Here is a 54,138-nt window from a genome sequence, read left to right as displayed (position 1 = left end):
GCAACACGGTGATGCGGCGGATGCTGAGCTTCAAGCCGATCGTCGACGACGTGCTGCACGCGATCGAGAAGACCCTGCACGAGGACTTCATGATCAACGGCGCGCGCAATTCCGGCGCCGACACGCATGCCAAGATGGCCGACATCATCAACAAGATGGAGCGCCAGCAGATGGACGACGTGCTCTCCAGCCTCGGCGAGTCGCGTCCGAAATCGGTCGAGATCCTCAAGGGTCTGCTCTTCACCTTCGACGACATCGTCAAGCTGGCGCCGCGCGCCCGCACCACGCTGTTCGACGCCGTGCCCAACGACCGGCTGGTGCTGGCCCTGAAGGGGACGGATATCGAGTTCCGCACCACCGTGCTCAGCGCCCTCTCGGCGCGGGTGCGCCGCATGGTCGAGCACGAGCTGAACGGCGGCGAGCCCGCGGCGCAGCGCGACGTGCTGGAGGCACGCCGCACCATCACCGATCTGGCGATGGACATGGCCGGGCGCGGCGAGATCGAGATCAATCCGGGAGGCGAGGATGAAGCGCTCATCCGCTGATCCGCGCCCTCGCATTCCGCTTCGGCATCGGCGGGGCTGATGCGTGTCGGACGAGGACAAGGAGAGCAAGACCGAAGCCGCCACCGAGCGGCGGGTGCGCGACGCGATCGAGAAGGGCGACATCCCGTTCTCGCGCGAGGCGCCGGTCTTTGCCTCGACGCTCGGTCTGCTGATCGCGCTGGCCCTGTTCGCGCGGGGGCAGGGGGCGCAGCTCGCGGCCGATTTCGCCCCGCTCTTCGACGATCCGCGCGGCTTCTCCCTGGAGACCGGCGGCGACGCGATGCTGCTCCTCAGCCGCGTGGCGCTGGCGGCCGGCCGCTTCCTGCTGCCGATCCTGCTGATCCTGGCTTTCTGCAGCCTCTCGGCCTCGCTTCTGCAGAACCTGCCGCGCTTCGTCCTCGACCGGATCACGCCGAAATGGTCGCGGGTGTCGCCGATGGCAGGTTTTGCGCGGATCTTCGGAACCTCGGGTCAAGTCGAGTTCCTGAAATCCCTCGTTAAATTCCTGTCGGTCAGTGTCGTCGCCCTTCTGCTCCTCCGCTCGGAGCGGACAAGAGCCGTGAACGCCATGTTCGTCGATCCGAGCCAACTGCCCGAACTGATCCTGACGGTCGCGATCCGTCTGGTCTCGGCTGTGGCCATCGCCACCATCGTCATCGTCGCGGGCGATCTCGTCTGGGCGCGGCTGCGCTGGCAGCGCTCGCTGCGGATGTCGCGCCAGGACATCAAGGACGAGCACAAGCAGACCGAGGGTGATCCGTCGGTCAAGGCGCGGATGCGCTCGCTCGCCCAGGACCGCGCCCGCAACCGGATGCTCGCCAATGTCGACCGGGCGACCGTGATCATCGCCAACCCGACCCACTTCGCGGTGGCCCTGCGCTACGAGCCCAGCGAGAATCCGGCCCCCCTGGTGATCGCCAAGGGGCAGGATCTCATCGCCCTGCGCATCCGCGCGATCGCCGAGGAAAAAGGCATCGCCGTGATCGAGGACAAGCCTCTCGCAAGGTCCCTGTACGATGCTGTGCAGGTCGATCAGACGATTCCGGCAGAATTTTACCGCGCCGTGGCCCAGATCCTTTTCTTCCTCTTCGCGAGAGCCCGATGACCCCTCAGGTCCAACGTTTCGCGCCAGGACCGTCGGCCGTCCCGCACAGCCATGCGGCGGCCGAGCAGATCTTCGCCGAGGTGCTGCGCGACTTCATCGCCGAGCTGTGCCTGCTCGACGGCGGCGTGCTCATCGGCTGGATCCGCGGCGAGCGGCACGGCAACATCGCCGACATCGTCTCCTCCTCCGCCGAATTGTACTTCAAGGAATCGGTGCTGACCTACGCCGACGCGGCCGATGTGTGCCTCGATTGGGGCCGCTCCATGCAGGTGGTCCTCGATCTCGAATTCGCCGCCGAGGCGATGACGGTGTTCTTCAAGCTCGTGCTCGACGAGGTGTTCGCGGGGGTCGCGATCCAGCGAATCGTCGCGGAGGAGACGGCGACGCTCTCCCTCGAAGGCTTCGCCCACGCCCTCCGTCAAGCCCGGGTCGGGCACGCGTGACGCGGCGCGAATGCCACGCGCCGCCGACGAACTTCACCACTGTCTGAAAATGTACAGTTCAGTAGATTGACCCCCTTGCGGCCGCGCTCCATGAATTGGCCGCGGCAGCCTCTCGGAGCGTTGCGGCAGGCGGCGGACGGCCTTCCGGTAGTGCCCAAAACCTGCCCAGTTCGCGGCGCAGTGGCAGGGCGACCCGGCGGGATCAAGGGGATGGTCGTCGATGTATTTCCTGGTCGATCCGCGCGATACCGTGAACGCGGGTTACAAGGCCAGCTTCGAGCGTGAGGGCATCTCCTCGTTCGCGCTTTTGCCCGACGAGTTCCTGAGCTGGCTCCGGGCGGCCTCTCCCGCCGATCTCGAAGCGATCCAGGGCTTTCTCCTCGGCGATTTCGCGGAGCGGGCGAAATGCGCGGGCGTCATTCGCAAGCAGTCCCGCGCGCCGATCATCGCCCTGGCGGATCTGCGCTCGCTCGAGCAGACCGTCGAACTCCTGGAAGCCGGCATCGACGACGTGCTGCCCAAGCCCGTCCATGTCCGCGAGATCCTGGCCCGTTCGGAAGCAATCTGGCGCCGGGTCAACGGCGCCGTTCAACAGGGCGAGCCGGAGGGCGAGACCGAGGGCGAGGCCAAGGGGCCGGATCGGCTCAAGGTCTTCCATGACGGGCGCGACCCCGAGATCGACGGCGTGCCGCTGTCCCTGCCGCGGCGGGAGCGGCACATTCTCGAATATCTCGTACGCAACCGCGGGCGCCGGCTCACCAAGACCCAGGTCTTCAACGTGGTCTACGGCGTCTACAGCAACGGCGTCGAGGAGAGCGTGATCGAGGGCCATGTGAGCAAGCTGCGCAAGAAGCTCGCCGAGCGGCTCGGCTACGATCCGATCGAAGCCAAGCGTTATATGGGCTACACCTACGTCGGGTGAGCCAACCTACTGGCAGAACGTCTTCGCGCCCGGCGTCCAATTGCCGAAGCCGGTGGCGACCATGTTGGTGATGACCCGGCAGACATAGACCTTCTGCGCCGGGTTGTTGTTCGGCCCGGCATGGTAGCGCGCCACGGCGAGCGTCCAGCTTCCCTCACGCTCCTTCAGCTCCTTCAGGAAGCGCGTCGCGTATTCGACGTTCTGGGCCGGGTCGATCATCGCCTCCAGCGAGGCGAATTTCGCCCGGTGATAGTGATGGTTGATCTGCATGCAGCCGAGATCGACCAGGCGCACGCCCTCCTGCTGCGCCTGGGCGAGGCGCTGCATCACGTCGGCGGCGCCGCTGCCGAAATAGGCCTTGCCGCCGATATTCATGGCGTAGGGCTGGAGCGAGCCGCGGTTGCCGCTCTCCGTCAGCCCGACCGCGTAGAGCATGCCGAGCGGCACGCCGTGCTTCGCTGCCGCCTGCGCCATCTGGCGCTCGCAGATCCGCGAGGCGCCGGCCATCGGGGGACGTTTGGAGCCGCTCCGTGCCTCGCCGCCCAGCGCGCCCGCGGCCTCCGCAGCGCCTTCGGCAGCGGTGGAATGCGCGACCGCCGCCTTCGGGCCGGCAGCGCTAGAGATACAGGCTGCCGCGATCACGCCCGCGAGAATCCGTTTCATGGTCCTGCTCCTCGGTGGGCGTGGTGGCCGCGTCCGCGCGCGGGGATGGGCGTCGGCCCGATTGGTCGGGCGTCGCCGCGCCCGGCTGTCTGTCATGCTGTCCGCCCTGCGATCCGGCGAAGGACGCGAAGCCCTGGCCGCGCGGCGCGGATTCGCCCGCTCCGGGGCCGCCCGACTGAATCGTCACGACTTCGGGCTCGTAGCCGGCCTCGCGCAGCAGGCCGGAGAGCAGGTCGCCCTCCTTGCGCAGGCGCTCGGCGGTCTCCTCGCGGCTGGTGCGCAAGCTCATTTCCAGCCGCCCATCCTGCAGGCGCATCCGCACCAGCACCGAGCCGAGATCGGCCGGATGGAGCTGGAGCGTCAGGATCTTCAGTGGCCCGGCCTCGGTCGGACCCGGAACGGGACGGGCCGATTGGGCCGCCATCGCCGCGGGTGCCGCCGGCAATTGGGCGGCGACCGCATCGACGATCTGGCGCAGCGGCGAGGCCGGCACCGGGGCCTGCGTGCCGACCGCCTCCTGCGGAACGGCTTGCGCCAGCGGTATTTCCGGCCGCGGCGCTTCCATCGTCACCGCGTCGGTTGCGGCGCTCTCCCTCCGCGCGCCGGCGTCAGCCTGCGGTTGCGGCACCGCCACGGTGGCATGCTCCGGCATCGCTTCGGAGCGTGTGCTGGCGGCCGGGCGATCCGGCCTCGATTCCGAGTCCCGTCGGGTCTGTGCCGGCGTTCCGGGTTGGGTGACGGCGGCCGGCTCGGGGAGACCGGTGCTCTCCGGTTGATCGAGGAGCGCGGCGTTGTCCGCCGGGCCGGCCGGCTCGGTGCGATCGCTCCGGGGCGCGGCGCGTCCACGGGCCGCGAGGCTTCGCGGAGCCTCGGCGCCGGCCGCTTGCGCCAGGGGAGCGCCGGCCGCTTGGCGAGCGGGCTCGTCCGGTGCCGGTGCGGGGCTCGCCGGGATCGGGTCGGCGGGGCGCATGGGACCGGGTAAGGCCGGCCGCGCGGAGGTCGGGGCGGCCAGATCGGTCATGCCCGCCGCAGCCGCAGGTTTAGGCGCCTCGCCCGGCGAGGGCATGCGCGGTGTGGCGGCCTGTGCCGGCAACCCGTTTGCGGGCGCGTCCGGCGCCGGTGGATCGGGCGGCACGGCCGGATCGCGAATGTCGCTGCGGGATGCCGGGGGCGGCATCGCGACCGATTCCGGCGCGCGCTGTCCGTCCGGCCCGCCGGCCGGCAGTGCCGTCGGCACGACCGCATCGGCCTCAGGCGCGGTCTGCGGGGCGACGGGAAGGGGAGCCTTTCCTGGGCTCACCGGAGCGACCGGCGCGGCGCCGATGCTGCCGGATGTCGGGAGTGTCTGCGGCGCGGATGGCGCGTTCAGGACCGGCCGAAGGGCTGTGTCCGCCGGGGCGGCGGCGCCCTGCGATCGGACCGGCGCGAAATGCGTCTCCAGGCCGACCAACGACATCTGCAAGGCCGGCTCCGCCGGGGCCGGGCCGGGGCCCGATCCGGCGCGGGCGGCGGCACGCTGCACCATGGCCTCCAGGCTGGCATTCGGAGGAACCACGACGGCCGGCGCCGCCGGACCGGTGAGCGCCATCAGCGCCTGCAAGGCCGATCCGCCGGCATCAATGACGATCGTGGGCGATGCCTCGGCGAGGAGGGCGGGGGGCGTGTCCGTCCCGGCCTCGGCCTGTTCCGCCGCGGCCTCTCCGGCCGGGGCCGTCCCGCTCTCGGCTGCCCCGTTCTCGAAGGCGCCAAGCATCGCCTCGAAGCCGTCAGGGACGCCCGCGCGCGCATCCTCGCCCGAGGCGGCGCGACCGGCCTCGGATTTCGGCCGCAGAAGGGGAAGGGTGTCGAGAGACCGCATCACGGGTCGATCGTCCGGTGGTTGGAGTGCGGGGAGATTTCAGGGTGTGCGGGTGGTGGCATCCATGGCGCGCTCGGCCCGGGCCAGGGCCTCCTGCGCCCGCAGGAGCGAACCGGATTCGGGGATCGGCCGGCTCGCCGAGGGGGGCGGGGCCGGGGCGGCCTCGACAACGGGGGAGGGCGTGCGGATCTGCTGGGCGGTGGAGAGCGCGGCATCGAGCAGGTCCGCGTCGGTCGGCACGAAATCGGCGCGGTCGAGGCCGCGCAGGGCCTCGTAGCCTTCCTCGAAGCGCCCATCGGCCACGATCAGCGCCGCGCCGCGATAGAGCCGCGCCTGCGCCGCCGGCTGCGAATCCGGTGCGGCGAGCCCCATCGCCCGCTCGGCGGAAAACAGCGCGGTCTCGCGACGACCCTGTTCCAGCCCGGCGCGCGCCACGAGCAGGTAGAGGTCGCGCCGGCTCTGCGGTTCGATCTCGTCGAGCATCCGCTCCAGGCTGGCGATGCGGGTGCGGTCGCTGTCGAAGTCGAGGCGGGTGAGCGCCCCGGCGAAGCGCTGGCGGAAGTTGCCGGCATAGACCGAGCGGCGGAATCGGCGCAGGTACTGGATCGCCAGCGCCTCGAAGCGGCGCGCATCGCCGCTCTGCGCGACCACGAAGATCTCGCGGCGCAGCGCCCCTTCCTCGACCAGCGTGCCGGGCGCCAGAAGCCGGGCGAGGTCTAGGAGTTCGAGGGACTTGACCGGGGCGTCGCGCACCATCAGCGCCGATTGCGTCAGCGCGAGCTGCCCGGCGAGGCCCGGCGGCATCGTGCGCGGGTCGATGTCGGCGAGCTTGGCCCGTGCCTCCCGCTCACGCCCTTCCAGATAGGCGAGCGCCCCGAGCGCCAGGGGCTGCTCCGCTTCCGGCACCTTGCCGGATCTCAGGATCACCCGCAGGGCGCCCGGTCCGCCACCAGCCAGCGCGAAGGTGACGGCGGCGCGCACGTTCTGCGCTTCGGCCCAGGCCTCGGGATCCAGCGCGATCAGCCGCTGCTCGATATGGCCGAGGAGCTGACGCTGCGCGAGATGCGCCTGGGTCGAGCCGTGGGCGATGCGGTCCTGAAGGAGCTGGAGCGTGCGCGTCAGTTCGACCGGCAGGCTATGCGGCTTCACCGGCAGCGGTTCGATCGGCTTGGCCGAGGCACCGTGGCCGCCATGGTCGTCGGCGGCATGGGTGTCCGCGGGCGGCGCATGGGCGTCGCCGTGCTCGGCTGCCTTCGCCGGAGCGATGACGAGGCCGAGGGCGAGCGCGGCGGCCGTTAGGGTGCGGGATCGCCGCGCCGGACGGCCCGCGATGACGGCGGAGCGGCCGAGCGGGCGCCTCGGAATCCCCCAAAAAATCATTCCGGCAGTCCCCGCAGCAGGATTTCGATGCGGCGGTTCTCGGCGGCCTTCGGGTTGGCGGGGATGCGGGGCTGGCGATCGGCATGGCCCTCGATGCGGTCGATGCGGGCCTCGTCGAGGCCGCCGCGCACGAGCATGTAGGAGGCCATCTGCGCCCGCGCCGACGACAGGCGCCAGTTGTCGTAGCTCTCCGAGCGGAACGGGCGGCCGTCGGTATGGCCGCGCACGACGACTTGGCCGGGGCGGCTGTTGAGGATCTTGGCGATACGCTCCAGCGCCTTGACCACCTTCGGCGTCGGCTCGGCCGAGCCGATTCCGAACATGCTGAAATTGATCTCGTCGGTGATGCTGATGAGCACGCCCTCGCCGGTGCGGCGCACTTCGACCTGCGGCGCGGGCGCCCCGTCGGGCAGCGACGGCACGGCCCGCGCGATCTCGGCCTTCAGCGCGGAGAGCGCCGCGGTCTCGGCCGCCTTCGCGGCTTGATCGGCGCCCGCCGCCAACTCCTTGGCCGGAGGTGCCTCGGCTTTCGCCAGAAGCGTCGGTTCGGGCGGGGCCGGCTGGGTGTCGGCCGGGGACGCGACCGCGGCCGCCTCGGTCGAGGGCTTGGCGGGCTCGGCCGGTTGGACGTTTGGAACCGTCAGCGGCATCGGCTCGGCCGAGGCGAGCTTCACGCCGGCCTGCCGCATGGCATCGTTCAGGCTCTGGCGGGCGACGTCCTTGGCCGATTCCTTCTGGGGCTCCTTGGGCTTGGAGCCGGCGGCCTGCGCCCGCGCGTCGAGGCGGGCCCCGGCCGGCGCGGCGGCGGCGGTGTCGAGGGCGCCGGGATTGTCCGTGCGGCGACGCGGCAGGGCTGCGACCTGCCAGTAGAGCGGGTCGAACGGATCGCGTCCGGTCTCGCCGCCGGCCACGCCCGGCTGTCCGAGTTCGAGTGCACTCGCATCCGCGCTTGCGGCTTCCGGCCCGGCGGCCTCGGCCTCCGCGGCCAGCTTGGCGAGCACCGCGTAGGGGTCTTGGAACAGGGCGGATTCGCGGGCACGGCTGCCCGGCGCGCCGGCCGCGTCGCCCTTGCCCTCGGCATTGCCGCCGTCGCCCTTGCCCTTGCCGGAGGGGGCGGGGTCGTTGGGCGTGTCCTGCGGGTCGTTCACGCCCTTGCGGTCGTGGGTGACCTCGGCGAGCTTCACCGGGTTGAAGTACTCGGCGATGGTCTGCTTCTGCTCCTTGCTGGTGGAGTTGATCAGCCACATCACGAGGAACAGCGCCATCATCGCCGTCATGAAGTCGGCGAGCGCGATCTTCCAGGCGCCGCCGTGATGGCCCTCCTCGTGGTCGCCGTGGCGCTTGATGATGATGATTTCTTGCGGGTGGTCGGACATCTTACGCCTCCGCGATCGCGGCGGTGATCAGGCGGCTCCAGGCCGCGAGTTCGGTCTCGATCACGGTCTCGCCCGCACGCACCGTCACCTCCGGCCCCTCGGCCGCCTCGAAAGCGATGCCGGCCGAGACGCCGCCAAGCCGCGCAGCGAGCGCCGCGATCAGATCGTCCGGCCCGCGCACCTGCACCGCCGCGTGCTGCGGCTCGGCCAGGATGCGCTTGAGGGCGGCGCCGAGTTCATCCAGCGCCTGCCGTTGCAGCGCCTGGCCCAGGACCGGCGCGATCAGCCGCGCGACCCGGTCCGACAGCGTGGCGTCGAGCGCCTGCAGGGCGGAGACGAAGCCGCCGGCCAGGATCTCGCTCTGCGCCTCGGTCCAATCGCGGCGGGCTTGCACCAATCCCTCCTCGAAGAGGGCCTGCTGCGCCGCGCGCTCGTGCGCGGCTTGCGCCGACCACTCGTCCAGCGCCTCGGCCCGGCCCTGCTCGCGCCCGCGCGCCTCGGCGGCGGCGATCAGCGCCTCGCGATCCTCCGTCGGCCGCAGGGTGGCTGCGGCGGCGCGGGGCAGGAAGGGTTCGATCTCGGCCTGGATCTCGATCGGCGCCGGGGGGGCCGGCTCCGCGGCGACGGGCGCGCGGAACCACGCCCCGGAAAAATCCGGCTCGTCGGCGAGCGCTGCAGGCGGCGGGGGCGGGGCGGAGAAGTCCGGCAGGTGGCGGGCGAAGACTGCGTCCATCACGCCGCCTCCTCACGCATGAGCCAGCGCTTGAGCACGGCCGCGACCTGCTCCTCGTCGATGTCGATGAGCTGCTCCAGCCGCTTCTGCGGCGAGCGGGCCATCTTGTCTTCCAGTTCCTCCAGCAGGCCGGCGACGCCCGGCGCGGAGAGCTTGCCCGCCTCGCTGGAACCGGGAAGGGCTGCCCCCGGTGCGGCCAGCGCCATCGTGCCGTCGGCCGCCATGCTGGCCGCGAGCGCGGGTGCGCCCTCGGGGCCGGCAAGCGCCGCGACCTCGCTCTGGGCGGTCTCCGGCGTGGCCAGGATCGCGCGGAGCGCCGGGCGCAGGCCGAACCAGATCAGCAGGCCCGCCACGACGAGGATCGTCGCCGCGTTGATGAGCGTGCCGGACTGCTTCATCATCACGTCGGTGAGGGAGAGCGGCGGAACCGGCTCCATCGGCTGGCCGTCATTGACGAAGCCGACGGCGGCGACCTTGATCGTGTCGCCGCGCTCCTTGTTGAAGCCCGCGGCCGAGCCCACCAGCTCCTCGATCTCGGCGATCTGCTTGTCGAGGCTCGCCTTGTCGTCGGGCCCGGCGAGCGCGGTCAGCCGCGAGCGGTTGACCAGCACCGCGACCGAGAGGCGGCGGATGGCGTAGCCGTCGCTCACCGTCTGAATCGTCTTCTGGGAGATCTCGTAATTGGTGAGGTCTTCCTTCTTCGAGCTTTCGTTGCTCGACTGGTCGTTGCCGTCCGAGCGGGTGCGCTGGTCGGGCAGGTTCTCCTGCGCGCTGGTCGGGCGCTGGCTGTTGCGGTTCTGCCCGTTCTCGCTCTCGCGCACCGAGCGCACCGAGCGCTCCACCCGCTGGTCGGGGTTGAAGATGGTCTCGTTCGTGCTCGTCTTGTCGGTGTTGAGCTGGGTCGCGACGCTGATCTCGAAATTGCCGACGCCGAGATAGGGCGCGAGCGTGCGGCGGATGTTGTCCTGCATCTCGCGGCTCACGGACTTCTCCAGCGTCGCCATCTTGCCGGTGGGCGCCGTGCCGGCATCGTCGCCCGCGAGCAGCACCGTACCCTCCGAGCCGATCACGGTGACGCGGTCGGGCTTCATGCCGGGGATCGCCGAGGCGACGAGCTGGCGGATCGCCTGCGCGCCGGACACGTCGTCGGCAGGCTCGGTGCGGACCACCACGGAGGCGGAGGCCGGCTGCTGGTCGCGGCGGAACGAGCCGCGGTCGGGAAGCACCAAGTGGACGCGGGCGGCGCGCACGCCCTTCATGCCCTGGATGGTGCGGGCGATCTCGCCCTCGAGCGCCCGCACACGGGTCACTTCTTGCATGAACGAGGTCATGCCGAGCGAGCCGAGATCGTTGAACAGCTCGTAGCCGGACTTGGAGCTCTGCGGCAGGCCCTTCTCAGCCAGCAGCATCCGCGCCTGCGCGGTGTGGCCGAAGGAGACGAGCACGGCGGTACCGTCGGACGACACGTCGAACGGGATGCCGTTATCCTTGAGCACGCCGCCGATGCGCGACACGTCCTCACGGGACAGGCCCGTATAGAGCATCTCCTGCGCCGGACGGCTGAGGTAGTAGGCGCCGACACCCACGCCGAGAAACACCAAGAGGCCGACCAGCCCGAGGGCGATCAGCCGCCTCGCGCCGAGATCGACGATGTTGCTCCACAATCTTTCGGCTTGCTCGCGACCGAACATCCCCGGACCGACCCCGTTGGCAACCTGACACGCTTCGTCAGCTTGAATGAGGGCTCACCCTTGCGCGGGGATTGCGGCGCGACAGGTCTGCGTGTGGTGGGAGCCGGCGATGATCGAGGAGAGCTCGGACGAGGCCTGGATGACGCGGGCGCGGCCGCTCGGTCCGTTCCGATGCGATGCCGCCTTCCGCATCGCCGACAGCCTCTTCATCGGCCCGGAGAACGACATTGGCCCGGCCGATTGGGAGCGTCTGCGGGTTCCCCTCGACCCGGCCGACCTGCCGTGCCGTGTCCCGCATCTGGCGGCGACGCTCGATCTGCCGGGCCGCGAGGCCGCGCTCGCCGCCCATTACGAGGGGCTGATCGCCACGGCGCGCCGTCACGGCAAGCTGACGGTCCTGGCGCAGCCGTTTCCGTATTTCTCGGTCACGCCGCTACTGCTGGAGGCCGGCCAACCGGTCGTTTCCTTCCCCTGGACCGATGACGTGCCGCAAACCGCCGCGCTTCTCACGGCGCTCGCCGATGCGGGGCCCGACGGCATGGTCTGGGATGCGATCGACCAGGGCTGGTTCATCCGCATCCTTGTCCGCGACGGAACCCTCTTCATCGCCGAGGGCGATCCGGACGCGGAGGCGGACGTCGTTGTCTCCGCCGAGGCGGGGGCGATTGCCGCTCAGGCGTCGGCGGCTTTGGCGCGCCTGAACGGCCTGCACGCGGGTCTGATCCGGACGTTCGGGCGCGATCTCTGGTCCTATCGCGGCTGACCGCGGCCGGGACACCGATCGCGTTCGGCCTGTCGTATTGATCCAACCCTCTTCCTCATCCTGAGGTGCCTTCGCGAAGCGAAGGCCTCGAAGGGTGTTCCAGGGATCGCGCTGGATCTGGAGGATCCTTCGAGGCCCGCTGACGCGGGCTCCTCAGGATGAGGCTGTTGGGCGGGATATTCGCAAGTCGAGGATCAGAAGAACGACCGCACCAAGCCGCTGACCAGCAGGTTCCAGCCGTCGATCAGGATGAAGAACAGCACCTTGAACGGCAGCGAGATCACGGTCGGCGGCAGCATCATCATGCCCATCGACATCACGATGGTGGAGACGATGATGTCGATGACGAGGAAGGGCAGCACGATCAGGAAGCCGATCTCGAAGCCCCGGCGCAGCTCCGAGATCATGAAGGCGGGGATCAGGATGCGCAGGTCGATCTTCTCGCCGGCCTCGGCCTTGGGGAAGTTGCGGCTCGCGAGATCCGTGAAAGTCTGAAGGTCCTTCGGGCGCACGTGCTGGGACATGAACTCGCGGAACGGATCGACGATCTTGCCGAACGCCTCCTCCTCGCTGATGCGGTTCTCCTGCAGCGGCTTCACGCCCTCGTTCCAGGCCCGGTCGAAGGTCGGCGCCATGACGTAGAAGGTCATGAACAGGGCGAGCGAGACGAGGAACAGGTTGGCCGGCGTGCTCTGCAGGCCGAGCCCCGAGCGCAGGAACGAGAAGGCGACGGCAAAGCGCGTGAAGCTCGTGACCATCACGAGCAGGCCCGGCGCCAGCGACAGCACGGTGAGCAGCGCGACGAGCTGGATGATGCGCCCGGACGCCGCCCCGTTGCCGGGCGGCAGCAGCGCGTCGAGGCCCGGCACGCCGGTGACGCCGCCGGGGGAGGCCCCCTGCGCCAGCGCGGCTGAGGCCGTGAGGCCGGTCGCCAGGGCGAGGCCGGCGGTGACGAGGATCGCGCGCGACAGCCTCACTGGACCACCAACGATTCGACGATGAGTTCGCGCACCACTCCCTTGGTGCGGGTGGCGACGCGCTCGTTGAGATCCTCACGCACGTGCTGGAGGCCGTTCGCGCCCTCGATCTGCGCCATGGAGAGCGTGCGCAGGTAGGCCAGCGCGTCGGCGCGGATCTCGGCCAGCGTCACGTCGGGGTTCGGCAGCGTGCCGGTCTTGAAGACGACGGAGGATTCGATCCGCACCCAGGAATCGGTCGGCTCGGCGAGGTTCGCCACCACCGAGCCGACGCTGCGCAGGGACAGGTCGCCGGTGTAATTGAGCACCTTCACCGCCTTGCCGGCCTCCTCGCGCTGCTTGAGGTCGACCGATTTCTCGACGGTGCCGAGCAGGTAGACGCCAAGCCCGCCCCCGGTGCCGACGGCGATCAGCGTGACCAGGGCGAGCGCCCCGATCCAGCCCTTGCCGCTCTTCTTCGCGCCATCCTTGTTCTCGGCCATGCTCAGTCCCCGTCAGAACGGCGCCACGGTCTCGAAGACCCGCTGGCCCAGGCTCGGGCCCTGCACGTCGGTGATGCGCCCGCGTCCGCCGTAGGAGATGCGCGCCTCGGCGATCTTGTCGTAATCGATGGTGTTCTTGCGCGAGATGTCCCGCGGGCGGACGATGCCGGCGACTTCGAGGACGCGGACCTCGTTGTTGACCCGCACTTCCTGCGAGCCCGAGATCAGCACGTTGCCGTTGGGCAGCACCTCGGTGACCACCGCCGCAACCGAGAGGCTGAGCGATTCCTTGCGGTCGATCGAGCCCTGGCCCTTGGTCTCCGTGCCGGAGCGGATGCCGGTATCGGCGGTGGCCGTGTCCTTGAGCGCCGAGATGCCGTAGCCGAAATCGAAGCCGAGGCTGCTCTTCTGGCTGCGGCCGCGCTCGCTCGCATTGTCGAACTGCGCCTTGTCGTTGATGGCGATGCTGACCGTGATGACGTCGCCGACATCACGGGCCCGCGGATCCTGGTAGAGCGCGGCGCTCGCCGGGCTCCAGGTCGAGTGGTAGCTGTGGCGCGGGCCGAGCGCGCCGAAGGAGGTCGGCAGCGGCTCGCGGGGCGCGTTGAGCCCGGTGCCGATCGGCGTCAGCAGCGGCGGGCGGCCGAGGCGGTCGAGATCGCTCTGGCAGGCGCCGAGCGAGAGGGCCAGCACTGCCACGGCGGCGGAGGAGGGGCGCATCACGACCTCTGGTTCTTCTTGACGGCCGGAGCGGTCGCGTCCTTGCGGCCGGATTCCGACATCGCACGGGCAAGACCGGCGGCACGGGCCGCTTCCATCTCGGAGAGAATGGCGCTCGCGGTGCGGGCGTTGAGCTTGGTCAACAGGGCGGCGGCCGCCTCGTCGGGCATGTTGGCGAGTTGGAGCGCCGCCGCGTCGGGCCGCATCTTGGCGTAGACCGCGACCACGCTCTCGTCGGCCTTGGCCAGGAACTCGTTGCGGCGCTTGAGCCACGCCTCGTACTCGGCCCGCTTCTCTTCGAGCAGCTTGATGCGCTCCTCGACCTGCCGCTCCATCACCGCGAGCTGCTCCTTCTGCCACGCGAAGCGGGCATCGGCGGCGGCATCCGCGATGTTGGCGCAGTAGCCGGACTTGGCCGGCTCCTTGGCGACGAAATCCTGGGCCGAGACCTCCTTCGGCGCGTCGCGGACGGCGAGCGCCCGCATCGCGGCGTCCTTGGCCGGGTCGGCATGGTCGCCGCCGGCCGCGAGCGCGGCGCCGGAGAGGGCGAGCCAGCACAGGGCGATGCGCAGGGTCACGGTCATCACTGCACCACAAGCTCCGCCTGGAGGGCGCCGGCGGTCTTCACCGCCTGCAGGATCGCGATGATGTCGGTGGGCTTCAGCCCGACCTGATTGAGCCCGCGCACCAGCGTCTGGAGGTCGGAGCCGCCGAGAATGGCGAGCTTGCCGCGCTCCTCCCGCGCCGCGACTTCGGTGCGCGGCACCACGACGGTCTGGCCGTTGGAGAAGGGCTCGGGCTGCGACACTTCCGGCGCCTCGGTGACCCGCACCGTGAGGTTGCCGTGGGTGACCGCGACGGTGGAGATCGTCACGTTGCGCCCGATCACGACGGTGCCGGTGCGCTGGTCCACGACGACGCGGGCCGGCGTGTCGGGCTGGATCGTCAGGTCGCCGATCTGCGCCACCAGCCGGGTCTGGGCCATCTGGCGCCCGCGCATCACCACCACGGCGCGCTGGTCCCGCGCGCTGGCGATGCGCCGGCCGAAGGCGCCGAGCGACCACGCGTTGATCGCGTCGGAGATCTGGGTCGCGGTCTTGAAGTCGGGGTTCTTCAGCTCGAACACGAGTTCGGGCAGATCGCGGAAGGTGCCGGGCACCTCGCGCTCGATCATCGCGCCGTTCGGGATGCGGCCCGCCGTCGGCACGCCTTGGGTCAATTGCTCGGCCTGGCCCTGCACCGAGAAGCCGGAGACCGCGAGCGGGCCTTGCGCTGCCGCGTAGACGAGGCCGTCGCCGCCGGTGAGCGACGTCATCAGCAGCGTGCCGCCGCGCAGCGAGGTGGCGTCGCCCATGGAGGTCACGGTGACGTCGATGCGCGAGCCGGTGCCGGTATAGGGCGGCAGGTCGGCGGTCACCATCACGGCGGCGATGTTGCGGGTGCGCAGGCGGGCGTCGCGCACGTTGATGCCGAGCCGGTCGAGCAGCGATTGCAGCGACTGCTCGGTGAACTGCGCGTTGCGCAGGGTGTCGCCGGTGCCCTGAAGGCCGGTGACGAGGCCGTAGCCGAAAAGCTGGTTGTCGCGCACGCCCTTGAGCGTCGCGATGTCCTTGATGCGGGTGCCGCTCGCCCGGGCCGAACCCGTCATCACGGCAAAGCCGAGGCCGGTGAGCAGGCCGAGCAGCACCGCGAGGATCAGACGGCGGGTCATTGTGCGCCGATCCGGATGCGGCCGTCGGCCATCACCGTGCCGAGGATGATGCGGTTGGTGTCGGTGTTGCGCACGCGGATCGTCTCGCCGAGGCCGCCGTTCTGCAGCGGCGCCCCGACCGCGGTGATGACGAGGCCGTTCTCCTCGAAGATCATCTGCGTCGGCGCACCCCGGCTCACGAGGCGGGGATCGTCTACGGCGTTGACCGGCACCGGCTCACCCGGCAGCAGCATCCGCCGCGCGACCCGGCCGGCGATCGCGGCGGAGGCATCGATGACGGCCGTGCGCGCCCGGTAGGTCGCGGGATAGCCCTGCATCCGCAGCATCGATTCCTTGATCGTGTCGCCGGGATAGATCGTGACGGTCGGCACCGGCAGCATGAGTTCGGCATTCGCCATACCCTCGACGGCCTGCGCCGGAGCGATGGGTTGCGCCGAACCGGCCGCGAGAACGGCCAGCACGAGGCCGCGGACGAGGGTCTTGCGGGGCATGGGGGCTCGCGCCGAAGGGGGAGGGGAAGACGCGCAAGGGGATGCGCGAAGGGACGCGGACGCGGACACCGCGCGTGTCAGCGGATGCCCTTGGAGACCGTTCCGGCCATCTCGTCGGCGGCCTGGATCACCTTCGAGTTCATTTCGAAGGCGCGCTGGGCCGTGATGAGGCTGGTGATCTCCTTCACCGGATCGACGTTCGACCCTTCGAGATAGCCCTGCTGCAGCTTGCCGTAGCTCACGTCGCCGGGATTGCCGACCACGGGTGCGCCGGAGGCCGGGGTCTCGCGATAGAGGCCGTTACCGAGCGGTTCGAGGCCGGAATCATTGGCGAAGTTGGCGAGCGTCAACTGGCCGACATTCTGCAGCGCGACCTGCCCATCGATCTTGGCGAAGACCTGACCGGATTCGTTGATCGTCACCTGCGCGGTGTTCTGCGGGATCAGGATCGCCGGATCGACGGCGTAGCCTTCCATGGTCACGAGCTGGCCGGCGTTGTTCTTGTTGAACGAGCCGGCGCGGGTGTAGTTGATCTCGCCCGCCGGGCTGGTGATCTGGAAGTAGCCGCGCCCGTTCACCGCCAGATCGAGCTGGTTGCCGGTATTGGCGAGCGACCCCTGCCGGTGCAGGTTGCGGATCGCCGCGGCGCGGACGCCGAGGCCCAGCATCGCGCCCTCCGGCACCGCCTCCTGGCCCGCTTGGTTCGGCACGCCCTGCTGCCGCTCGGCTTGGTAAAGCAGATCGGTGAACTCGGCCCGCGCGCCCTTGAACCCGGTGGTGTTCAGGTTGGCGATGTTGTTGGCGATGACTTCGAGGTTGAGCTGCTGGGCGGACATGCCCGTGGCGGCGATGGCGAGCGCGCGCATGGCGAGGGATCCTTCGGGCTAGCGCGCTCCGCCGTCGGGGATGCCGGTTCGGCGGGAGAGCGCGTTGAAACGGAAGCGGCTCGGCCGATCAGATCGGCATGCGGCTGAGTTCGAGGTAGGCGGCGACCACCTTGTCGCGGATCGCCACCACGGTCTGGAGGCTCTGCTCGGCGGACATCACCGCCTCGACCACCTGCTGGGCAGTGGCCTTGCCCTGGATGCCGGAGATCGCCGTGGCCTCGCCCGTACGCAGCGCGTCGCGGGCGCTGGACGCGACCTGGGCCATCACCTCACCGAAATCGGTGGGCGCCGTCGGCGCGGTCCCGGCGATGCCGGAGATTGCGGCCGGGCTGAACACGGCCTTCTGGGTCGGCGCGGCCCCGGCGAAGGAGGTGCCGGCGACCTTGTCGAAGGCGGCGAGCGAGTTGAGGGCTTCGATCATCGCGGACGGCTCTTCAGGACTTCAGGAGATCGATGACGCTGGCGACCATGGCCCGGGCCTGTTTGATGACCTGGAGGTTCGCCTCGTAGGAGCGGTTGGCCTCGCGCATGTCGGCCATCTCGACGAGCATGTTCACGTTGGGCAGCTTGACGTTGCCGTTCGCGTCGGCCGCCGGGTTGGCGGGGTCGTGCTCGGTGCGGAACGGCGCGTTGTCGGTGCCGATCTCGCGCAGGCGCACTGAGGCCGCGCCCGCCGCCCGGTCGAGTTCGGCCCGGAACGTCACCGTCTTGCGGGCATAGGGGTCGGCGCCGGGCGTCGCGCCGGTCGATTGCGCGTTGGCGAGGTTCTCGGAGACTACCCGCATGCGCAGCGATTGCGCTTCGAGGCCGGCGCTGGCGAGCCGCGAGGCGGAGAGCAGGGGGTCGATCATGATCCGCTCCGCACGGCGGCCATCAGCATGCGGTGGAACGACTTCACCACCGCCGTGTCGAGGTTGTGCTGGCGCGAGACGTCGCTCGCCTTGAGCATCTCCTGCTCCAGGCTCACCGCGCTCGACGATTGCAGCACTTCCCAGGTCTCGGAGGGCTTGGCCTCGCGCACGGGGATGCCGGTGCCTGGCGTTGCCAGGTGGCTCGTGGCGGTCGAGGCCATGTCGAGCCCCGTCTTGGCCAGAACCTGGGCGAACGGCATCACGTCCCGCGCCTTGTAGCCGGGGGTGTTCGCGTTCGCGACGTTCCCGGCAATGGTGGCCTGCCGCGTCGCGAGGAAACGCGCGTGCTGCGAGGCGAGGTCGAACAGGTAGACGCCCGTCGTCATGGCAACGCCCCCATTTCAAGGGCTCCTCAAGAAGCGCGGGACGCGGGTGCACCCGGATGGTGAAGCCTGCGTCTGGTGGGAGGTTTAGGTAGGCAATCTTGCACGAGGCTGGCTCGCGCCTTGACACGGCCGTTCCCCGAGGTAGCGCCTGCGGGGGATGGACCAGATCGATGAGCGGGCCGCTGCGGCCGTCTCCGACGGCGAGGGCGCAGCGTCCCGGCTGCCGGCCGCGTCACGCTATGCCGGGGGCGCCGGGCCGGGCGGGCGCGAGGGGCTGCACCGCATCGCGCCCAACAACCGCTTCGCGCGGGTGGGCTTGAGCTTTGCCGACCTGACGCCCGGCAGCTGGGCCTGCCTGCGATTCGGGCTCGCCTTCGATGCGGACGAGGCGGCGGCCCTGGCCGTCGATGCCGCCGTGGCCGGGTTCGACTTCCTGGCGGCGGACGGTTCCAGCCTCGATCTCGACCACGTGCCGGGGCTGGCTCGCAGCCTGCTCGATCCGCATGTCGCCTGGATTCCGGGGCCGGCGCTTCTCGGTGCGGAGCCGTTCCGCATCGCCTTCCGCGTGCCCGATCAGGCGAGCGGCGTCAGCGTCACCCTGCGCTCCTGGCGCAACACCCGCGACGTCACCGTGGCCGACCCTGTGCTGCGCGTTGGCGAGGCCGACCCGGCACCGGCGCCGCGTCGGCGTCCGCTATCCGGCGAGGGGCTGCATTTCGACTACGCGCTGGCCGAGGAGGTCGCCCTGGTGCTGCGCGGCCAGATCTACGCCGCGCGAGCCGACGAGCACGCCGCGCGGGTGCGGCTCGTCTACCGGGACGCGGCAGGCGCGGAGATCGCGCCGCCCTACGCCAACGCCGTCTCCGTGCCGGGCCTCGGTGCGGTCATCAACCTCTCGGCCCAGCCGCAGGCCCGCCGCTTCACCCTGACCTTACGCCCGCCGCCCGGCGCCGCCGCGGTCGCCCTCGATTTCGGCGTGTGGGAGGATGCGCCAAAAGCCTCGGAGATCGAGCTGATCGGCCTGCCCGAACTTGCGCTCGAAGACGATTTCCGCCTCGAAAGCCTCTGCGACGACGACGTCCTCGATGCCCCGGCCTTCCTCGCCCGCCTCGCCGACCGGCTCGGCCTGCCCGAAGGCGTGCCGGTGTCCTGGCGGGCGGGCTCCGATACGGGCGCTGCACCGATCCTCGCCCAGGCCCGCGAGCGGCGCAGTGGGCCGGATCGGACGGCGCGGATCGAGGGGGAGAGCGTCGTCCTGGCTCTGGCCGGCCTGCCCGATTGGACGTTGCCGGACGCGCCGGACTGGCGCGAGGACCCGTTCCGCTCCGTGGCGTGGCGCCTCGCCTATCAATCGCTGGCATGGCTGCTGCCGCTCGCAAGCCTTCCGGACGGCGCGGCCCGCGCCCGGACGATCGCCGCCGCGTGGTCGCGGGCGAATCCGTGGGGACAGCCGGCGGACGGCCTGAGCCTGCACCCGGCGGCTTTGGCGCCCCGCGGCGACGTGCTGGCGGGCCTGCTCGCGGGCGGCGACGAGCCGACCCGAACCGAAATTGCCGCAGAGGCCGCCCGGCAGGGCTTCGCGCTCGCCGAGATCGTCGGGCAGAACACTCTGGCGCGGGCTCTGCACGGCATCCAGGCAGCGGCGGCCCTCCTTGCCGTGGCGCGGGCGCTGCTCGGCTTCGCCTTCGCCCCGCACTGGAATTCCCTGGCGCGCGACAGCCTCACCCATGGCTTCGATGCGTTGTTGTCGGAGGCCGGCGAATTCACCGATGCGGCCCCGGTGCGGCGTCTCGATCTCCTGAGCCACGGACAGGCGATCGCCGACGCGCTCGGCGAGACCGAGCCCGGCCCGACGATCCGCCGCCGCGTCGAGGCGGCTTTGCCGGGTCTTGCCGGGCTGATCGATCGCGGCGGGCGGCTGCCGCCCTTCGGCGACGCGCCCGCGGGCCTCGACCATGCCGCCTGGATCGCCCGGCTCTCCGCGCGGGGGCCTTCTCAAGGCTACGACCTCGTCGCCGAGCGTGACGCGACCCCCGTTCCCGAGGGTCGCACCGCCAGCATGCTGGCGCTCCGCCACGACGGGATGGAGCAGGGCTGGGGTCATTTCGCCCTCACCCATGCCGCGCAATCACCGCACGGGCATCGCGACTGCACCTCCTTCACCTTCGCCACCGGCTCGCGGCGCTGGATCGTCGAGGGCGGCGGCGCCGAGGGGGTCGAGGTCGGCCCGGCGCGCCACTACCTGCTTTCGCCCCGTGCCCACAACGTCGCCATCCCCGATGGGTGCGAGCCGGTCGCCGGTTCGGCGACGCTGACCGCCCGTCTCACGCTCGATGGGGCTCAGGCCCTGACGCTCGCCACCACCGTGCACGGGCCCGACTACGCCCATGCGCGCCTGTTCCTCGTGCTCGACGATCTCAGCGGGATGGCGGTGATCGACCGATTTGCGCGGGTGGGTCCGTCGCTGTCGTTCGAGGGGCTGTTGCATCTGCCCCCCGACACTCTCGTCGCGCTGTCCAGCCCCCGTCGGGCGCTCGCCCAGCAGGAGGGGCGGCGGCTCGAATTCTTCGCGATTCCGCTGAGGGGGCAGGCGGCCGGCTTGGAGGTCGCCATCGGCCGCAGCGACCGGCCGCACGCGATGCAGGGGTTTTGCGCGACGGGATCGGGCGGGCTGAGGCCGGCGCCGGTGCTGCGCTACGCGTTCACCGGCCGCGACACGGTCTGCGGCGGTGTCGTCATCGCCACGGATGCGGAAGCCGAGCAGCGGCTGATGCGGTTGCTCGCCGACGGCGCGGTGCGGCAATGGGTGGAAGCGTAAGCGCCGGCGGGAAGCGCCGGCACTCGGGAGTTGCCGAGGTTCAGAACCCGGCGCCGATGACAGCGACGGCCCGGTCGATCGACAGGTAGAACACGCCGAAGGCCACCATCGCCGCAGCAGCGAATTCGAGGGTCTGGTTCGGCAGGGTCTGGAACCGGCGCATGGTCTCGCGGCCGAAATAGGCCGACGCCCAGGCCAGCGTCAGGACGGCCGGCATCACGAACAGGTAGGAGAGCGTGCTCTCGATCCGCATCGGATCGGTCGGGTCGATCAGCGCGCGGATGTTGCGCACCCACGGCGCGGAGACGGCCGCGTAGAGTGTCGTCAGCCAAGCCAGCCCGACCGCCACGCCGAGGTGGAAGGTGAACAGGCGATGCAGGCGCGAGAAGTCGTCGCGCGCGTCGTCGAGCGTCATGCGGCAAGCCCCCAAACGATCCGGCCGCTGATTCTTGTGCGATCCGGCCACGGGTCAGGAGATGGGGGGCAAGGTGGAGTTTTTTGTGACGCGGGGACGGCGGCGTTTGGGCCGCCGTCCCACGAGAGTCACAAGGGGCTCTCTTTGGCCTCAGACGGCCGTCTCGGGCCGGTTCTCGCGCATCAGCTTCACGAAGCGCTCGAACAGGTAGTGGCTGTCACGGGGGCCCGGAGAGGCCTCCGGATGGTGCTGCACCGAGAAGGCCGGGCGGTCGGTGAGCGAGAGGCCGCAATTCGAGCCGTCGAACAGCGAGACGTGGGTCTCGACCGCGGTCTCGGGCAGGCTCTTGGGATCGACCGCGAAGCCGTGGTTCATCGAGACGATCTCGACCTTGCCGGTGGTGTGGTCCTTCACCGGATGGTTCGCGCCGTGATGGCCCTGGCCCATCTTCACCGTGCGCCCGCCGAGGGCGAGGCCCATGAGCTGGTGGCCGAGGCAGATGCCGAAGGTCGGCACCCGCGCGTCGAGCAGCTTGCGGATCACCGGCACGGCATATTCGCCGGTCGCGGCCGGGTCGCCGGGGCCGTTGGAGAGGAACACGCCATCCGGCTTCAGCGCCATGATGTCCTCCGCCTTGGTCGTGGCAGGCACCACGGTGACGTCGCAGCCGGCTTCCGCCAGCAGGCGCAGGATGTTGCGCTTCACGCCGTAATCGATGGCCACGACCTTGAGGCCCTGGCCCGGTGCGCGCGTGCCGTAGCCGCCCTTCACCGCCCAGACGGTCTCGGTCCAGGCCGAGGTCTCGCGCGAAGTCACCGGCGGCACGAGGTCGAGGCCCTCCATCGGCGCGAGCGCGGCCGCGCGGGCCTTCAGCGCCTCGCGGTCGAACTGGCCTTCGGGATCGTTGGCGATCACGGCGTTGGGCATGCCGCGGTCGCGGATCAGCGCGGTCAGCGCCCGCGTGTCGATCCCGGTGATGCCGACGATGCCGCGGGCCTTGAGCCAGCCGTCGAGATGCGAGGACGAGCGCCAGTTCGAGGGCTTGGTGACCGCCGAGGCGATCACCGCGCCGCGCACGCCGGAGGCCGGCGCCGCCTCGAGGCTTTCCAGGTCCTCGTCGTTGGTGCCGACATTGCCGATATGCGGGAAGGTGAAGGTGACGATCTGCCCGGCATAGGACGGGTCGGTCAGGATCTCCTGATAGCCCGTCATCGCCGTGTTGAAGCAGACCTCGCCGTCGGCCGCACCGGTCTGGCCGATGCCGAAGCCTTCGAGCACGGTGCCGTCCGCCAGCACCAGCAGGGCCGTCACAAGCGGCTCGCTCCAGGGCTCGGGCGCCTTGGGTTCCGGGGGCGTGCGCGCGGGATCGGCACGCAGGGTCGCGGGTTCGTCTTGCAGCATGGGTCCGATCCGGCTTATGTCCGCCGCCTCGCGCGGCCGCTCATTCGGGCCGCGGGGCAAGGCGATATCTCTGCGGGGCTCATAGCGAGCCGGCCGCGCCTGGGTCAATCTGGGCGCGGAAACAGCCGTGCGCAATGCCCTGGACGGATCAGACGTCCACATCGAAACACCCGACAGGAGTCATCTCATCATGCTGCGCGAGCGCATCACCGCCGAAATGAAAGCGGCCATGAAGGCCGGCGAGAAGCAGAAGCTCTCGACCGTGCGCATGATTCAGGCGGCGCTCAAGGACCGCGACATCGCCGCGCGCGGCGAGGGCAAGGGCGAGACCAGCGAGGACGACATCCTCGCCCTCCTCCAGAAGATGATCAAGCAGCGCCAGGAAGCCGCGGGCGTCTACGAGCAGGGCGGCCGGCCCGAACTCGCCGAGAGCGAGCGCGCCGAGGCCGAGATCATCCAGACCTTCCTGCCGCAGCAGCTGGACGAGGCCGAGACCCGCACGGCCATCGCCGACGCGATCGCCGAGACCGGGGCCGAGAGCCCGAAGGACATGGGCAAGGTGATCGCCGCGCTGAAAGGCAAGTATACCGGCCGCATGGATTTCGGCCGTGCGAGCGCGCTGGTGAAGGACGCCCTGGCGGGGAAGTGATTCTTTTCGTCGTTGGACGTGGCCATTCCGGCCGCGTTCTCCAACCCGCATCCTCATCCTGAGGTGCTTGCGCGAAGCGGAGGCCTCGAAGGGTGTTCCAGGGATCGCGCGGGATCTGGAAGATCCTTCGAGGCCCGCTGATGCGGGCACCTCAGGATGAGGCCGGGGTTAGGATCGACGTATTCTCAAACCACCTCACGCCGGCCCGGCATCGATCCGCATGCGGAAGATCGCGTAGGGCGGCTCCTGCCGGTCGGTGCCGCCGTTGTGCTCCGGGCGACGGTTGGCCTGGGCGGAGGACAGGTAGAGCCAGCCGTCCGCCGTGATCCAGAACGTGTCCGGCCAGATCAGGCGCGGATCGGTGGCGATGACCTCGATCCGCCCGTCCGGGTCGCGCCGACCGATGCCGTTGAATTCCTGCAGGCTGAGATAGATCCGGTCGCGCGAATCGGCGGCGAGCCCGCCGGTCAGGCCCTTCTCGCCGAGATCCGTCACCGTTTCCGCGACCGCCGCGTCGTCCTTTCCCGCATCGAGCAGGACGGCGGTCTCGACCGCGTAGAGGCGCCGGCTCATCAGCGGCGTGTAGTAGAGGCGCGCACCATCCGGGCTCAAGGCGAGGCCGTTGGCGCCGCCCTTGATCGGGCTCGTCGTGCCGTTGGCCTCCCGCTTCAACAGCACCCGGCCCTCGACGATCTTGAGGATGCCGGGCACCGATTGCGTGCTGGCATGCTCCGCGAGCCGCCGCACCGCGTGGCCGCTCGCGAGATCGACGGCGATCAATGCGCCCGCGCCGGTCTGGCCCTGGTCGGTGATGTAGGCGGCCTCGCGCCCCGGCCTCACATCGATGCGCAGATCGTTGAGCGAGGAGGTCTTCGTCACGATCGATTGCAGCGGGATCGTGCGGACGATCGCGTTCGTCGCCGGATCGATGCAGACGAGCTTGGCCGCCTCCGGCACCGGCTCACCCGACGAGGCCATCAGCCCGGCATCGAGCAGCCAGAGGCGGTTCTGCGCATCGAACACGCCGTTGGGGACGTGGAACAGCGTCTCGGCCGGCCGCGCCGGGTCGGGCCGGTTCGCCGCCGCGCTCGGATAGGGCACGACCCGCCCGTCCGGAAACACCTCGCCCGCGGTGAACACCGTCTTCGCGTCGAAGCGGGGCATGAACAGGAACATCCGGCCGTCGGCGGAGAGCGTCAGCCCGGTCGGCGTCGTCGGCGCTCGCGCGGCGACGACGAGATCCAGGGCACCGACCGGCGTGGTCGCCGCTTGAGCCTGGGCCGGCCGCGCCGCCATCGTCGGTCCGGCGGCGAGGGCCGCGGTGCCGGCGAGCAGCGTGCGGCGCGCGAGGCGGATCGTCATGGGCGGCTCCCCTCGGAAGCGATCGCGGCACCGCGCAGCTTGGTCTCGACGGCGAGCACGCGCTTGCCGGCGCAGAGGAACAGCCGCCGCCCGTCCGGCCCGCCGAAGGCGAGGTTGGCGCAGGGGCCCTCGGTTGGGATATGCCCGACCGGACGGCCATCGGCCGACCAGATCCGCACGCCGTCGCCGGTGCCGGCATAGACCCGGCCGTCGGTATCGACCTTCACCCCGTCCGGGACGCCCTTCGCCACGCGGGCGAAGACGCGCTCGTTGGAGAGCTTTCCGTCCGCGACATCGAAGGCGCGGATCTCGCTCGCCGCCGTCTCACCGGACTCGCAGACGTAGAGAATCCGCTCGTCGGGCGAGAAGGCGAGGCCGTTCGGCTGCACGAAGCTCGCGCTCGCGACCGCGAGGGTTCCGTCGGGGGCGAGGCGGAAGACGTAGCGCCCGTTCTGCTCGGAGGCGCGGGGCTTGCCCTCCTTGGGCTGATCGATCCCGAATGTCGGGTCGGTGAACCAGATCGCGCTGTCGCGGGCGACCACGACGTCGTTGGGCGCGTTGAGCCGCCCGCCCTCGTAGCGGTCGGCCAGTACGGTGATGGCGCCGTCGGTCTCCCGCCGCACGATGCGGGAGGTGCGGTGCTCGCAGGTGATGAGCCGGCCCTGCCCATCGACGGCATTGCCGTTGGCGTTGTTGGAGGGCTCGCGAAACACTTCCGCGCCACCACCCTCGCGGATCAGCATCATCCGGTTGCGGCGCACATCGCTGAAGATCAGGCCGCCGAGGGAGGGCGCCCAGACCGGCCCCTCGCACCATTCGCCCTCGTCATAGAGCGTTTCCGGGCGGGCCGAGGGATCGAGCACCGCCGAGAGATCGTCGGCGGCCCGCGCCCTGGAGGCGAGGGCGCCGAGCAGGGCGAGGCCGAGGAGCGGACGGCGGGCGATGCCGCGGCGGGTGGTCGAGGGCGATTCCGTCATCGGGCCGGCAACGCATCGCCCCGGCGAAAGCTCCCGCGACAGGCTTTAAGACTCCGGCAGGCCCACCGCGCTAGACTGCACGCCGCAAGGCCGGTCCTCAACGTCCACGCGATCCGCTTTCAGCAGAGTCACCGTGCGCTACCCGCCCCACATCCTCGAAGAGATCCGCGCCCGCGTGCCCACCTCCGAGGTGGTCGGCCGGCGCGTGCGGCTGAAGAAGGCCGGCCGCGAATGGCGCGGCCTGTCGCCGTTCAATTCGGAGAAGACGCCCTCGTTCTACGTGAACGACCAGAAGCAGTTCTACCACTGTTTCTCCTCCGGCAAGCACGGCGACATCTTCAAATTCGTCATGGAAACGGAAGGCCTCAGCTTCCCCGAGGCGGTCGAGCGGCTGGCCGGGGAGGCCGGCGTCGCCCTGCCGAAGATGACGGTGGAGAACGAGCAGGCCGAGGAGCGGCGCAAGGGCGCGCTCGAAGTCATGGAGCTGGCCGCCGTCTATTTCGAGGAGCAGTTGCGCGGGCAGGCCGGCGGAGAGGCGCGGGCCTATCTCGACCGGCGGGCCCTGGGCGAGGCGACGCGCAAGACGTTCCGGCTCGGCTATTCCCTGCCCGGTCGCTACGCCCTGCGCGACTTCCTGGCGGGCAAGGGGGTCGATCGCGACCTGATGCTGGAACTCGGGCTGCTCACCGCGCCCGAGGGGGTGAACGTTCCCTACGACAAGTTCCGCGACCGGATCATGTTTCCGATCCTCGACATCCGCGGCCGGGTCGTCGCCTTCGGCGGCCGGGCGATGCAGGCCGAGGCCAAGGCGAAGTACATGAACTCGCCGGAGACGCCGCTCTTCCACAAGGGGCGGATGCTCTACAACCTCCACGCCGCCCGCAAGTCCGCGCATGACCGGAGCCGGATCATCGCGGTGGAGGGCTATGTCGACGTCATCGCCATGACGTTGGCCGGCTACCCCGAGACGGTGGCACCGCTCGGCACCGCGCTCACCGAGGATCAACTCGCCCTGCTCTGGCGCCATGCCGACGAGCCGATCCTCTGCTTCGACGGCGACGGGGCGGGCCAGCGCGCCGCCTTCCGCGCCCTCGACGTGGCCCTGCCGATGCTGGAGCCCGGCAAATCCCTGCGCATCGCGATGCTGCCGCAGGGGCAGGACCCGGACGACCTGATGCGCTCCGGCGGCCCCTCGGCGATCGAGGCGGTGCTCTCGGCGGCGCGTCCCCTCGTCGAGATGCTGTGGGCGCGCGAGGCCGAGGCGGCGAGCCTGGAGACCCCGGAGCGGCGGGCCGGGCTCGCCCGGACCCTGCGGGAGGCGGTGGCCGGCATTCGCGACGAGACCGTGCGCCGTTTCTATCGCGACGACATCGAAGGGCGGCTGCGGGGGCTGTCCGGCGGGCCTGCTTCATTTTCCGGCGGACGCTCCGAACGCGCGGCCGGCGGCCGGCCGGCGGCCCCGCGCGGCACGCCGTTCCAGCGCCGGCCCCGCCCCGGCGATCCGCCGCCCTCGCCCCGCATCACCACGGGCTTCAACCCGCTCCTGAAGACGGCCGTGCCCGTGCCGGGGGCGGGCGGGCGCGCTGCCAAGCGCGAGGCGATGATCGTCATGAGCCTGCTCGCGCACCCAGAGCTGCTCGGCATCGAGGAGGAGGCGCTCGCGGCGCTCGAACTGGTGAATCCGGATGCCCGTGCGCTCCGCACCCTCCTGCTCGACCGGGCGGCGGAGGCCGGCACCCCGGAGACCGAGTTGATGGAGGCGCGGCTGCGTCGCGCGGGGCTCGAAGAGGCCTATGCCCGGCTGCTCGCCCTGGTCAGCTCCGGCGACCGCTGGACGCTCGATCCGAACGCCGACCCGCAGCGCCTCGAACAGACTCTGCATCAGGCCGTGATCTTGCACCGACAGACGGGCGCGCTACATAGCGAACTTCACCAAGCTGAGAGAGCTCTTGCCGAGGATGGATCCGAGGCCAATTTCGCGTGGCTATGCGACTTGCAGCAACAATTGGCAGTGATCGCAGCAGCCGAGGCGGAAGCGGAGGTCTCTCATGAGGAATGAATTCGCGCCGGCGTTACCCTAGGGTGACGGCGGCGGGGGGCCGACTTGGTTAACGGTCGGTCAACGCACGGCAAGTTAGAGCGGATGCAACAGAATCGGCGCGGGCACTCGACAAGCGCGCCATTCCACGACATTGCGACGGGTCTTTCGCGGAGCGCGGGCTCAGCCTGCGGCGCCGCCACGAGAACAATAGGCTGAGCATGGCAACGAAGGCAACCGAGCGGGACGATGCGGACGCCGCCCAGGATCAACCGACGGACGGCCCGCTCCTTGACCTGACGGATGCCGCCGTCAAGCGGATGGTCAAGCTCGCGAAGAAGCGCGGCTACGTCACCTACGAAGAGATCAACGAAGTTCTCCCGGACGGTCAGGTCGACGGCGACCAGATCGAGGACGTGCTCGCGCAGCTCGACGATATGGGCATCCGCGTGGTCGAGGCGGAGGAATCCGAGGAGACCACGCCCGAGGCCAAGGCCAACGGCGAGGCCTCCGAGGAGGAGGAGAGCACGGAGGGCGGCGAGGTCGCCGAGACCGCGAGCGGCACCCGCGCCGTCGCGGTGGCGACCCCCACCACCCGCGAGCCGACCGACCGCACGGATGATCCCGTGCGCATGTACCTGCGCGAGATGGGCTCGGTGGAGCTGCTCTCGCGTGAGGGCGAGATCGCGATCGCCAAGCGCATCGAGGCCGGCCGCGAGGCGATGATCGCGGGTCTCTGCGAGAGCCCGCTGACCTTCCAGGCCATCATCATCTGGCGCGACGAACTCGTCGACGGCAAGGTGCTGCTGCGCGACATCATCGACCTCGAAGCCACCTATGCCGGCCCCGATGCCCGCGGCGCGCCGCAGGAAGCGGAGGCCGAGAACGAGGAATCGGAGGAGGCCGAAGGTGCCGTCCCGCCGGAAGGCGCCGACGACGAAGACGACATGGAGAATAACGTGTCGCTTGCGGCCATGGAGGCCGAGATCAAGCCGCGTGTTCTCGAGACCTTCGACAACATCGCCTCGAACTACCGCAAGCTGCGCAAGCTCCAGAACGAAGAGACGGAGCTGAAGACGGGCGGCGGCACGGTCACCTCGGCGCAGACCAAGAAGCAGGCCGAGCTGAAGGACATCGTCGTCACCGACGTGAAGTCGCTCTCGCTCAACGCCAACCGCATCGAGGCGCTGGTCGAGCAGCTCTACGACATCAACAAGCGCCTCATCTCGCATGAGGGCCGCCTGATGCGCGCCGCCGAGCACCACGGCGTCGCCCGCGACGAGTTCCTGCGCCACTACCAGGGCTACGAACTCGACCCGAACTGGATGGACCGCGTCGCCACCCTCGGCGGCCGGGGCTGGAAGAACTTCGTCGAGCGCGGCGGCCGGCAGGTCGCCGACCTGCGCGAGCAGATCCTGACGCTCGCCTCCGAGACCGGCCTGCAGATCGGCGAATATCGCAAGATCGTCGCCATGGTGCAGAAGGGCGAGCGCGAGGCCCGTCAGGCGAAGAAGGAGATGATCGAGGCCAACCTGCGCCTCGTGATCTCGATCGCCAAGAAGTACACCAACCGCGGCCTTCAGTTCCTGGACCTGATCCAGGAGGGCAATATCGGCCTGATGAAGGCGGTCGATAAGTTCGAGTACCGCCGCGGCTACAAGTTCTCGACCTACGCCACGTGGTGGATTCGGCAGGCGATCACCCGCTCGATCGCCGACCAAGCGCGCACGATCCGCATTCCGGTGCACATGATCGAGACGATCAACAAGATCGTCCGCACGTCGCGCCAGATGCTGCACGAGATCGGCCGCGAGCCGACCCCGGAGGAGCTGGCCGAGAAGCTGGCCATGCCGCTGGAGAAGGTGCGCAAGGTCCTGAAGATCGCCAAGGAGCCGATCTCCCTCGAAACGCCGATCGGCGACGAGGAGGATTCGCATCTCGGTGACTTCATCGAGGACAAGAACGTCGTCCTGCCGATCGACGCAGCGATCCAGTCGAACCTGCGTGAGACCACGACCCGTGTGCTCGCTTCGCTGACGCCGCGCGAAGAGCGCGTGCTGCGCATGCGCTTCGGCATCGGCATGAACACCGACCACACCCTCGAAGAGGTGGGTCAGCAGTTCTCGGTGACCCGCGAGCGCATCCGCCAGATCGAGGCGAAGGCCCTGCGCAAGCTCAAGCATCCGAGCCGGTCGCGGAAGCTTCGAAGCTTCCTCGACAACTGATCCGACACACGAAACGGCCGCCCCTCGGGGCGGCCGTTCTCGTTTCAGGCTCGGCGTCGACGCGCCGGACGCCACGCCCGGCGGGCGAGCAGGGCGGCCAGGGTACCGACCGCGCCGACGGGCGCGTAGACGGACAGGAGGGCGAGCCCGAGCCCGGCCTCCCCGAACAGGTGATCGCTGAGAAGGCCGACGAGAAGCGGCCCGAGCCCGAACCCTGCCAGATTGACCATTGCCAGGAACAGGGCGTTGACCCGGCCGCGCAGCCGCTGCGGGGTCAGGATCTGGATGCCGGCCAAGCCGGGCGGGCTGACGAAGCCGAGCAGCGCGACGAGCACGGCGAACCAGAGCAGCGACAGGGAGAGGTCGGGGCTCAAACTCGTGAGCGACGTCACCGGTACGGCCAGGATCAGCCCCAGAGCCAGAAGCAGCGGCGCGGCATCCGGGCGCCCGGCGCCGCGCAGCCGGTCGAGGGCGAACCCGCCCGCGAAATGGCCGAGCGGTGCGGCGATCAGCACGAGCAGGCCGAGGTGCAGGCCGCTCTCCGCCGGAGTGAGGCCGAAGGAGCGGACATAGAAGGTCGGTGCCCAGGCGGTGAGGGTCTGCGCCATGAGCACCCCGGCCGTGGCGGCGACGACGTGGGGCAGATACGCCTTCCGTCGCCGGCCGATCCAGGCGAGAGCACTGCGAAGCGACGGTCCGCGCAGCCCATGCGCCGCCTGTGCCGAAGCGGCGGTCCGCGGGGCCGGCCGGATGCGCAGGACGAGAAGCGCGAGGACGAGGTTCGGCAGCGCTGCGAGGACGAGCAGGGCCTGCCACGGGGGCAGCGGCGGGAGTCCGGGAAGGGTGAGCCCGCTCCGCACCGTCAGCCATGCTAGCACGGCCCCGCCCGCGAGCAGGGCGAAGCTGCGCCCAAGGGTGGCGGCGGCGGTGAGCGCCGAGATGCCCCGGCCGAGTCGGTTCCGGCGCAGATGCAGGGTCATCAGCGAGAGGGCGGAGGGGCCGAACCCCGCCTGACCCAGCCCGAGGGCGAGCCGCGCCACGAGAAGTGCACCGAACCCGCCCGCGAGACCGCTGGCGAAGGTCGCCGCGCTCCACAAAGAGAGCCCTGCGAGGAGAAGGCCGCGCTGGTGGCCGCGATCGGCCACGATGCCGAGCAGCGGAAGGGCGAGCGCGTAGGGGAGGGCAAAGGCCGAGCCTTGGAGCAGGCCGAGTTGGGTATCGCTGAGATCCAAGGCCCGTTTGAGCGGGGTGGCGACCAGGGTCAGCAGAAACCGGTCGCTGAAGGCCGCGAACTGGATCGCTGCCAGCAAGGCGACGAGCGGCCAGCCCGCGAGCCCGACGCGGGCGGAGGCTGGGCCCGGCTGCGGGTTCGCGGAAAGGAAGGGCATCCGTGGGTTCAGGCGAGGGCGCGCGACCAGGCGGACATCAGGTTCGCGGCGCTCTCACCCGGCAGAGGCTGGCCGAGCGCGCCGGCGCGCGGGTGGCGCATCTCGGCCCGGTAGCGGCCCGGCGGCAGGCCGAACGTGCTGCGGAACGCCCGGCTGCAATGGCTCTCGCTGGCAAAGCCGTGATCGAAGGTGAGGGTGGTGATCGACCGGCCCTCGACCGGGTTGCGGAGCGCCGTGCTCATCCGTTCGAGGCGTCGCGTCAGGATGTGGTGGGCGACGCCGCCCGTCGGCTCGAACAGGCGATAGAGCGCGCTGCGCGACAACCCCGCGCCCCGTGCGACCATGGAGACGTCGAGTGACGGGTCGTTGAGCCGCGCTTCGATGAACGTCTCCGCGCGCCGCCGCCTGAGATCGGCGATCAGAGCGTTCGAAACCCCGTCGTCGGGCCGGACCTGACCGAGGGCGCCGGCCAGCAACTCGGTGAGCGCACGGGCGGTGCTCTCGGCGGTGTTCGGCTCGGTAGCGGCGGCGCGCCGTGCGAGGGAGCCCATCAGGTCGCCGAGCAGACCCGACACCGCCTCGGGCAAGATGTGGCCGTGAAAGCGGCTCGCCTCGGGCGCCGCCGCCTCGACCATTTTCCGGCTCAGGCTCACGGTGACGGTCGACGCCGCTTCGACCCACGTACGCTGCGGACGGTTCATGTCGAACAGGATGACGTCGCCGGGGGCGAGGCGGCGTTCCGCGTCGATGGAACCGCCGTAATAGATGCCGCTGCGCAGGTACTGAATGACGAAGTGATCGAAGCCGTCGCGGCGCACGCGGGCTCCGTCACGCCAATGCCGGACGCTGCTCAGCCTCCGCTCGAAGACGTTGATCGGGCCGAACCGATGCGCCTCTACCCGAGCCCGGAACGTGCCATCGGTCGCCGCCACATCGGCCCCGGCCGAGTAGAGCGCATGGTACCCCTCGAAGCCGTCCGCCTCGGAGGTGAAGGTGAAGGATTGGTTCGACACGGGCCAGGCAGCACGGAAGACTCTGAAAGCATGAGCCCGTGCTGTTATCGGTATCGCCTCCAACAATCGCAAGCGCGGTATAATGCTGAAAATACCAGGCTCGCAATCTGTTGAGAGGCGTCCATCAACCAGCGGTTACGGGCACACCCTTAAAGCGCATTCCGGCGAAGTGGTTGCAGGCTCGTTGAAAGAAGGTGCGTCGAAATCGGTGGCCTGGAAGCGCCGGCCCGATGCCATCGGGTCGGATACGGATCTTGCCGCTTTTCTTGCCGCAAGCCGCCTCGGGCCGAGCCTACTCGACGACGAAGCGCGTCTCGCCGGCGTTGCGGTTCCAGAACAGCGTCACTTTGCTGACATTGCACAGGTTCACGCCGCGAAACTCGGACTCGTCGCCGTCGTTGTAGACGACCTTGATGTCCCACTTGCAGGCGTTCGAGCCGCCATTAAACGTGATGTCGGCGTTGTCGCCGTTGGCGATCGCGTCCTTGCCCATCACGTCCTGGCCCCAGTGCGACTGGTTGACGGGCCCGACATAAACCTCGTCGATCTGGTAGCCGGTGCGGTTGACGAGGGTGAAATCCTGCTTGCCCTGAGCCAGGGTGAGGCTCGGTGCGAGCGCCGCGGTGGCCAGAAGGGTGAGGCTGAAAGCGGTTCTCAACATGTCGGGTCGTCCTGGCGCCGATCGATCGGCGGGTCCGGCAGGCGTCCTCCTGCCACGCTTCCGCCTTAGCGCCGGGGCGGGCGTTCCGCATTGCCCTGCCGTTTCGATCGCTTGATCCAGCGTCCCAATTACAGTCCTGCGGGCCGACCTTGCCCGGCCGTCCGCGTCACGATACGGCCACGCTCGTTCCCCAGGCTTCGTGCGTGCCGGGCGTTCACCGTCCACCCTGCGCGCAAAGCGCCGTTCGTGCCCCGCACGAAGCCTTGCTTTGAGCCCCCGAGAACCCACCTTCCACCGATGCACGACGCCGACGTCTCGAAACCAAAGCCGACGGCACTCGCCGACGGATCGGAAGCCGAGGACGTCCCGTTCGGGGCTCTACAACGCTGCGTTGGAATCCGCGATTGGCTGCTCGGCGAGGGCGCCCGCTTGCCCAAGGCCGACGACCTGCTCGCGGGGCTCGCCGAGCGCCTCAACGCCATCGGTGTGCCGATCGACCGGGCCTCCACGGCCATCGACACGCTGCATTCCGAGTATTCGGGCGTCGGCCGCGTCTGGACCCGTGGCGCCGGCTCGACGGTGCGGCTGTTTCCCCACGGCGAGGTGTCCGCGAAGGCCTACCAAGCGAGCCCGTTCTACGCCGTGCACGAATCCGGCGAGTGGCTGAGCCTCGACCTCGCGGAGACCGCCGAAGATGCCTACGCGATCATCCCGGAGCTGAAGGCCGACGGCTACACGCACTACCTCGTCGCGCCGCTGATCTTCACCAACGGCAACAAGAACGGCATCACCTTCGCCACGCGCGCGAAGGACGGTTTTCGCGATGAGGACATCGCGATCCTGCGCTTCGTCATGCCCGCGCTCGCCGCGGTGATGGAGATGCGCATCCTCAACAAGCAGCTCGATACGGTGCTACGCATCTATGTCGGCGACGAGCCGCACCGGGCGATCCTCTCGGGGGACATCCGGCGCGGGCAGGTGCGCCGCATCCGCTCGGCGATCCTGTTCGCGGATATGCGCGATTACACGCGCCTCTCCGCCAACCGGACGCCGGAGGGCGCAGTCGATCTCCTGAACGCGTTCTTCGACTGCCTCGTGCCGCCGATCGAGCGGGAGGGCGGCGAGGTGCTGAAATATCTCGGCGACGGGCTGCTCGCGATCTTCCGCGAATCGGGCGACGATCTCGGCGGCGCGGCCAAGAGCGCGCTCACGGCGGCGGAGGCGGCGTTGGCGGCCCTGGCCGAAGCGAACGCGGTCGGGCGCTTCGGTCCCGGCGAGCCGGTGGTCGGTGCCGGCATCGCCCTGCATCACGGCGAGGCGGCCTATGGCAATGTCGGCTCCGGCACCCGGCTCGACTTCACCGTGATCGGCCGCGACGTGAACCTGGCGAGCCGCCTCGCGCGGCTCAACCGCACGCTTCAGGAACCGCTCCTGATGTCGAAGCCGTTCGTGGACTTCCTGTGGGGCGATCCCGACCCTCTGGGCGTCCATGCCCTCGACGGCTTCGATGAGCCGATGGCGGTGTACCGCCCCATCCGGAGACGGGCGGCGAAGGCCGCTGCTGAGTAAATCGTCCACGAACCCGGCCCAGGCGTTCGGGCGCGTCCTCCGACCGGTGAGAGTCGTAGGCTGATTTGCCCAATCCCCGTCCCGGCAGGGATTGACCGCGCGCCCGGCGGGGCCCACATCCGAAATGTTCCAGGGAGATCCCCGACAAGGGGCTGAGAAACCGCTATCGCCGTCGCCGGCAGCGCGGAAATCCTTTGAACCTGATCCGGCTCATACCGGCGTAGGGATTGGACCTGATGGGACGCTCGTTCGGGCGGACCCGCTTCTATCGAAGCACATGGTGCCAGTTCCTGCGGGCAGACCCGCGGAAGGCACGTTTTCGATGTCAGACCTGCTGACCTCCCCGATCGGCCAGCGCCGGAGCCTCACGATACGACCGCGCGCGGCGGAGTTGCCGCAGCGCGCCGACGTCGCCGTGGTGGGCGCGGGGCTGATCGGCCTGTCGATCGCGTGGCGGCTGGCGCAGGCCGGCCGCTCGGTGGCGGTGGTGGAGCGCGGCAGCGTCGGCAGCGGCGCGAGCCTCGCGGCGACCGGCATGCTGGCGCCGGCCGCCGAGCACGAGCCCGGTTCCGATCTGCTGTTGCCGCTGGCGCTCGAATCCCTGCGCCGCTGGCCCGGTTTCCGCGACGCGCTCCAGGCGGCGTCCGGCCGAGAGATCGACTACCGCGCGGACGGTACCCTGGTGATCGCCATCGGCCGGGACGAGGTGGAGCGCCTGCGCTTCCGCCACGACCTGCAGCGCCGCTCGGGCGTCGCCGCCGAGTGGCTGTCCGGCCCGGAGGTGCGGGCGCGTGAGCCGCTGCTGCGCCCCAACGTCACCGCCGGCATCCTCTGCCCCCTCGACGCCCAGGTCGATCCTCGCCTCGTGATGGAAGCGCTGCTGCGCGCTTGCGAGGCGGCCGGCGTTGTCATCTGCGAGGGCGTCGCGGTCGAAGGGCTGGAGCAGCGGGGTGGGCGCATCACCGGCCTGCACGCCGCCGGCCGTACGCTCGCCGCGGACACGGTGATCCTGTCCGCCGGCGCGTGGAGCGGAGAGGCGGGCCTGCTCCCCGCCGACCGCGCTGTCCCAGTCCGGCCGCTCAAGGGGCAGTCGCTGGCCCTGCGCACCACCAAGCGCACCGGCACCCTCTCCCGCATGGTCTGGACCGACGCGGTGCACATGGCGCCCAAGGGCGACGGGCACCTCATCGTCGGCGCCACGGTGGAGGATTGCGGCTTCACCAGCGGCGTCACCGCGGGCGGGTTGTTCGCCCTGCTGGAGGGCGCGCGGCGGGTGCTGCCCGGTATCGAGGAGATGGAGATCGACGCGGTCTGGAGCGGCTTCCGACCGACCTCGGACGACGACGCGCCGATCATCGAGGAGGCCGCGCCCGGCCTCGTCGTCGCCACCGGCCATCACCGCAACGGCTACCTCCTCGCCCCCGCGACCGCCGATGCCGTGGCGACGCTTCTCGCTGAGGGCGCGCTGCCGGACTTCGCCCGCGGCTTCGGCCGGGGGCGCTTCTCGTCATCGACCGAAACCGAAGGGAGGGCCGTGGCATGAGGCTGACCGTCAACGGAGAGACCTGCGAGCGCGAGGCGGCCGACCTCGCCGCCCTGTTCGCGGCGGAGGCCGAGGAGCGGGGCATCGAGAGTCCCGAGGGGATCGCCATCGCCGTCAACGGCCGCGTCGTGCGCAAAAACGCCTGGGCCGAAACGTCACTTAACGAGGGCGACCGCATCGAGATCGTCCGCGCCATGCAGGGAGGCTGACCATGAACCATCACGACACCACCCTCGCCCAGACCGCCACCGCCGGGGACGACGCGCTGGAGATCGCCGGCATCCGGCTCTCCTCGCGGCTGTTCATCGGCACGGCGGGCTATCCGAGCCAGGAGATCATGGCGCAGTCGGTGCGCGCCTCGGGCGCCGAAGTCGTCACCGCCTCGATCCGCCGGGTCTCACTCCAGGGCCACGGCTCGGACACCTTCCAGAAGCTGAAGGGCGCGCGCTTCCTGCCGAACACCGCCGGCTGCGAGACGGCCCGCGACGCGATCATGACCGCCGAACTCGCCCGCGAGGCGCTCGGCACGTCCTGGATCAAGGTCGAGGTGATCGGCGACCGCGAGACGCTCTATCCGGATGTCACCGAGCTGCTCGAAGCCTGCCGCCACCTCGTCGATGACGGCTTCACGGTGCTGCCCTACTGCAACGACGATCCCGTGATCTGCGAGCGGCTGGCCGATCTCGGCTGCGCCGCGGTGATGCCGATGGGGTCGCTGATCGGCTCGGGGATGGGCATTGCCAACCCGGCCAATATCGAACTGATCTGCCGCCGGGCCAAGGTGCCGGTGATCGTCGATGCCGGCATCGGCACTGCCTCGGACGCGGTGATCGCGATGGAGCTGGGCGCCGCCGCCTGCCTCGTCAACACCGCGGTGGCGAAGGCCGACGACCCGGTGCGGATGGCCGGCGCCATGCGCCACGCCGTCGAGGCGGGCCGGCTCGCGCATCTCGCCGGGCGCATCCCGCGCCGCGGCCGGGCCGAGCCGTCGAGCCCGCAGCTCGGCCTTGTCGGTTCGTGAGGTTGAGTTGAGGCTCCCGCCGCTCCTCGTCGTTACCGACCGCCACGGCACGGACCGGCCGCTGGTTGAGACCGTCCGCGCGGCGGTGGCGGGCGGCGCGCGCTTCGTCTGGCTGCGCGACCGCGATCTCGACCGGGACGCGCGACGGTCTCTCGCCCGCGACCTGGTCGCACTCCTAGAGCCGGCCCGCGGCTGTCTCGTCGTCGGCGGCGATGCGGAGCTGGCGGCCGAGACGGGGGCGCAGGGCGTGCACCTGCCGGGTTCCGCCGGGATCGAAGGTATCCGCGCGGCGCGTAAAACACTCGGCGCCGCGGCGCTGATCGGGTTCTCCGCTCATTCCGTCTCCGAGATCGCAGCGGCCGAGGCCATGGGCGCCGACTACGCCACCCTCAGCCCGATCTTCCCGACCGCGAGCAAGCCCGGCTACGGCCCCACCCTTGGCTTCGCCGGTTTGCGCGCCGCCACGGCCCATCGCCTGCCGGTCTTCGCGCTCGGCGGGATCGACGCGGGCAACGCCCGCGCCTGCCGCGCGGCCGGCGCGGCGGGTGTCGCCGTGATGGGCGGCGTGATGCGCGGGGCCGATCCACGCGACGCCACCGCCCGCTTCGTCGCCGCGGTTACTTGAGGGCGGCGATGCCCGCTTGGCAGACCACCGTATCCTGATCACCCGTGCCGCCGGAGCAGCCGATGGCGCCGACGATTCGGCCCTCGACCACCAGCGGGAAGCCGCCCGGCGAGGCCGCCAGCTCGGGATCGAGGGTGCCGTAATAGGCCGAGCCCGTGGCGTAAGAGTTGAAGAACACCCGCGTTTCGCGCCGCCAACGTGCCGCGGTCCGGGCTTTTCGCTGCGATACACCGACCGAGACGAACTGCGAGCCGTCCATCCGGCTGAAATGCACGAGGTCGCCATGGGTATCGACCACGGCGATGTTCATCGGCCAGTTGCGCTTGCCCGCTTCGGCCTCCGCCGCCGCGACCACGCGCCGGGCGGCGTCGAGGCCGATCGGCGTGCCGTAGGGCTGGCCGAACGGCACGGAATCGGGCGTGCCTCCGGCGGAGGGCTGCGGCTTCAGCTCGGGCGTCTGGGCGGCAACGCTCACGGTCGCCGCGCCCAGCAGGCAGGCGGCGGCAAGGAATCGGGCGATCATCGGGGCGGGTTCCTCCGGCGGTGAGCCGCTGGCGGGCTCTGTGCGCGACGGTTGTACTCTACCCGCGTGCCCCTCCGGGTCCAGCGCCGGACCCTGCCGGATATCCGCCCTGCACCGATCACCCCTGGCGCTGCGGCGTAAGGCGTATAGAAGCCCTGACAGATTTCTTTTCCAACAAGGCGCCCGGCCAGGGCTGCGAGCCGAACCGCATGATCAACTCTCCCCTCATGACCGTCATGGTCGATGCCGTGCGCAAGGCCGCCCGTGGGCTCAAGCGCGACTTCGGCGAGATCGAGAACCTTCAGGTCTCCCGCAAGGGGCCTGGCAACTTCGTCTCGGCCGCCGACCGGAAGGCGGAGGAGGTGCTGCGCGACGCCCTGATGAAGGCGCGGCCGGGCTACGGCCTCATCATGGAGGAGAGCGGCACCATCGAGGGCACCGACCGCAGCCATACCTGGCACGTCGATCCCCTCGACGGCACCACGAACTTCCTGCACGGCATCCCGCATTTCGCGATCTCGGTCGGGCTCGAGCGCGACGGCCAGATCGTCGCCGGCGTGATCTACGATCCGGCCAAGGACGAGCTGTTCATCGCCGAGCGCGGCAAGGGCGCCTTCCTCAACAACCGCCGCCTGCGCGTCTCCGGCCGGCAGGATTTCGCCGACGCGCTGGTCGCCTACGGCACGCCCTATCTCGGCCGCGGCAGCCATGGCCGGCTGCTCAAGGAAGTCGCCGCGGTGATGGCGGTCTCCGGCGGCACCCGGCGCCTCGGCTCCGCGGCGCTCGACCTCGCCTACGTCGCCTGCGGCCGGACCGACCTCTACTGGGAACGCGACCTCCAGACCTGGGACATCGCGGCCGGCATCATCCTCGTGCGCGAGGCCGGCGGCTTCGTCTCCAGTGCCGATGGCGGCGCCGAGCCGCTCGCCGCCCGCTCCGTGGCTTGCGGCAACGAAGTGCTGCACCGTGAGCTGATCGGCCTGCTGCGCAAGGCCGCCGCCTGACGGGCGCGGCGCGCCTCTCGCTCCTCGCCACCGTTCCCCTCGAACGCCCCGCATCGCCGTCAACCGAGCACCCCGCATGGAAGCCCGCCGCCATTCCGCCCTGAAGGACTCGGTCCGCTCGATTCCCGACTATCCCAAGCCGGGCATCATCTTTCGCGACATCACCACCCTGCTCAGCGATCCGCGCTCGTTCCGCCGGGCGGTCGATTCGCTGGTGCACCCCTATGCGGGCGGGCGGATCGATCAGGTCGCGGGGATCGAGGCGCGCGGCTTCATCCTCGGCGGCGCCGTGGCGCACCAGCTCTCCTCGGGCTTCGTGCCGATCCGCAAGAAGGGCAAGCTGCCCCACAAGACCGTCTCGACGGCCTACGCGCTGGAATACGGCACGGACGAGATCGAGATCCATGTCGATGCGATCAAGCCGGGGGATCGGGTGATCCTCGTCGATGACCTCATCGCCACCGGCGGCACGGCGACGGCCGCGGTGAACCTGCTGCGCCAACTCGGCGCCGAGGTCGTGGCCGCCTGTTTCGTGATCGATCTGCCGGAGATCGGCGGCGCCCAGCGCCTGCGCGATCTCGGCGTCACCGTGCGCACGCTGATGGAGTTCGAGGGGCACTAAGCCCCTCACGGCGCCGGGTTTTCCGTTCGCTTTGGGATGACGGGGAGGGGCACCTCGACCTTCATCGCAAACGTCAGCGCAGCGATCCGGCCGCGCCGACGTCTCTGTTCAAGGGGTCGGCCTTCAGGCTGCCAGGCTGTCGAACAGGCCCTTGCCGTCGGTGCCGCCGACGAGGGCATCCACGAAGTTCTCGGGGTGGGGCATCATGCCGAGCACGTTGCGCTGCTCGGAATAGATGCCGGCGATCGAGTTGAGCGAGCCGTTGCGGTTCGCGTCCTCGGTCAGCGCACCGTCGGCGTCGCAGTAGCGGAAGGCGATGCGGCCCTCGCCTTCGAGACGGTCGATCGTCTCGGAATCGGCGAAGTAATTTCCCTCGCCATGCGCCACGCAGACGTCGATCACCTGACCCTCGGTATAGGACGAGGTGAACCGCGTGTCGGCGCGCTCGACCCGCAGGAACTGCCGGTGGCAGATGAAGCGGCGGTTGACGTTGCGCATCAGCACGCCGGGCAGCAGGCCCGATTCGCACAGGATCTGGAAGCCGTTGCAGATGCCGAGCACGAGGCCGCCGCGGGCAGCGTGCGCCCGCACCGCATCCATGGCCGCCGCCCGGCCGGCGATGGCGCCGCAGCGCAGATAATCACCGTAGGAGAAGCCGCCCGGGACCACCGCCAGATCGGTGCCCGCGGGCAGTTCGGTGTCGGCGTGCCACACGCTGACGACCTCCGCGCCGGAGCGGCGGAGTGCGCGGGCCACGTCGCCGTCGCGATTCGAGCCCGGAAAGACGACGACGGCGGCGCGCATCAGGCGATCTCGACGGTGTAGTTCTCGACGACGGTGTTCGCGAGCAGCTTGTCGCAGGCGGCCTTCAACTTCGCCTCGGCCTGTTCGCGGTTCTCGGAGGCGACCTCAAGGTCGAACACCTTGCCCTGGCGTACGCCGGAGACGTCATCGATCCCGAACGACTTCAGGGCGGCTTCGATCGCCTTCCCTTGCGGATCGAGAACGCCTGTCTTCAGGGTAACGACGATGCGGGCTTTCATGGCAGGCACTCGTTTGGGAGATCGGCGGGCCGCGCCGGGGCGGGGGCGGTGATGCCGGGGACGGAGGGGACTGCGCTCGATCGTGTGCGAGTGAGCCGGAGATTTCGAGGCGAACCGGGCGCAGGCGCGGAGCGGTCAGCCGGAGCGCGGAAGTCTATCGCGCTTTCGTGAAGACGTCACCGCAGGAAAGCGATCACCGGCGGCGGGTTGACCCGATCGGCTCGGCTTCGGTGGCGCGGCGCCAGAGCTGGACCATAATCCAGGCGGCGACGAGGCTGAACAGCGCCATGAGCACATGGCCGACTTGGTCGCCGAGATCGAGCAATCCGGCCAATGCCCAGCCGGCGGCAATGGCCGCGGCGAACACTTCCGTGCCGACCAGCACCATCAGACCGAGTATCGTGATGAGGTTCCGCATACCCGCGTAAGCCTGTTCCACTCTTTGAGCGGCGAACTAGCCCGAGGCCGGGGCCCGGCGCAACCGTCCGGAACCCACGAGAACACACAGATTAAGCTATGAATGTGCCGAGCATGTGCGTGCGCAGCGGCCCCGGCAACGAAAAAGGCCGGCGGTTCGATCCGCCGGCCTCTTGCCGCTTTAGCGCGGTGCGCGTTTGGCGAGGATGCGCTGGAGCGTCCGCCGGTGCATGTTGAGGCGCCGTGCCGTCTCGGAGACGTTGCGGCTGCACAACTCGTAGACGCGCTGGATATGCTCCCAGCGCACCCGGTCGGCCGACATCGGATTCTCCGGCGGATCGGCCCGCTCGCCCGGCTGCGCCATCAGCGTGCCGTGGATCTCGTCGGCATCGGCCGGCTTGGCGAGATAGTCGAAGGCGCCGAGCTTGACCGCGGTCACCGCCGTGGCAATGTTGCCGTAGCCGGTCAGGATCACGCCTCGGGCTTCGGGGCGGCGCTCCTTGAGGCGGGCGATCACGTCGAGCCCGTTGCCGTCGCCGAGTCGCATATCGATGACGGCGAAGGCCGGCGCCTTGGTCTCGACGGCCGCCACGCCCTCGCTGACGCTCTCGGCCACATGGACCTCGTATCCGCGCGCTTCCATCGCCCGGGCGAGCCGGGTCGAGAAAGGCTTGTCGTCGTCAACGATCAGCAGACTGCGATCGCTGAAGGCGGAAAGAGGATCGGCTTCGGAAAGAAAAGCGGTGTCGGAGCCCGGCACCGTCGTCCCGCTCTGCGTCAGCATGCGGCGCTCCTCGTCGGTTCGTGTCATTTCTATGCATTATATGGGTGCGGCATCCCGTTCCGTTAGGGGTCTCAGAGAATTGTGCGCAACGCGATGGGGCGCAATCACTTCCCTCTCGAAAATGTGACGGGCCCACGTCACCCGCACCAGCGCCCCGCGCTGTCCCGCCTCGGTGATGTTGGACAGAAGGAGCTGCGCGCCGGAACGCTCGATCAGCGTCTTGGCGATGAACAGGCCGAGCCCGAGCCCCCCGCCGACCTCGTCGGGATTCTGCGAACGGTCGCGACTGCGGGTGGTGACGTAGGGCTCCCCGGCCCGCAGTAGCACCTCGCTGGGAAATCCGGGGCCGTCATCGCGGACCGTCAGCGTGACGCGCTCGGCATCCCACGCGGCCTCGATCGTGACGCGTGATTCGGCGAAGTCCACGGCGTTATCGAGGATATTAGCGAGCCCGAACATCACGCCGGGATTGCGGCGGCAGACCGGCTCCGGCCCGTCGCCCTTCCGTACGACCTCGACGGCGATGCCGAGCGCCCGCTGAGGGGCGACCAACTCCTCGACGAGATGGCCGAAGGTGACGGTCTGGAGGAAGCTCTCACCCTCCTCGTTCTCGTCGCCCATGGACGTGAGCTTCGAGAGGATGCCGCGGCAGCGATCCACCTGATCGCGCAGCAGGCTCAGATCCTCGGCGATGGCGGGGGAGGCGGTGGGGCCGAGCTGCCGGTCGAGCTCCTTGGCCACGACCATGATGGTGCCGAGCGGCGTCCCGAGTTCGTGCGCCGCCGCCGCGGCAAGCCCGTCGAGCTGCGACAGGTGCTGTTCGCGGGCGAGCACCAGTTCGGTCGCGGCCAGTGCACGGGCGAGCTGGCGCGTCTCCTCCGCCACCCGCCACGCATAGACGCCGGTAAAGGCGGTGCCGAGCAGGATCGCGGTCCAGACCCCCGAGACGTAGAGGAAGGGCAGCTCGATCCGGCCGTCGGCGAACCAGGGCAGGGGGCGGTGGACGAGGGCGAGCAGGGTGGCGAGCCCCACCGCCAGCAGGCCCAGGGCCAAGGTCCGCTCCGGCGGCAGGGCGGTGGCCGAGATCAGGACGGGAGCGAGGAACAGCAGCGAGAACGGGTTCTGCAGGCCGCCGGTGAGGAAGAGCAGGCCCGCGAGCTGCACGATGTCGAAGGCGAGCAGGAGTGCTGCCGAATCGTCGCTGAGGCGGTAGCTCGCGGGAAAGCGGATCCGCAGCGCAAGGTTCAGCCAGCACGAGGCGGCGATGACGAGGAAGCACCAGCCGAAGGGCAGGTTGAGCCCGAGCCCGAACTGGGCGCCGACGACCGCCGCGCTCTGCCCGGTGAGTGCGAGCCAGCGCAGGCGCACGAAGGTGTCGAGCCGCAGGTGGCGGCCCGTCGGGGTCAGGGTTTCGTGCGCCGCTTCCATCATGGTGCGGCTACGATAGGGCCGGCGGGGGGCACGTCCACCGGCCGGTGCTCAGACGCCGCGCCCAGGCCTCGCAATTTTGAAGGATTTCTCCGCTTACAACATTCGATAAGATCGCAGTGAGCACGGCCGACTCGGGAGCCGTGCCGGGGAGTGCCCAAATGGACCTCGCGTATATTTGGTACGAGACGGCCCGCGCGATGTTGACGCCGGCCCGGCTCGCGGCGGACGCGGCTCGGCACAGCCTGGACAATCCCGGCAACCCGTTCGCCTACGGCCCCTACGCCCGCTCGGCAGCCGCCGCGCTGGAAATGTTCGAGCGCGTGACCCGCCGCTACGGCAAGCCGGCCTTCGGCCTCTCGACGACGGTCATCGACGGCCAGGTCGTCCCGGTTTCCGAGCGCGTGGTCTGGGAGCGGCCCTTCTGCCGGGTGATCGCCTTCGACCGGGCTTTGCCCGCCGGGCATTCGGAGCCGCAGCCCAAGCTCCTGATCGTGGCGCCCATGTCGGGCCATTACGCAACGCTCCTGCGCGGCACCGTCGAGGCGATGCTGCCCAACCACCGGGTCTTCATCACGGATTGGTCCGATGCGCGCATGGTCCCGTTGCTGGACGGGCGCTTCGACCTCGGAACGTATATCGATTACCTGCAGGCGATGTTCCGTGATCTCGGGCCGGACCTGCACGTCATGGCGGTGTGTCAGCCCGCCGTGCCCGTCTTCGCCGCGGTCGCGTTGATGGAGGCGGCGGATTCACCCCACGTGCCGGTCTCGATGACCCTGATGGGCGGGCCGATCGACACCCGCTGCTCGCCGACCGCCGTGAACACCCTCGCGCAGGAGCGCGGCATCGCCTGGTTCGAGAAGAACTGCATCACGGTCGTGCCGCCGATCTATCCGGGGGCAATGCGCCGGGTCTATCCCGGCTTCCTGCAGCTCTCGGGCTTCATGGCGATGAACCTCGATCGCCACGTCACCGCCCATACCGACATGTTTCATCACCTCGTGACCGGCGATGGCGATTCGGCGGAGAAGCACCGCGACTTCTACGATGAGTATCTCGCCGTGATGGACCTGACGGCGGAGTTCTACCTCCAGACCGTGCAGACCGTGTTCGTCGATCATGCCTTGCCGCGGGGGCGCATGCGCCATGACGGGCGGCTGGTCGATCTCTCGGCGATCCGCCGCTGCGCCATCCTCGCCGTCGAGGGCGAGAACGACGACATTTCCGGCGTCGGCCAGACCAAGGCCGCCCTCGATCTCACCCCGAACCTGCCCGATGCCCGCAAGGCCTACCACATGCAGGAGAAGGTGGGGCATTACGGCGTCTTCAACGGCTCGCGCTTCCGGTCCGTCATCGCCCCGCGCATCGCCCGCTTCGTGCGGGAGATGGAGGGGAGTGCCTAATCCCGGCATCGTCAGACATCAGTTGCAAGCTTCCGATGAGGCGGATTTCCGGTGAGAGACGGATTGCTGGGATGGCTGAGCCGGCCGGCTGCGGCTAGGCTCTCGGGCATGACGCGCGCCCTGCTGCGACGGCCGGATCCGGATCACATCGAGATCGCTCATGACGGGCAGACCTTCCGCATCGCCATCCTGCGGCGGCCGACCGCGCGCCGGCTGACCCTGCGGGTTTCGAGCGCGACCGGCGCGGTGGTGCTCACGCTGCCGACCCGGTCGTCCTTCGCCACGGCCCAGAAGTTCGCGCAGAGCCATGGCGGCTGGATCGCCGCCCGCCTCGCCAAGCTGCCGGAGCGGGTGCCGTTCGCGGAAGACTCGGTCATTCCGTTGCGCGGCGTCCCGCACCGGATCGTGGCGCGGGAGGGGCGCGGCACCGCCGAGGCGGATCTCGCGAGTGCGACACTCGCCGTTCCGGGCGATCCGGCGCATATGGCGCGCCGCGTTCGCGAGTTTCTGACGCGGGAAGCGCGGCGCGACCTGTCGCAAGCGGTGGCGGTCTACGCGACGCGGCTCGGCCAGCGACCGGCGCGGGTGACTCTGCGCGACACCCGCAGCCGCTGGGGATCGTGTACTGCCCGCGGCGAGCTGAACTTCTCCTGGCGGCTGATCCTCGCGCCGCCGGTGGTGCTCGACTACCTCGTCGCCCACGAGATGGCGCATCTGCGGGAGATGAACCATTCCCCGCGCTTCTGGGCGCTCACCAACGAACTCTGTCCCCATGTCGACGAGGCGGAGCGCTGGCTGAAGCGGCACGGCTCGGAGCTGCACCGCTACGGCTGATTCCAATCCGGTCGGTCCCTGGGGGACGGCGATCGGGGGTTCGCTCAGGCACCGCCTCCGGCCCGATGGGCCGGAAACGGATCGGAGCGTCGGCTCAGTACTTCGTCACGATCGCCCGGCTGCGGGCAGGCGCCGCCTCGGCGGGCCAAGCCGGACGCGGCGCGACGTGGCCCGGCCACAGGGTGCGGGGCGCGACGTTGTCGCAAACCTCGCGCTGCCGCAGGTAGGTCGGGCGGCCCATCGCATCACGGCGAAGCACCGTGCCGTTGTCCCGGCAGAAGCCGGCGATGGCCGCCGCGTCGCCGCGACGGCGCCCGCGCGGATTCCGCTCCACTGGCGGATGCTCGATGGTGAGCGGCGCCTGATGGTTGAGGGAGCGCTCAACGTAGGTCGTGGTCGCCTCGGGCGGGAGGTAATCCGACTCCTCGAACGGCAGGGAGAGGGCGGAAGCGCCCCCGCAACCCGCTGCGACGAAGAGGGTCGCGAGGGCAAGGGGGGAGGCGAGGCGGCACATGGCGGTTTCCTCCGATGAATGAAAGCTTGGCCTTACCTTAGGGCAGCGGGACGGCGAGGGGTAGCCGCTTTGCCCCATTCCCGACACACCCGCGCCGCGATTGCTTGACACCGGGAAACCCGCATGGTCCCAACGCCCGAGTCCGCGCGACGCTCCGGAGGGCCCGACTGCGTCAGCGCGAGGGGCATCCGCCGGAGCCGGCCGCCGTCTCGAAAAGCGATCGATCGGAGTTCGTATGAGTCTGTTTGCGGGCGTGGTTCGGGCGGTGCGTCCGGGGGCCGGCCGCCGTCTCGCGCTGGCGGTCGTCACCGCCGCGACGGCGCTGGCCGGGGGCGGTGCCGCACAGGCCCAGGGGACCGTGCGCAAGACCTTCGACGATTGGCAGTTGCGCTGTGAGACGCCGGCCGGTGCCAAGGCCGAGCAATGCGCCCTGGTGCAGTATGTGGCGGCGGAAGACCGGCCGAACCTCAACCTCGTCGTCATCGTGCTGAAGATCGCCGACAACCGCGGCTACCTGCTGCGGGTGCAGGCCCCGCTCGGCATCCTTCTGACCTCCGGCCTCGGCCTCAAGATCGATCAGACCGATATCGGCCGCGCCAGCTTCGTCCGCTGCCTTTCCATGGGCTGCGTCGCCGAGGTGGTGATGGATGACGGCCTGATCAAATCGATGCGCAACGGGGCGCAATCGACCTTCATCGTCTTCCAGACGCCGGAGGAGGGGGTCGGCATCCCGGTCTCGATGAAGGGCTTCGGCCCCGGTTTCGACGCGCTGAAGTAGGATCGTTCGGCTTCGGAGCGTTCAAGGGATCGCCGGGACAGGGCAGGGAACGGTCAGACGATGCGCAGGGCGTTGATCATTTTCGGCGGATTGGTGCTGGCCGTGCCGGGCACGGCGCGGGCCGAACCGGGCAGCTTCTTCAAGAACATGTTCGGGGGCCGCGAGGGCGACGCGCCGGCGGTCACCGCGCCGCGGGCGCAGGACCCCGATGACGTCTATTGCCCGCCGGTCTTCGTGCCGGATGGCGGCGCCGCGATCCAGGCTTTCGCCGGAGCCGCGGGCGACAACCGCCGCCTGCGCCATCAGATCGTGCTCGGCCGGCTCAGCCGGGAGTGCAAGGCGCGGCCCGACGGCTCGGTCGCGGTGCGTGTCGGCGTCGAGCTGCGTGCCCTGCTCGGACCGGCCGGTGCCGCCGGGCGTTTCGACGTGCCGGTGACCATCGGCGTGAAGTACAGCGAGCAGCCCGTGATGATGCGCAGCCACCGTGTTGCGGTGGCGGTTCCGGCGGGCGCCGCCCAGGGCGAGGCGACGGTCATCGAGAACGATCTCACCGTGCCCGCCGACAAGGCGACGGGCTACGACATCGAGGTGACCCTGGCCGGCGCGGCGGCGCGCCCGAAGCCGGCCGTGCGCCGCCGCAAGCCCGCACCCGCCGCAGCAGCGGACCCGAGTGAGGCCGCGGTCGCACAATGACGGAAGCGCCCGCGCCGCACGGCTCGCAACGCGCCGGAGGACGGCATCCCCAAGCCTGATCGCCAAGTCTAATGGCCAAGCCTGATGCAAGGGGGGGCAAGGGGCGGGACGTGTGGCGGGGTCGGGAGACGCCGTTCTCCCTGGTGCCCGCCGACGACCCCCTGTTCGACCTCCGCCTCGTCCTGTCGCCCCCGGACCGGAGGCCGTGGCAGGATCGCTGGATCGTCCTGACCTACACGCTGCCCGCGCGTGCGCGGCCGCAGAGGCCGCTGCTGCGCCTGCTCCGCAACGCCGGCCGACGCGACAGCTTCGTGCTGCCGGGGCTCGCCCTCGGCGCTGCGCGCTGGCTCGGCTACCTGCCGGGCGATTGCGAAGGCATCGAGATCGCCGCCGAGCCGGGCTTCGTGCTGGAGCGCGTCGGGCTCCGGAGCAGCGCGAGCGTCTTTGCCGAAGCGCTGCTGAAGCGGCCGGGACGCGCCGCAGCCGCCCTGCGCGCCGGTCTCGCGCGCGACGAGCGGCGCTGGCGCGACAGCCTTCGCGGCGCCTGCGCGGTGTCGCCCGTTGCCCGCTATCCCGCCTGGAAGGCGTCGCGGCTGTTTCGGGCGGCCTCGACCGAACGGAGTTCCGGCGCGCAGATCCGTCTCATTCTCCCCGCCGCCTTCGCGCGGGCCGATGCGGTGGCGCGAACGGTCGCGAGCCTGCGCGCCCAGACCCATCAGGACTGGTCGCTCCTCATCGCCTGGACCGATGGCGCCCCACCGACGAAGCCGGCCGTCGACCCGCGTGTGCAATCCGCCCCCTGGAATTCGGCCGCGACGCTGCACGCGCTTGGCGCAGGGGCCGACCTGTTCGGCGTGCTCCGCCCCGGCGACATTCTGGCGCCGGAGGCGCTGGACCTGCTTGCCAAGAGCGCCGAGGCCGAGGCGGCCGAGATGGTCTATGCCGACGAGGAGACCGGCGGCCGAGCGGTCAGGCCGCGCCTCAAGCCGGATTGGAGCCCCGATCTCGCACTCGCCACGGGCTATGTCGGCGCCCCCGCGCTGATCGCTGGGCCCTTCCTCGCCCGCCTGCCCGCCGAGCCGGTGGAGACGCCCGACGCTTTCGCCCTCGCGCTCGATCTCGCGGCCGGGACCGCGACCCGTGTCGTCCACATCCCCCGCATCCTGTGCCGTCGCGAGCCTGTCACGGTCGATCCGGCCGCCCGCGCGCCGCACCTCGACCGGCACTTGCGCGTTATGGGATCGTCGGCGCGCGCAGCGCTCCATGACGGCCGCCTCGACCTTCATTGGCCGCTGCCGGACCCGGCACCGCTCGTCAGCATCATCATCCCCTCCCGCGACCGGCTCGACCTGATCGCGCGGGTCACCGAGGATGTGCTGGAAAAGACGCCCTATCCCGCCCTCGAACTGGTGATCGTGGACAACGACTCGAAAGAGCCGGCCGTTCTCAATCTGTATGAGCGGTTGCGCGGCGATCCACGGGTGCGGATCGAGCCCTATCCGCACCCCTTCAATTTCTCGGCCCTGGTCAATGCCGGCGCGCGGCAAGCGCGCGGCGACGTCCTCGTGCTGCTCAACAACGACGTGGCGGTGCTTCAACCCGATTGGCTCGAAGTCCTCGTCGCCCAGGCAGTCCGGCCGGAGGTCGGCGCGGTCGGCGCGAAGCTCCTTTACGAGGATGGGCGCCTCCAGCATGTGGGTGTCGTGGTCGGGCTCGGCGGCGAGGCCGGCCATATCCTGCGCCGCCGCCCCGCCGACACGCCCGGCCATCTCGATCGCCTGGGCGTGGCGCACGAGGTCTCCGGCGTCACGGCGGCCTGCCTCGCCGTCGCGCGCGAGAAATATCAAGCCGTCGGCGGGTTCGACGAGGAGACCTTCGCCGTCGATTTCAACGACATCGACTTCTGCCTGCGCCTCGGCGCGCGGGGCTGGAAGACGGTGTGGACACCCCATGCGGTGCTGTCTCACCTCGAATCGGTGAGCCGCGGCCGGCCGGTCGGGGCGGCCCGCGCGCGCTTCGAGCGGGAGGCCGCCGCCTTCACCGCGCGCTGGCGCGACGTGATCCGGCACGATCCGTTCTACCATCCGGCGCTCTCGCTCACGACCTTCGGCGAGGAGCTGGAATGAGCGCCGACGGCCCGCCCCCCGCATGGCCCGACGCTCTGCATTTCGCCGCCGAGCCCGTTCCGGGGCGCCTCGCGCTCCTCGTCCGGGCTTTGCGCCATCCGAGGCGGGCCCTGCCGATCCTGTCGGCGCGTCTCTCCGGTCGGCGGTTGCGGGCGGCACAGGCCTTCATCGCCCTGGTCGGCGCCCATCATCATCTCGACCGGCCCCGTATCGCCCCACCGCCCAGCGAGCCGGATGCCGCCCTCGCCGCGGCCGGAATCGAGCGCATCGAGACCGATGCGGAGGGCGCCATCCGCATCGCACCGGAAGGCCCCCCGATCGTCCTGCTTTCGGTCGAAGGCCGGCACATCGCAGCGGGCGCAGCAGCAGCCATCGCCGCCGCCTTCGCCGATCCGGATTGCCACGCGACCTATGGCGACGCGTTGTTCCGCCACGCCGCCCATGGTCCGTGGCTTCCGCTGCTGCGTCCGTCCTTCGACCGGGATTACCTCCGCACGGTCGATTATCTCGGCCCCGTCATCGCCCTTCGCCGCACCAAAGTGATCGGCATCGCCGTCGTTCCCGGTGCCGCCGCGCTCGACCTGACCCTGGCCATCGCTGATCGCTTCGGCCCAAACGCCGTGCGCCATCTCCCGCGCATCCTGTCCTTCGGCGGTCTCGAAGCGAGCGGGGAGGGGCGAGCGGCGCGGTGCGTGGCGGTCCGGCGCGATCTTGATCGGGCGGGGGAGGGGGGTACGCCCGTCATCGTCGGGGATGACGGTGTGATCCGCCTCGACAGGCCCCTGCCGGAGCCGCGCCCCCTCGTGAGCCTGATCGTTCCGACCCGCGACCGGCTCGATCTGCTCCGGCCCTGCATCGAGAGCCTACGCTACCGCACCGATTGGCCGGCCAAGGAGATCCTGATCTGCGACAACGACAGTCGTGATCCCGAGACGCTCGCCTATTTCCGCACCCTCGAGGCGGAGGGCGCGGCGCGGGTCGTGGCCTGTCCGGGGCCCTTCGACTTTGCCGCCATCAACAACCGTGTGGCGGCCCAAGCCCGCGGACGCCTCCTGGCCTTCATCAACAACGACGTCGAGGCCGAGGCAACGGACTGGCTGGAGCGCATGGTCCGTGAGGCGTTGCGCCCTGAGATCGGCGCGGTCGGCGCCCGGCTGATCGACGGTGAGGGCCGAATCCAGCATGGTGGTATCGTGCTGGGCACCGGCGGTCTCGTCACCCACGGCCACCGCCACTTCGCCGGGGATGCGGCGGGCTATCTCGGCGCCCTGCGCGCCACCCGAAGCGTCTCGGCCGTGACCGCTGCCTGCCTCGTCATCGCGGCGGACAAATTCTCGCGCGTCGGCGGCTTCGACGCCTCGACTTTCGCCATCGATTTCAACGATGTCGATCTCTGCCTGCGGCTGAACGCGGTTGGCCTGCGGACTCTCTATGTCGGCGGCGCCTGGCTCCATCACCGGGAATCGGCGAGTCGCCGGCCCTCGCCGACGGCGGCCGCCCGCCACCGTGCCGAGGTCGAGGCGCTGAAAAAGCGATGGGGGCCGCTGCTGGCGCAGGACCCCCATTATCATCCGGGCTTCGACCCGGATCTCTCGACGCATCTGCGCCTTCGCCGCGGCTGGACCGGCGTGGAGCCGGCCGAGCCCCGGTGAAGAGGCTTACTGCACCAGACGCGGGCCGCCGGCCTGCACCTTCTCGTTCTCGGACATGATGCCGAGACGCTTGGCGACCTCGGTATAGGCCTCGATCAGGCCGCCGAGATCCTTGCGGAAGCGATCCTTGTCGAGCTTGTCCGAGGACTTGATGTCCCACAGCCGGCAGGAATCGGGGGAGATCTCGTCGGCGACGACGATGCGCATCAGGTCGCCTTCCCACAGGCGGCCGGTCTCCATCTTGAAGTCGACGAGACGGATGCCGACGCCCAGGAAGAGGCCGGACAGGAAGTCGTTGACGCGGATGGCGAGCGCCATGATGTCGTCGATCTCCTGGGGCGTCGCCCAGCCGAACGCGGTGATGTGCTCTTCCGACACCATCGGGTCGTTGAGTTGGTCGTTCTTGTAGTAGAATTCGATGATCGAGCGGGGCAGCTGCGTGCCTTCCTCGAGCCCGAGCCGCGTCGCCAGCGAACCGGCGGCGACGTTGCGCACCACCACCTCGAGCGGGATGATCTCGACTTCGCGGATCAGCTGCTCGCGCATGTTGAGCCGGCGGATGAAGTGCGTCGGCACGCCGATATCGTTGAGGTGCTGAAAGACGAACTCGGAGATCCGGTTGTTCAGCACACCCTTGCCGTCGATCACCTCGTGCTTCTTCGCGTTAAAGGCGGTCGCGTCGTCCTTGAAGTGCTGGATGAGCGTCCCCGGCTCCGGTCCCTCGTAGAGGACCTTCGCCTTGCCCTCGTAAATGCGACGGCGGCGGTTCATAGGCGTGTACCGTGGTTTGAGGAAGTCCATGGGGCCGAGGCTCCTTCGGAACTGGCACTTGAGGCGAAATCCGCGGCGCGGCGGCCCGTCTGGCGGGCAGACGGCCGGATTATGCTTCCCGAGAGAGACATGTCCGGCCGCCTTAGCATCAATCTACCGGAACGAGGATTGCAGCACAACGCGTTGGCCGGGCAACGCATTGCCGCCGCGCATGCAGAGCTGATTAATCCCCGTCCGAGAGGGGGGTGAGCGCCGTCGTCTTCGAGGGGTAGCGGCACAGATCGGCGATGGCGCAGCTCCGGCAATCCGGCCGGCGGGCCTTGCAGGTGTAGCGCCCGTGCAGGATCAGCCAGTGGTGGGCGTTGAGCCGGAACGGCTCCGGCACCCGCGCCTCCAGCCCCGCCTGCACCTTGTCGGTCGTGGGGGCGGAAAACAGCGGAATGCGGTTCGAGACACGGAAAATGTGGGTATCGACCGCGATCCGCGAAACGCCGAAGGCCACGTTGAGTACGACGCTCGCCGTCTTCGTCCCGACGCCCGGCAGAACCTCCAGCGCCTCGGCCTCGCACGGCACCGCGCCGCCGTGCCGCTCCAGCAAAATCCGCGACAACGCGATGACGTTCTTCGCCTTGGTGTTGAACAGGCCGATGGTGCGGATGAAGTGGCGGACCCGTTCCTCCCCGAGATCCAGCATCTTCTGCGGCGTGTCGGCGATGGCGAAGAGCGGGGCGGTGGCCAGATTCACGCTCTTATCGGTGGCCTGAGCCGAGAGCACCACGGCGACGAGCAGCGTATAGGGATTGCGGTATTCGAGTTCCGAACGCGGCTCTGGATCGGCCGCGCGCAGTCGGGAAAAGATCTCGACCAAGGTCGTGTCATCGACAGGTTCGGGCGAGGTTTCGACGCCGACTGCCAGCGCCGGCATCAGCTTGGCCTTGAGTTTTGCCGGCTTTGCCCTCGCTTCGGCAGACTTCGCCGACTGACTTTTTACCGCACCAGGGGCAGAAGGGCGGGAAGACGGCTTTTTCGCTGACATCGGCGCGTTATATTCGGCCCATGGCGAGCGGCAACATTTCTGCGCATCCGGACGGGCTCGACCCGGCAACGATGGACCGGCCGGTCTACTCGGCCGTGATCCGGCCTCACCAATCCCTGAGCCAGGACGGCTTCCGGATCGTGATGGGGCTGTGCTGCCTCGTCTCCCTCGTGACCTCCATTGCGTGCTGGCGGGCCGGTTTCTGGCCGATCGCCGGCTTCTTCGGACTCGACATGCTGGCGCTCTACGTGGCGCTGAAGGTGAGCTTCCGCCGCGGACGCTCCTTCGAGGAAGTGGCGATCTCACCGATTGAGGTCTTCCTCGCCCGCATCGATCCGCGGGGCGTGCGGCGCGAATGGCGCTTCAACCCCCTCTGGACGAAGCTCAGCCGCATCGACGACGAGGAGTTCGGGCTGCGCACCCTGACCCTGACCTCGCGCCGCGAGCATGTCGTCGTCGCGCGCGACGCCTCGCCGGATGAGCGCGCGATCGTCGCCGACGGCCTGACGCGCGCCCTGGCGCAGGTGAAGCGGGGGTTCTGAACTCCCCCGCGAGCACACCCCCGCTGTGGGATGGCCGACAGATGCGTTCTGCGGCCCCGTAGCGGGCGTTTTCGATTTCCCCGCGTTTTTTCGATTGACGCGGTGTGGGGCTATCCTTATACCCCCTTTCACCGACGGGGCGCCGCGGTCCACCGGATGGTGGGTCGGGGGTTTTGTTGGTCTTCGGGATTGTTGGTGAGCGGAGCTGATCCGGGTGACTGGATCGGGCGATCGCTGTCCTTCTGGTTCCGGGGTGTCGGTTGATCCGGGCGCTGT

55 protein-coding genes and 1 riboswitch (1 of these 56 only partly in view) are annotated in these 54,138 nt (G+C 69.9%); of the genes, 23 read left to right on the top strand and 32 right to left on the bottom strand.

Going from position 1 to position 54,138, the window contains the following annotated elements:
- The 4 genes from ASF53_RS03770 to ASF53_RS03755 form a co-directional block, all read left to right on the top strand.
- Positions 1-545, top strand: partial view of a flagellar motor switch protein FliG gene (locus ASF53_RS03770; protein ID WP_056194086.1) — the 3' portion only. 535 nt of this gene lie to the left of the window's left edge; only the last 545 of its 1,080 coding nucleotides appear in the window; its start codon lies beyond the left edge, outside the window; it ends in the stop codon at positions 543-545.
- 43 nt (positions 546-588) lie between these two features.
- The gene (gene flhB / locus ASF53_RS03765; RefSeq protein ID WP_056194083.1) at positions 589-1,650 is read left to right on the top strand and encodes a flagellar biosynthesis protein FlhB; all 1,062 of its coding nucleotides are present in this window, start codon (positions 589-591) and stop codon (positions 1,648-1,650) included.
- A complete protein-coding gene (locus ASF53_RS03760) occupies positions 1,647-2,093 on the top strand; it encodes a BspJ family T4SS effector nucleomodulin (protein ID WP_056194080.1) in 447 nt (148 codons plus the stop codon). The genes flhB and ASF53_RS03760 overlap by 4 nt, the downstream gene beginning before the upstream one ends.
- Positions 2,094-2,313: 220 nt before the next feature.
- Entirely contained in the window at positions 2,314-3,015 is a 702-nt protein-coding gene (locus tag ASF53_RS03755; RefSeq protein ID WP_056194077.1) for a response regulator transcription factor, read from the top strand.
- A gap of 6 nt (positions 3,016-3,021) precedes the next feature.
- Here the strand turns inward: ASF53_RS03755 and ASF53_RS03750 are convergent, their stop codons facing one another.
- From ASF53_RS03750 to fliF, 6 genes are read right to left on the bottom strand one after another with little or no spacing between them, the layout of a single operon-like run.
- Positions 3,022-3,678 (bottom strand): transglycosylase SLT domain-containing protein, encoded by a 657-nt coding sequence (locus ASF53_RS03750; protein ID WP_082482291.1) that lies wholly within the window; start codon positions 3,676-3,678, stop codon positions 3,022-3,024.
- Positions 3,632-5,536, bottom strand: a complete 1,905-nt coding sequence (fliK, locus tag ASF53_RS03745; protein WP_056194071.1) for a flagellar hook-length control protein FliK — start codon at positions 5,534-5,536, stop codon at positions 3,632-3,634. Before fliK ends, ASF53_RS03750 begins: the two co-directional genes overlap by 47 nt.
- Before the next feature lie 39 nt (positions 5,537-5,575).
- Positions 5,576-6,916 carry a chemotaxis protein gene (locus ASF53_RS03740; RefSeq protein WP_056194068.1) on the bottom strand — a complete coding sequence of 447 codons (1,341 nt, stop codon included), beginning with the start codon at positions 6,914-6,916 and terminating at the stop codon, positions 5,576-5,578.
- The gene (locus ASF53_RS03735; RefSeq protein ID WP_056194065.1) at positions 6,913-8,292 is read right to left on the bottom strand and encodes a MotB family protein; all 1,380 of its coding nucleotides are present in this window, start codon (positions 8,290-8,292) and stop codon (positions 6,913-6,915) included. The genes ASF53_RS03740 and ASF53_RS03735 overlap by 4 nt, the downstream gene beginning before the upstream one ends.
- A gap of 1 nt (position 8,293) precedes the next feature.
- Positions 8,294-9,025, bottom strand: coding sequence for a hypothetical protein (locus ASF53_RS03730; protein WP_056194061.1), 732 nt, complete (start codon positions 9,023-9,025; stop codon positions 8,294-8,296).
- Positions 9,025-10,716: a flagellar basal-body MS-ring/collar protein FliF gene (gene fliF / locus ASF53_RS03725; protein ID WP_056194058.1), complete on the bottom strand. Its 1,692-nt coding sequence runs from the start codon at positions 10,714-10,716 to the stop codon at positions 9,025-9,027. Before fliF ends, ASF53_RS03730 begins: the two co-directional genes overlap by 1 nt.
- Before the next feature lie 109 nt (positions 10,717-10,825).
- Here fliF and ASF53_RS03720 point away from each other — a divergent pair, with 109 nt between their 5' ends.
- On the top strand, positions 10,826-11,479 hold the full coding sequence (locus ASF53_RS03720) for a hypothetical protein (RefSeq protein WP_056194055.1): 654 nt from the start codon (positions 10,826-10,828) through the stop codon (positions 11,477-11,479).
- 194 nt (positions 11,480-11,673) lie between these two features.
- On the opposite strand, the gene fliP is transcribed toward ASF53_RS03720, so the two are convergent.
- The 10 genes from fliP to flgB form a co-directional block, all read right to left on the bottom strand.
- Positions 11,674-12,456 carry a flagellar type III secretion system pore protein FliP gene (gene fliP / locus ASF53_RS03715; RefSeq protein WP_056194052.1) on the bottom strand — a complete coding sequence of 261 codons (783 nt, stop codon included), beginning with the start codon at positions 12,454-12,456 and terminating at the stop codon, positions 11,674-11,676.
- On the bottom strand, positions 12,453-12,938 hold the full coding sequence (locus ASF53_RS03710) for a flagellar basal body-associated FliL family protein (protein WP_056194050.1): 486 nt from the start codon (positions 12,936-12,938) through the stop codon (positions 12,453-12,455). The genes fliP and ASF53_RS03710 overlap by 4 nt, the downstream gene beginning before the upstream one ends.
- Before the next feature lie 12 nt (positions 12,939-12,950).
- On the bottom strand, positions 12,951-13,658 hold the full coding sequence (gene flgH, locus ASF53_RS03705) for a flagellar basal body L-ring protein FlgH (protein ID WP_056194046.1): 708 nt from the start codon (positions 13,656-13,658) through the stop codon (positions 12,951-12,953).
- Positions 13,658-14,242, bottom strand: coding sequence for a MotE family protein (locus tag ASF53_RS03700; protein ID WP_056194381.1), 585 nt, complete (start codon positions 14,240-14,242; stop codon positions 13,658-13,660). The genes flgH and ASF53_RS03700 overlap by 1 nt, the downstream gene beginning before the upstream one ends.
- Positions 14,242-15,369 carry a flagellar basal body P-ring protein FlgI gene (gene flgI, locus ASF53_RS03695; protein WP_056194043.1) on the bottom strand — a complete coding sequence of 376 codons (1,128 nt, stop codon included), beginning with the start codon at positions 15,367-15,369 and terminating at the stop codon, positions 14,242-14,244. Before flgI ends, ASF53_RS03700 begins: the two co-directional genes overlap by 1 nt.
- Complete coding sequence (flgA, locus tag ASF53_RS03690) at positions 15,366-15,860, bottom strand: flagellar basal body P-ring formation chaperone FlgA (protein ID WP_056194040.1); 495 nt, start codon at positions 15,858-15,860, stop codon at positions 15,366-15,368. The genes flgI and flgA overlap by 4 nt, the downstream gene beginning before the upstream one ends.
- A gap of 77 nt (positions 15,861-15,937) precedes the next feature.
- Complete coding sequence (flgG, locus tag ASF53_RS03685; protein ID WP_056194038.1) at positions 15,938-16,726, bottom strand: flagellar basal-body rod protein FlgG; 789 nt, start codon at positions 16,724-16,726, stop codon at positions 15,938-15,940.
- An 88-nt stretch (positions 16,727-16,814) separates the two neighbouring features.
- Positions 16,815-17,168 carry a flagellar hook-basal body complex protein FliE gene (gene fliE, locus ASF53_RS03680; RefSeq protein WP_056194035.1) on the bottom strand — a complete coding sequence of 118 codons (354 nt, stop codon included), beginning with the start codon at positions 17,166-17,168 and terminating at the stop codon, positions 16,815-16,817.
- Between the two features lie 13 nt (positions 17,169-17,181).
- The gene (gene flgC, locus ASF53_RS03675) at positions 17,182-17,595 is read right to left on the bottom strand and encodes a flagellar basal body rod protein FlgC (protein WP_200943163.1); all 414 of its coding nucleotides are present in this window, start codon (positions 17,593-17,595) and stop codon (positions 17,182-17,184) included.
- A complete protein-coding gene (gene flgB, locus ASF53_RS03670) occupies positions 17,595-17,984 on the bottom strand; it encodes a flagellar basal body rod protein FlgB (protein ID WP_056194028.1) in 390 nt (129 codons plus the stop codon). Before flgB ends, flgC begins: the two co-directional genes overlap by 1 nt.
- Positions 17,985-18,141: 157 nt before the next feature.
- Between flgB and ASF53_RS03665 the strand changes: the two genes are divergently transcribed.
- On the top strand, positions 18,142-20,802 hold the full coding sequence (locus ASF53_RS03665; protein ID WP_056194026.1) for a heparinase II/III domain-containing protein: 2,661 nt from the start codon (positions 18,142-18,144) through the stop codon (positions 20,800-20,802).
- A gap of 40 nt (positions 20,803-20,842) precedes the next feature.
- On the opposite strand, the gene ASF53_RS03660 is transcribed toward ASF53_RS03665, so the two are convergent.
- Positions 20,843-21,217, bottom strand: a complete 375-nt coding sequence (locus ASF53_RS03660) for a hypothetical protein (protein WP_003602026.1) — start codon at positions 21,215-21,217, stop codon at positions 20,843-20,845.
- A gap of 150 nt (positions 21,218-21,367) precedes the next feature.
- Entirely contained in the window at positions 21,368-22,618 is a 1,251-nt protein-coding gene (carA, locus tag ASF53_RS03655) for a glutamine-hydrolyzing carbamoyl-phosphate synthase small subunit (protein WP_056194023.1), read from the bottom strand.
- Between the two features lie 190 nt (positions 22,619-22,808).
- On the opposite strand from carA, the gene ASF53_RS03650 reads away from it, so the two are divergent.
- Entirely contained in the window at positions 22,809-23,267 is a 459-nt protein-coding gene (locus ASF53_RS03650; RefSeq protein WP_056194020.1) for a GatB/YqeY domain-containing protein, read from the top strand.
- A 195-nt stretch (positions 23,268-23,462) separates the two neighbouring features.
- Here ASF53_RS03650 and ASF53_RS03645 read toward each other — a convergent pair whose 3' ends face one another.
- Entirely contained in the window at positions 23,463-24,629 is a 1,167-nt protein-coding gene (locus ASF53_RS03645) for an L-dopachrome tautomerase-related protein (protein WP_056194017.1), read from the bottom strand.
- Entirely contained in the window at positions 24,626-25,606 is a 981-nt protein-coding gene (locus ASF53_RS03640; protein WP_056194014.1) for an SMP-30/gluconolactonase/LRE family protein, read from the bottom strand. Before ASF53_RS03640 ends, ASF53_RS03645 begins: the two co-directional genes overlap by 4 nt.
- 133 nt (positions 25,607-25,739) lie before the next feature.
- Here ASF53_RS03640 and dnaG point away from each other — a divergent pair, with 133 nt between their 5' ends.
- Positions 25,740-27,665: a DNA primase gene (dnaG, locus tag ASF53_RS03635; protein WP_056194012.1), complete on the top strand. Its 1,926-nt coding sequence runs from the start codon at positions 25,740-25,742 to the stop codon at positions 27,663-27,665.
- A gap of 200 nt (positions 27,666-27,865) precedes the next feature.
- Complete coding sequence (gene rpoD, locus ASF53_RS03630; protein ID WP_056194009.1) at positions 27,866-29,869, top strand: RNA polymerase sigma factor RpoD; 2,004 nt, start codon at positions 27,866-27,868, stop codon at positions 29,867-29,869.
- 44 nt (positions 29,870-29,913) lie between these two features.
- On the opposite strand, the gene ASF53_RS03625 is transcribed toward rpoD, so the two are convergent.
- The 3 genes from ASF53_RS03625 to ASF53_RS03615 all read right to left on the bottom strand — a co-directional run bounded on the left by ASF53_RS03625 (position 29,914) and on the right by ASF53_RS03615 (position 32,931).
- Positions 29,914-31,257 carry an MFS transporter gene (locus ASF53_RS03625; protein ID WP_056194006.1) on the bottom strand — a complete coding sequence of 448 codons (1,344 nt, stop codon included), beginning with the start codon at positions 31,255-31,257 and terminating at the stop codon, positions 29,914-29,916.
- A gap of 8 nt (positions 31,258-31,265) precedes the next feature.
- The gene (locus ASF53_RS03620; protein WP_056194003.1) at positions 31,266-32,270 is read right to left on the bottom strand and encodes a helix-turn-helix domain-containing protein; all 1,005 of its coding nucleotides are present in this window, start codon (positions 32,268-32,270) and stop codon (positions 31,266-31,268) included.
- Between the two features lie 292 nt (positions 32,271-32,562).
- Positions 32,563-32,931, bottom strand: a complete 369-nt coding sequence (locus ASF53_RS03615) for a hypothetical protein (protein ID WP_056194001.1) — start codon at positions 32,929-32,931, stop codon at positions 32,563-32,565.
- Positions 32,932-33,228: 297 nt separating this feature from the next.
- Between ASF53_RS03615 and ASF53_RS03610 the strand changes: the two genes are divergently transcribed.
- The 5 genes from ASF53_RS03610 to ASF53_RS03590 all read left to right on the top strand — a co-directional run bounded on the left by ASF53_RS03610 (position 33,229) and on the right by ASF53_RS03590 (position 37,689).
- Positions 33,229-34,500, top strand: a complete 1,272-nt coding sequence (locus ASF53_RS03610) for an adenylate/guanylate cyclase domain-containing protein (protein ID WP_056193999.1) — start codon at positions 33,229-33,231, stop codon at positions 34,498-34,500.
- A 122-nt stretch (positions 34,501-34,622) separates the two neighbouring features.
- Positions 34,623-34,745: riboswitch (TPP riboswitch) on the top strand.
- Between the two features lie 77 nt (positions 34,746-34,822).
- Positions 34,823-36,043: a glycine oxidase ThiO gene (thiO, locus tag ASF53_RS03605; protein WP_056193995.1), complete on the top strand. Its 1,221-nt coding sequence runs from the start codon at positions 34,823-34,825 to the stop codon at positions 36,041-36,043.
- Positions 36,040-36,252 carry a sulfur carrier protein ThiS gene (gene thiS, locus ASF53_RS03600; protein WP_056193992.1) on the top strand — a complete coding sequence of 71 codons (213 nt, stop codon included), beginning with the start codon at positions 36,040-36,042 and terminating at the stop codon, positions 36,250-36,252. Before thiO ends, thiS begins: the two co-directional genes overlap by 4 nt.
- Before the next feature lie 2 nt (positions 36,253-36,254).
- Positions 36,255-37,064 carry a thiazole synthase gene (locus ASF53_RS03595; RefSeq protein WP_056193988.1) on the top strand — a complete coding sequence of 270 codons (810 nt, stop codon included), beginning with the start codon at positions 36,255-36,257 and terminating at the stop codon, positions 37,062-37,064.
- Between the two features lie 7 nt (positions 37,065-37,071).
- Positions 37,072-37,689 (top strand): thiamine phosphate synthase, encoded by a 618-nt coding sequence (locus ASF53_RS03590; RefSeq protein ID WP_056193985.1) that lies wholly within the window; start codon positions 37,072-37,074, stop codon positions 37,687-37,689.
- Here ASF53_RS03590 and ASF53_RS03585 read toward each other — a convergent pair.
- The gene (locus ASF53_RS03585) at positions 37,682-38,212 is read right to left on the bottom strand and encodes a GlcG/HbpS family heme-binding protein (protein WP_056193982.1); all 531 of its coding nucleotides are present in this window, start codon (positions 38,210-38,212) and stop codon (positions 37,682-37,684) included. The genes ASF53_RS03590 and ASF53_RS03585 overlap by 8 nt on opposite strands.
- A 209-nt stretch (positions 38,213-38,421) precedes the next feature.
- Between ASF53_RS03585 and ASF53_RS03580 the strand changes: the two genes are divergently transcribed.
- Entirely contained in the window at positions 38,422-39,216 is a 795-nt protein-coding gene (locus tag ASF53_RS03580) for an inositol monophosphatase family protein (RefSeq protein WP_003604530.1), read from the top strand.
- Positions 39,217-39,292: 76 nt separating this feature from the next.
- Positions 39,293-39,838, top strand: a complete 546-nt coding sequence (locus ASF53_RS03575; protein ID WP_003604529.1) for an adenine phosphoribosyltransferase — start codon at positions 39,293-39,295, stop codon at positions 39,836-39,838.
- A 123-nt stretch (positions 39,839-39,961) separates the two neighbouring features.
- Here the strand turns inward: ASF53_RS03575 and purQ are convergent, their stop codons facing one another.
- The 5 genes from purQ to ASF53_RS03550 all read right to left on the bottom strand — a co-directional run bounded on the left by purQ (position 39,962) and on the right by ASF53_RS03550 (position 43,513).
- Positions 39,962-40,642 (bottom strand): phosphoribosylformylglycinamidine synthase subunit PurQ, encoded by a 681-nt coding sequence (purQ, locus tag ASF53_RS03570; protein ID WP_056193978.1) that lies wholly within the window; start codon positions 40,640-40,642, stop codon positions 39,962-39,964.
- A complete protein-coding gene (gene purS, locus ASF53_RS03565) occupies positions 40,642-40,881 on the bottom strand; it encodes a phosphoribosylformylglycinamidine synthase subunit PurS (protein WP_056193976.1) in 240 nt (79 codons plus the stop codon). The genes purQ and purS overlap by 1 nt, the downstream gene beginning before the upstream one ends.
- 193 nt (positions 40,882-41,074) lie before the next feature.
- Complete coding sequence (locus ASF53_RS03560) at positions 41,075-41,299, bottom strand: hypothetical protein (RefSeq protein WP_015821040.1); 225 nt, start codon at positions 41,297-41,299, stop codon at positions 41,075-41,077.
- Between the two features lie 180 nt (positions 41,300-41,479).
- A complete protein-coding gene (locus ASF53_RS03555; protein ID WP_056194377.1) occupies positions 41,480-42,082 on the bottom strand; it encodes an ActR/PrrA/RegA family redox response regulator transcription factor in 603 nt (200 codons plus the stop codon).
- A gap of 36 nt (positions 42,083-42,118) precedes the next feature.
- Positions 42,119-43,513, bottom strand: a complete 1,395-nt coding sequence (locus ASF53_RS03550; RefSeq protein ID WP_056193971.1) for an ActS/PrrB/RegB family redox-sensitive histidine kinase — start codon at positions 43,511-43,513, stop codon at positions 42,119-42,121.
- Between the two features lie 158 nt (positions 43,514-43,671).
- Between ASF53_RS03550 and ASF53_RS03545 the strand changes: the two genes are divergently transcribed.
- Together ASF53_RS03545 and ASF53_RS03540 are read left to right on the top strand one after the other, a co-directional pair.
- On the top strand, positions 43,672-44,916 hold the full coding sequence (locus ASF53_RS03545; protein WP_056193969.1) for a polyhydroxyalkanoate depolymerase: 1,245 nt from the start codon (positions 43,672-43,674) through the stop codon (positions 44,914-44,916).
- 108 nt (positions 44,917-45,024) lie between these two features.
- Positions 45,025-45,750, top strand: coding sequence for a M48 family metallopeptidase (locus ASF53_RS03540; RefSeq protein ID WP_056193966.1), 726 nt, complete (start codon positions 45,025-45,027; stop codon positions 45,748-45,750).
- 94 nt (positions 45,751-45,844) lie between these two features.
- Here the strand turns inward: ASF53_RS03540 and ASF53_RS03535 are convergent, their stop codons facing one another.
- Positions 45,845-46,264, bottom strand: coding sequence for a hypothetical protein (locus ASF53_RS03535; RefSeq protein ID WP_056193963.1), 420 nt, complete (start codon positions 46,262-46,264; stop codon positions 45,845-45,847).
- Between the two features lie 235 nt (positions 46,265-46,499).
- Between ASF53_RS03535 and ASF53_RS03530 the strand changes: the two genes are divergently transcribed.
- The 4 genes from ASF53_RS03530 to ASF53_RS03515 all read left to right on the top strand — a co-directional run bounded on the left by ASF53_RS03530 (position 46,500) and on the right by ASF53_RS03515 (position 51,513).
- Positions 46,500-47,042 (top strand): invasion associated locus B family protein, encoded by a 543-nt coding sequence (locus ASF53_RS03530; protein WP_056193960.1) that lies wholly within the window; start codon positions 46,500-46,502, stop codon positions 47,040-47,042.
- A 60-nt stretch (positions 47,043-47,102) separates the two neighbouring features.
- Positions 47,103-47,735 (top strand): hypothetical protein, encoded by a 633-nt coding sequence (locus ASF53_RS03525; protein ID WP_056193957.1) that lies wholly within the window; start codon positions 47,103-47,105, stop codon positions 47,733-47,735.
- Positions 47,736-47,806: 71 nt separating this feature from the next.
- A complete protein-coding gene (locus ASF53_RS03520) occupies positions 47,807-49,861 on the top strand; it encodes a glycosyltransferase family 2 protein (RefSeq protein WP_056193952.1) in 2,055 nt (684 codons plus the stop codon).
- Positions 49,858-51,513 carry a glycosyltransferase gene (locus ASF53_RS03515; protein WP_056193949.1) on the top strand — a complete coding sequence of 552 codons (1,656 nt, stop codon included), beginning with the start codon at positions 49,858-49,860 and terminating at the stop codon, positions 51,511-51,513. The genes ASF53_RS03520 and ASF53_RS03515 overlap by 4 nt, the downstream gene beginning before the upstream one ends.
- 6 nt (positions 51,514-51,519) lie before the next feature.
- Here the strand turns inward: ASF53_RS03515 and purC are convergent, their stop codons facing one another.
- Together purC and nth are read right to left on the bottom strand one after the other, a co-directional pair.
- Positions 51,520-52,314: a phosphoribosylaminoimidazolesuccinocarboxamide synthase gene (purC, locus tag ASF53_RS03510; protein ID WP_003605938.1), complete on the bottom strand. Its 795-nt coding sequence runs from the start codon at positions 52,312-52,314 to the stop codon at positions 51,520-51,522.
- A gap of 193 nt (positions 52,315-52,507) precedes the next feature.
- Positions 52,508-53,209, bottom strand: coding sequence for an endonuclease III (nth, locus tag ASF53_RS03505; RefSeq protein ID WP_056193946.1), 702 nt, complete (start codon positions 53,207-53,209; stop codon positions 52,508-52,510).
- 131 nt (positions 53,210-53,340) lie between these two features.
- On the opposite strand from nth, the gene ASF53_RS03500 reads away from it, so the two are divergent.
- Complete coding sequence (locus ASF53_RS03500) at positions 53,341-53,862, top strand: DUF2244 domain-containing protein (protein ID WP_056193943.1); 522 nt, start codon at positions 53,341-53,343, stop codon at positions 53,860-53,862.
- Positions 53,863-54,138 lie beyond the last annotated feature (276 nt).

This window comes from Methylobacterium sp. Leaf123, from assembly GCF_001423405.1.
GTDB lineage: Bacteria > Pseudomonadota > Alphaproteobacteria > Rhizobiales > Beijerinckiaceae > Methylobacterium.
Note: the sequence above shows the minus strand (reverse complement) of the source record. Positions and strands in the feature narration are given on the sequence as shown.

Excerpts from the sequence above, each read along its gene's own strand:
- ASF53_RS03760 (WP_056194080.1), top strand. The coding sequence starts at position 1,647 with ATGACCCCTCAGGTCCAACGTTTCGCGCCAGGACCGTCGGCCGTCCCG.
- ASF53_RS03755 (WP_056194077.1), top strand. The coding sequence starts at position 2,314 with ATGTATTTCCTGGTCGATCCGCGCGATACCGTGAACGCGGGTTACAAG.
- ASF53_RS03750 (WP_082482291.1), bottom strand. The coding sequence starts at position 3,678 with ATGAAACGGATTCTCGCGGGCGTGATCGCGGCAGCCTGTATCTCTAGC.
- fliK (WP_056194071.1), bottom strand. The coding sequence starts at position 5,536 with ATGCGGTCTCTCGACACCCTTCCCCTTCTGCGGCCGAAATCCGAGGCC.
- ASF53_RS03740 (WP_056194068.1), bottom strand. The coding sequence starts at position 6,916 with ATGATTTTTTGGGGGATTCCGAGGCGCCCGCTCGGCCGCTCCGCCGTC.
- ASF53_RS03735 (WP_056194065.1), bottom strand. The coding sequence starts at position 8,292 with ATGTCCGACCACCCGCAAGAAATCATCATCATCAAGCGCCACGGCGAC.
- ASF53_RS03730 (WP_056194061.1), bottom strand. The coding sequence starts at position 9,025 with ATGGACGCAGTCTTCGCCCGCCACCTGCCGGACTTCTCCGCCCCGCCC.
- fliF (WP_056194058.1), bottom strand. The coding sequence starts at position 10,716 with ATGTTCGGTCGCGAGCAAGCCGAAAGATTGTGGAGCAACATCGTCGAT.
- ASF53_RS03720 (WP_056194055.1), top strand. The coding sequence starts at position 10,826 with ATGATCGAGGAGAGCTCGGACGAGGCCTGGATGACGCGGGCGCGGCCG.
- ASF53_RS03710 (WP_056194050.1), bottom strand. The coding sequence starts at position 12,938 with ATGGCCGAGAACAAGGATGGCGCGAAGAAGAGCGGCAAGGGCTGGATC.
- flgH (WP_056194046.1), bottom strand. The coding sequence starts at position 13,658 with ATGCGCCCCTCCTCCGCCGCCGTGGCAGTGCTGGCCCTCTCGCTCGGC.
- ASF53_RS03700 (WP_056194381.1), bottom strand. The coding sequence starts at position 14,242 with ATGACCGTGACCCTGCGCATCGCCCTGTGCTGGCTCGCCCTCTCCGGC.
- flgI (WP_056194043.1), bottom strand. The coding sequence starts at position 15,369 with ATGACCCGCCGTCTGATCCTCGCGGTGCTGCTCGGCCTGCTCACCGGC.
- flgA (WP_056194040.1), bottom strand. The coding sequence starts at position 15,860 with ATGCCCCGCAAGACCCTCGTCCGCGGCCTCGTGCTGGCCGTTCTCGCG.
- flgG (WP_056194038.1), bottom strand. The coding sequence starts at position 16,726 with ATGCGCGCGCTCGCCATCGCCGCCACGGGCATGTCCGCCCAGCAGCTC.
- fliE (WP_056194035.1), bottom strand. The coding sequence starts at position 17,168 with ATGATCGAAGCCCTCAACTCGCTCGCCGCCTTCGACAAGGTCGCCGGC.
- flgB (WP_056194028.1), bottom strand. The coding sequence starts at position 17,984 with ATGACGACGGGCGTCTACCTGTTCGACCTCGCCTCGCAGCACGCGCGT.
- ASF53_RS03665 (WP_056194026.1), top strand. The coding sequence starts at position 18,142 with ATGGACCAGATCGATGAGCGGGCCGCTGCGGCCGTCTCCGACGGCGAG.
- ASF53_RS03660 (WP_003602026.1), bottom strand. The coding sequence starts at position 21,217 with ATGACGCTCGACGACGCGCGCGACGACTTCTCGCGCCTGCATCGCCTG.
- carA (WP_056194023.1), bottom strand. The coding sequence starts at position 22,618 with ATGCTGCAAGACGAACCCGCGACCCTGCGTGCCGATCCCGCGCGCACG.
- ASF53_RS03650 (WP_056194020.1), top strand. The coding sequence starts at position 22,809 with ATGCTGCGCGAGCGCATCACCGCCGAAATGAAAGCGGCCATGAAGGCC.
- ASF53_RS03645 (WP_056194017.1), bottom strand. The coding sequence starts at position 24,629 with ATGACGATCCGCCTCGCGCGCCGCACGCTGCTCGCCGGCACCGCGGCC.
- ASF53_RS03640 (WP_056194014.1), bottom strand. The coding sequence starts at position 25,606 with ATGACGGAATCGCCCTCGACCACCCGCCGCGGCATCGCCCGCCGTCCG.
- rpoD (WP_056194009.1), top strand. The coding sequence starts at position 27,866 with ATGGCAACGAAGGCAACCGAGCGGGACGATGCGGACGCCGCCCAGGAT.
- ASF53_RS03625 (WP_056194006.1), bottom strand. The coding sequence starts at position 31,257 with ATGCCCTTCCTTTCCGCGAACCCGCAGCCGGGCCCAGCCTCCGCCCGC.
- ASF53_RS03615 (WP_056194001.1), bottom strand. The coding sequence starts at position 32,931 with ATGTTGAGAACCGCTTTCAGCCTCACCCTTCTGGCCACCGCGGCGCTC.
- ASF53_RS03610 (WP_056193999.1), top strand. The coding sequence starts at position 33,229 with ATGCACGACGCCGACGTCTCGAAACCAAAGCCGACGGCACTCGCCGAC.
- thiO (WP_056193995.1), top strand. The coding sequence starts at position 34,823 with ATGTCAGACCTGCTGACCTCCCCGATCGGCCAGCGCCGGAGCCTCACG.
- thiS (WP_056193992.1), top strand. The coding sequence starts at position 36,040 with ATGAGGCTGACCGTCAACGGAGAGACCTGCGAGCGCGAGGCGGCCGAC.
- ASF53_RS03595 (WP_056193988.1), top strand. The coding sequence starts at position 36,255 with ATGAACCATCACGACACCACCCTCGCCCAGACCGCCACCGCCGGGGAC.
- ASF53_RS03585 (WP_056193982.1), bottom strand. The coding sequence starts at position 38,212 with ATGATCGCCCGATTCCTTGCCGCCGCCTGCCTGCTGGGCGCGGCGACC.
- ASF53_RS03580 (WP_003604530.1), top strand. The coding sequence starts at position 38,422 with ATGATCAACTCTCCCCTCATGACCGTCATGGTCGATGCCGTGCGCAAG.
- ASF53_RS03575 (WP_003604529.1), top strand. The coding sequence starts at position 39,293 with ATGGAAGCCCGCCGCCATTCCGCCCTGAAGGACTCGGTCCGCTCGATT.
- purQ (WP_056193978.1), bottom strand. The coding sequence starts at position 40,642 with ATGCGCGCCGCCGTCGTCGTCTTTCCGGGCTCGAATCGCGACGGCGAC.
- purS (WP_056193976.1), bottom strand. The coding sequence starts at position 40,881 with ATGAAAGCCCGCATCGTCGTTACCCTGAAGACAGGCGTTCTCGATCCG.
- ASF53_RS03560 (WP_015821040.1), bottom strand. The coding sequence starts at position 41,299 with ATGCGGAACCTCATCACGATACTCGGTCTGATGGTGCTGGTCGGCACG.
- ASF53_RS03555 (WP_056194377.1), bottom strand. The coding sequence starts at position 42,082 with ATGCTGACGCAGAGCGGGACGACGGTGCCGGGCTCCGACACCGCTTTT.
- ASF53_RS03550 (WP_056193971.1), bottom strand. The coding sequence starts at position 43,513 with ATGATGGAAGCGGCGCACGAAACCCTGACCCCGACGGGCCGCCACCTG.
- ASF53_RS03545 (WP_056193969.1), top strand. The coding sequence starts at position 43,672 with ATGGACCTCGCGTATATTTGGTACGAGACGGCCCGCGCGATGTTGACG.
- ASF53_RS03540 (WP_056193966.1), top strand. The coding sequence starts at position 45,025 with ATGACGCGCGCCCTGCTGCGACGGCCGGATCCGGATCACATCGAGATC.
- ASF53_RS03535 (WP_056193963.1), bottom strand. The coding sequence starts at position 46,264 with ATGTGCCGCCTCGCCTCCCCCCTTGCCCTCGCGACCCTCTTCGTCGCA.
- ASF53_RS03530 (WP_056193960.1), top strand. The coding sequence starts at position 46,500 with ATGAGTCTGTTTGCGGGCGTGGTTCGGGCGGTGCGTCCGGGGGCCGGC.
- ASF53_RS03525 (WP_056193957.1), top strand. The coding sequence starts at position 47,103 with ATGCGCAGGGCGTTGATCATTTTCGGCGGATTGGTGCTGGCCGTGCCG.
- ASF53_RS03520 (WP_056193952.1), top strand. The coding sequence starts at position 47,807 with ATGGCCAAGCCTGATGCAAGGGGGGGCAAGGGGCGGGACGTGTGGCGG.
- ASF53_RS03515 (WP_056193949.1), top strand. The coding sequence starts at position 49,858 with ATGAGCGCCGACGGCCCGCCCCCCGCATGGCCCGACGCTCTGCATTTC.
- purC (WP_003605938.1), bottom strand. The coding sequence starts at position 52,314 with ATGGACTTCCTCAAACCACGGTACACGCCTATGAACCGCCGCCGTCGC.
- nth (WP_056193946.1), bottom strand. The coding sequence starts at position 53,209 with ATGCCGGCGCTGGCAGTCGGCGTCGAAACCTCGCCCGAACCTGTCGAT.
- ASF53_RS03500 (WP_056193943.1), top strand. The coding sequence starts at position 53,341 with ATGGCGAGCGGCAACATTTCTGCGCATCCGGACGGGCTCGACCCGGCA.